Origin of the sequence: Mycobacterium sp. 852002-51971_SCH5477799-a, assembly GCF_001667145.1 — a bacterium.
Lineage (GTDB): Bacteria > Actinomycetota > Actinomycetes > Mycobacteriales > Mycobacteriaceae > Mycobacterium.
Window position 1 is genome coordinate 57672 of record NZ_LZIF01000044.1, and the last position, 57671, is coordinate 115342.

At 68.1% G+C, this 57671-nt stretch carries 50 protein-coding genes and 1 pseudogene (2 of these 51 cut by a window edge); 21 read left to right on the plus strand and 30 right to left on the minus strand.

Annotated elements, in window-relative coordinates:
• Positions 1-22, minus strand: the beginning of a protein-coding gene (locus A5753_RS04830; protein WP_067123981.1) for a R2-like ligand-binding oxidase. The gene continues 920 nt to the left of window position 1, outside the view; 22 of the gene's 942 nt are visible here — the first part of the coding sequence; the start codon lies at positions 20-22; its stop codon lies beyond the left edge, outside the window.
• Positions 19-702: a TetR/AcrR family transcriptional regulator gene (locus A5753_RS04835; RefSeq protein ID WP_067123982.1), complete on the minus strand. Its 684-nt coding sequence runs from the start codon at positions 700-702 to the stop codon at positions 19-21. Before A5753_RS04835 ends, A5753_RS04830 begins: the two co-directional genes overlap by 4 nt.
• A gap of 180 nt (positions 703-882) precedes the next feature.
• Between A5753_RS04835 and A5753_RS04840 the strand changes: the two genes are divergently transcribed.
• Complete coding sequence (locus A5753_RS04840; protein ID WP_369829292.1) at positions 883-1827, plus strand: DUF5996 family protein; 945 nt, start codon at positions 883-885, stop codon at positions 1825-1827.
• Positions 1828-1867: 40 nt separating this feature from the next.
• Here A5753_RS04840 and A5753_RS04845 read toward each other — a convergent pair whose 3' ends face one another.
• Positions 1868-3571 (minus strand): acyl-CoA dehydrogenase, encoded by a 1704-nt coding sequence (locus A5753_RS04845; protein ID WP_067123983.1) that lies wholly within the window; start codon positions 3569-3571, stop codon positions 1868-1870.
• Between the two features lie 124 nt (positions 3572-3695).
• On the opposite strand from A5753_RS04845, the gene A5753_RS04850 reads away from it, so the two are divergent.
• Positions 3696-4676, plus strand: coding sequence for a phosphotriesterase (locus A5753_RS04850; protein WP_067123984.1), 981 nt, complete (start codon positions 3696-3698; stop codon positions 4674-4676).
• Positions 4669-6141 (plus strand): AMP-binding protein, encoded by a 1473-nt coding sequence (locus A5753_RS04855; RefSeq protein ID WP_067123986.1) that lies wholly within the window; start codon positions 4669-4671, stop codon positions 6139-6141. Before A5753_RS04850 ends, A5753_RS04855 begins: the two co-directional genes overlap by 8 nt.
• Here the strand turns inward: A5753_RS04855 and A5753_RS04860 are convergent.
• A complete protein-coding gene (locus A5753_RS04860; RefSeq protein ID WP_067123991.1) occupies positions 6138-7304 on the minus strand; it encodes an acyltransferase in 1167 nt (388 codons plus the stop codon). The two genes, A5753_RS04855 and A5753_RS04860, sit on opposite strands and share 4 nt — an antisense overlap.
• A 171-nt stretch (positions 7305-7475) precedes the next feature.
• On the opposite strand from A5753_RS04860, the gene A5753_RS04865 reads away from it, so the two are divergent.
• Both A5753_RS04865 and A5753_RS04870 read left to right on the plus strand, forming a co-directional pair.
• Complete coding sequence (locus A5753_RS04865) at positions 7476-8789, plus strand: DUF3068 domain-containing protein (RefSeq protein ID WP_197694581.1); 1314 nt, start codon at positions 7476-7478, stop codon at positions 8787-8789.
• Positions 8790-8810: 21 nt separating this feature from the next.
• A complete protein-coding gene (locus A5753_RS04870) occupies positions 8811-10529 on the plus strand; it encodes a hypothetical protein (RefSeq protein ID WP_067123995.1) in 1719 nt (572 codons plus the stop codon).
• Here the strand turns inward: A5753_RS04870 and A5753_RS04875 are convergent.
• Entirely contained in the window at positions 10509-11675 is a 1167-nt protein-coding gene (locus tag A5753_RS04875; protein ID WP_067123996.1) for a glycosyltransferase family 4 protein, read from the minus strand. The two genes, A5753_RS04870 and A5753_RS04875, sit on opposite strands and share 21 nt — an antisense overlap.
• A 65-nt stretch (positions 11676-11740) precedes the next feature.
• Between A5753_RS04875 and A5753_RS04880 the strand changes: the two genes are divergently transcribed.
• Both A5753_RS04880 and A5753_RS04885 read left to right on the plus strand, forming a co-directional pair.
• A complete protein-coding gene (locus tag A5753_RS04880; RefSeq protein ID WP_067124132.1) occupies positions 11741-12508 on the plus strand; it encodes a class I SAM-dependent methyltransferase in 768 nt (255 codons plus the stop codon).
• 45 nt (positions 12509-12553) lie between these two features.
• The gene (locus tag A5753_RS04885; RefSeq protein WP_067123998.1) at positions 12554-14023 is read left to right on the plus strand and encodes an aldehyde dehydrogenase; all 1470 of its coding nucleotides are present in this window, start codon (positions 12554-12556) and stop codon (positions 14021-14023) included.
• 76 nt (positions 14024-14099) lie between these two features.
• On the opposite strand, the pseudogene A5753_RS24740 reads toward A5753_RS04885, so the two are convergent.
• A pseudogene (locus A5753_RS24740) lies at positions 14100-14285 on the minus strand (enoyl-CoA hydratase); the annotation flags it as partial.
• Positions 14286-14487: 202 nt separating this feature from the next.
• Between A5753_RS24740 and A5753_RS25030 the strand changes: the two are divergent.
• On the plus strand, positions 14488-14619 hold the full coding sequence (locus A5753_RS25030) for a hypothetical protein (RefSeq protein WP_255361348.1): 132 nt from the start codon (positions 14488-14490) through the stop codon (positions 14617-14619).
• Between the two features lie 89 nt (positions 14620-14708).
• The gene (locus A5753_RS04890; protein ID WP_067124000.1) at positions 14709-15296 is read left to right on the plus strand and encodes a TetR/AcrR family transcriptional regulator; all 588 of its coding nucleotides are present in this window, start codon (positions 14709-14711) and stop codon (positions 15294-15296) included.
• Positions 15297-15301: 5 nt separating this feature from the next.
• Here the strand turns inward: A5753_RS04890 and A5753_RS04895 are convergent, their stop codons facing one another.
• The 3 genes from A5753_RS04895 to A5753_RS04905 form a co-directional block, all read right to left on the minus strand.
• Positions 15302-15598, minus strand: coding sequence for a hypothetical protein (locus tag A5753_RS04895; protein WP_067124006.1), 297 nt, complete (start codon positions 15596-15598; stop codon positions 15302-15304).
• 20 nt (positions 15599-15618) lie between these two features.
• Positions 15619-17136: a class I adenylate-forming enzyme family protein gene (locus A5753_RS04900; protein WP_067124007.1), complete on the minus strand. Its 1518-nt coding sequence runs from the start codon at positions 17134-17136 to the stop codon at positions 15619-15621.
• A gap of 208 nt (positions 17137-17344) precedes the next feature.
• Entirely contained in the window at positions 17345-17845 is a 501-nt protein-coding gene (locus A5753_RS04905) for an isoprenylcysteine carboxylmethyltransferase family protein (protein WP_231989993.1), read from the minus strand.
• 140 nt (positions 17846-17985) lie between these two features.
• On the opposite strand from A5753_RS04905, the gene A5753_RS04910 reads away from it, so the two are divergent.
• Positions 17986-18576: a TetR/AcrR family transcriptional regulator gene (locus A5753_RS04910; protein ID WP_067124009.1), complete on the plus strand. Its 591-nt coding sequence runs from the start codon at positions 17986-17988 to the stop codon at positions 18574-18576.
• Here A5753_RS04910 and A5753_RS04915 read toward each other — a convergent pair.
• The 5 genes from A5753_RS04915 to A5753_RS04935 all read right to left on the minus strand — a co-directional run bounded on the left by A5753_RS04915 (position 18573) and on the right by A5753_RS04935 (position 24031).
• Positions 18573-19364, minus strand: coding sequence for a crotonase/enoyl-CoA hydratase family protein (locus A5753_RS04915; RefSeq protein ID WP_067124010.1), 792 nt, complete (start codon positions 19362-19364; stop codon positions 18573-18575). The two genes, A5753_RS04910 and A5753_RS04915, sit on opposite strands and share 4 nt — an antisense overlap.
• A gap of 141 nt (positions 19365-19505) precedes the next feature.
• Positions 19506-20915: a wax ester/triacylglycerol synthase family O-acyltransferase gene (locus A5753_RS04920; RefSeq protein ID WP_067124012.1), complete on the minus strand. Its 1410-nt coding sequence runs from the start codon at positions 20913-20915 to the stop codon at positions 19506-19508.
• A gap of 44 nt (positions 20916-20959) precedes the next feature.
• Positions 20960-22165 carry an alpha/beta hydrolase gene (locus A5753_RS04925; RefSeq protein ID WP_067124014.1) on the minus strand — a complete coding sequence of 402 codons (1206 nt, stop codon included), beginning with the start codon at positions 22163-22165 and terminating at the stop codon, positions 20960-20962.
• A 168-nt stretch (positions 22166-22333) separates the two neighbouring features.
• Positions 22334-22987, minus strand: a complete 654-nt coding sequence (locus tag A5753_RS04930) for an SAM-dependent methyltransferase (protein ID WP_067124016.1) — start codon at positions 22985-22987, stop codon at positions 22334-22336.
• A 315-nt stretch (positions 22988-23302) separates the two neighbouring features.
• Complete coding sequence (locus A5753_RS04935) at positions 23303-24031, minus strand: alpha/beta fold hydrolase (RefSeq protein WP_067124134.1); 729 nt, start codon at positions 24029-24031, stop codon at positions 23303-23305.
• 179 nt (positions 24032-24210) lie between these two features.
• Between A5753_RS04935 and A5753_RS04940 the strand changes: the two genes are divergently transcribed.
• Complete coding sequence (locus A5753_RS04940; RefSeq protein ID WP_067124018.1) at positions 24211-25110, plus strand: alpha/beta hydrolase; 900 nt, start codon at positions 24211-24213, stop codon at positions 25108-25110.
• Positions 25111-25116: 6 nt separating this feature from the next.
• On the opposite strand, the gene A5753_RS04945 is transcribed toward A5753_RS04940, so the two are convergent.
• The 3 genes from A5753_RS04945 to A5753_RS04955 are packed head-to-tail and all read right to left on the minus strand — an operon-like array spanning position 25117 to position 28692.
• A complete protein-coding gene (locus tag A5753_RS04945) occupies positions 25117-26430 on the minus strand; it encodes an amidohydrolase family protein (protein ID WP_067124020.1) in 1314 nt (437 codons plus the stop codon).
• Positions 26424-27635, minus strand: a complete 1212-nt coding sequence (locus A5753_RS04950) for a CoA transferase (RefSeq protein ID WP_067124021.1) — start codon at positions 27633-27635, stop codon at positions 26424-26426. Before A5753_RS04950 ends, A5753_RS04945 begins: the two co-directional genes overlap by 7 nt.
• A gap of 46 nt (positions 27636-27681) precedes the next feature.
• The gene (locus tag A5753_RS04955) at positions 27682-28692 is read right to left on the minus strand and encodes a MaoC family dehydratase (protein WP_067124026.1); all 1011 of its coding nucleotides are present in this window, start codon (positions 28690-28692) and stop codon (positions 27682-27684) included.
• 125 nt (positions 28693-28817) lie between these two features.
• On the opposite strand from A5753_RS04955, the gene A5753_RS04960 reads away from it, so the two are divergent.
• A complete protein-coding gene (locus A5753_RS04960; RefSeq protein WP_082971175.1) occupies positions 28818-29963 on the plus strand; it encodes an acyl-CoA dehydrogenase family protein in 1146 nt (381 codons plus the stop codon).
• Positions 29964-30092: 129 nt separating this feature from the next.
• Entirely contained in the window at positions 30093-30548 is a 456-nt protein-coding gene (locus A5753_RS04965; protein WP_067124028.1) for a CD225/dispanin family protein, read from the plus strand.
• Between the two features lie 2 nt (positions 30549-30550).
• On the opposite strand, the gene A5753_RS04970 is transcribed toward A5753_RS04965, so the two are convergent.
• The 4 genes from A5753_RS04970 to A5753_RS04985 are packed head-to-tail and all read right to left on the minus strand — an operon-like array spanning position 30551 to position 34822.
• Entirely contained in the window at positions 30551-31492 is a 942-nt protein-coding gene (locus tag A5753_RS04970; protein WP_067124030.1) for an enoyl-CoA hydratase/isomerase family protein, read from the minus strand.
• Positions 31493-31495: 3 nt separating this feature from the next.
• A complete protein-coding gene (gene fadD4, locus A5753_RS04975; RefSeq protein ID WP_067124032.1) occupies positions 31496-33013 on the minus strand; it encodes a fatty-acid--CoA ligase FadD4 in 1518 nt (505 codons plus the stop codon).
• Between the two features lie 34 nt (positions 33014-33047).
• Positions 33048-34109 carry an S-adenosylmethionine:tRNA ribosyltransferase-isomerase gene (locus A5753_RS04980; protein ID WP_067124034.1) on the minus strand — a complete coding sequence of 354 codons (1062 nt, stop codon included), beginning with the start codon at positions 34107-34109 and terminating at the stop codon, positions 33048-33050.
• Positions 34106-34822: an SDR family oxidoreductase gene (locus tag A5753_RS04985; protein ID WP_067124036.1), complete on the minus strand. Its 717-nt coding sequence runs from the start codon at positions 34820-34822 to the stop codon at positions 34106-34108. The genes A5753_RS04980 and A5753_RS04985 overlap by 4 nt, the downstream gene beginning before the upstream one ends.
• Positions 34823-34882: 60 nt before the next feature.
• Here A5753_RS04985 and soxR point away from each other — a divergent pair, with 60 nt between their 5' ends.
• A complete protein-coding gene (gene soxR, locus A5753_RS04990) occupies positions 34883-35350 on the plus strand; it encodes a redox-sensitive transcriptional activator SoxR (RefSeq protein WP_067124038.1) in 468 nt (155 codons plus the stop codon).
• Between the two features lie 22 nt (positions 35351-35372).
• Here the strand turns inward: soxR and A5753_RS04995 are convergent, their stop codons facing one another.
• The 3 genes from A5753_RS04995 to A5753_RS05005 all read right to left on the minus strand — a co-directional run bounded on the left by A5753_RS04995 (position 35373) and on the right by A5753_RS05005 (position 39995).
• A complete protein-coding gene (locus tag A5753_RS04995; protein ID WP_067124040.1) occupies positions 35373-37199 on the minus strand; it encodes a phosphoenolpyruvate carboxykinase (GTP) in 1827 nt (608 codons plus the stop codon).
• Positions 37200-37341: 142 nt separating this feature from the next.
• Positions 37342-38904, minus strand: coding sequence for a hypothetical protein (locus A5753_RS05000; protein ID WP_197694583.1), 1563 nt, complete (start codon positions 38902-38904; stop codon positions 37342-37344).
• Positions 38901-39995 (minus strand): hypothetical protein, encoded by a 1095-nt coding sequence (locus A5753_RS05005; RefSeq protein ID WP_067124051.1) that lies wholly within the window; start codon positions 39993-39995, stop codon positions 38901-38903. The genes A5753_RS05000 and A5753_RS05005 overlap by 4 nt, the downstream gene beginning before the upstream one ends.
• A gap of 234 nt (positions 39996-40229) precedes the next feature.
• On the opposite strand from A5753_RS05005, the gene trmB reads away from it, so the two are divergent.
• Genes trmB through A5753_RS05020 form a run of 3 tightly spaced genes read left to right on the plus strand, consistent with a single transcriptional unit; the run spans position 40230 to position 44641 of the window.
• Positions 40230-40967, plus strand: coding sequence for a tRNA (guanosine(46)-N7)-methyltransferase TrmB (trmB, locus tag A5753_RS05010; protein ID WP_231989995.1), 738 nt, complete (start codon positions 40230-40232; stop codon positions 40965-40967).
• 13 nt (positions 40968-40980) lie between these two features.
• Entirely contained in the window at positions 40981-41694 is a 714-nt protein-coding gene (locus A5753_RS05015) for an NYN domain-containing protein (RefSeq protein WP_067124054.1), read from the plus strand.
• A gap of 49 nt (positions 41695-41743) precedes the next feature.
• The gene (locus A5753_RS05020) at positions 41744-44641 is read left to right on the plus strand and encodes an MMPL family transporter (protein WP_067124056.1); all 2898 of its coding nucleotides are present in this window, start codon (positions 41744-41746) and stop codon (positions 44639-44641) included.
• A gap of 34 nt (positions 44642-44675) precedes the next feature.
• On the opposite strand, the gene A5753_RS05025 is transcribed toward A5753_RS05020, so the two are convergent.
• Entirely contained in the window at positions 44676-45824 is a 1149-nt protein-coding gene (locus tag A5753_RS05025) for an AI-2E family transporter (RefSeq protein ID WP_067124058.1), read from the minus strand.
• A 170-nt stretch (positions 45825-45994) separates the two neighbouring features.
• Here A5753_RS05025 and A5753_RS05030 point away from each other — a divergent pair, with 170 nt between their 5' ends.
• Positions 45995-47170: a YbhN family protein gene (locus tag A5753_RS05030; protein WP_067124060.1), complete on the plus strand. Its 1176-nt coding sequence runs from the start codon at positions 45995-45997 to the stop codon at positions 47168-47170.
• Between the two features lie 105 nt (positions 47171-47275).
• Here A5753_RS05030 and A5753_RS05035 read toward each other — a convergent pair whose 3' ends face one another.
• Positions 47276-47830: a hemophore gene (locus A5753_RS05035; RefSeq protein WP_067124062.1), complete on the minus strand. Its 555-nt coding sequence runs from the start codon at positions 47828-47830 to the stop codon at positions 47276-47278.
• Between the two features lie 338 nt (positions 47831-48168).
• Between A5753_RS05035 and A5753_RS05040 the strand changes: the two genes are divergently transcribed.
• Together A5753_RS05040 and A5753_RS05045 are read left to right on the plus strand one after the other, a co-directional pair.
• The gene (locus tag A5753_RS05040) at positions 48169-51204 is read left to right on the plus strand and encodes an efflux RND transporter permease subunit (protein ID WP_067124063.1); all 3036 of its coding nucleotides are present in this window, start codon (positions 48169-48171) and stop codon (positions 51202-51204) included.
• A complete protein-coding gene (locus A5753_RS05045; protein WP_067124065.1) occupies positions 51201-51737 on the plus strand; it encodes a hypothetical protein in 537 nt (178 codons plus the stop codon). Before A5753_RS05040 ends, A5753_RS05045 begins: the two co-directional genes overlap by 4 nt.
• 4 nt (positions 51738-51741) lie before the next feature.
• On the opposite strand, the gene A5753_RS05050 is transcribed toward A5753_RS05045, so the two are convergent.
• Together A5753_RS05050 and A5753_RS05055 are read right to left on the minus strand one after the other, a co-directional pair.
• Positions 51742-52425: a hypothetical protein gene (locus A5753_RS05050; RefSeq protein ID WP_067124066.1), complete on the minus strand. Its 684-nt coding sequence runs from the start codon at positions 52423-52425 to the stop codon at positions 51742-51744.
• A 7-nt stretch (positions 52426-52432) separates the two neighbouring features.
• The gene (locus tag A5753_RS05055) at positions 52433-53101 is read right to left on the minus strand and encodes a hypothetical protein (protein ID WP_067124067.1); all 669 of its coding nucleotides are present in this window, start codon (positions 53099-53101) and stop codon (positions 52433-52435) included.
• Between the two features lie 41 nt (positions 53102-53142).
• On the opposite strand from A5753_RS05055, the gene A5753_RS05060 reads away from it, so the two are divergent.
• The gene (locus tag A5753_RS05060) at positions 53143-55131 is read left to right on the plus strand and encodes a M13 family metallopeptidase (protein WP_067124068.1); all 1989 of its coding nucleotides are present in this window, start codon (positions 53143-53145) and stop codon (positions 55129-55131) included.
• Here the strand turns inward: A5753_RS05060 and A5753_RS05065 are convergent.
• Positions 55115-57361 carry a molybdopterin-dependent oxidoreductase gene (locus A5753_RS05065; protein WP_067124070.1) on the minus strand — a complete coding sequence of 749 codons (2247 nt, stop codon included), beginning with the start codon at positions 57359-57361 and terminating at the stop codon, positions 55115-55117. The two genes, A5753_RS05060 and A5753_RS05065, sit on opposite strands and share 17 nt — an antisense overlap.
• Positions 57351-57671 carry the 3' portion of a TetR/AcrR family transcriptional regulator gene (locus A5753_RS05070; protein WP_067124072.1) on the minus strand. 282 nt of this gene lie beyond the right edge of the window, so only the last 321 of its 603 coding nucleotides appear in the window; its start codon lies beyond the right edge, outside the window; its stop codon occupies positions 57351-57353. The genes A5753_RS05065 and A5753_RS05070 overlap by 11 nt, the downstream gene beginning before the upstream one ends.

The following is a 57671-nucleotide window of genomic DNA, read 5'->3' on the forward strand; positions in this document are numbered from 1 at the left end:
AGTGGATTCGGGTGCGATTCATGTGACCTCCTCAGATCGTTTTGGGGCTGCGTTGACCGGCGCAGCCGAGAACGCGGCCGCCAGCACCGAGACGAGTCGGCGCACCGCCAGCGCCGGCTGCTCCGGGGTGGGCTCGTCGAGCCCCAGAACCGGATCCAGGCCGCGCATGTAGGGCGCCAGTGCCAGGTGCGGAAAGATCAACAGCAGCAACGACAGCAGTGCATCGGTGTCGGAATCCGCACGCAGGTCGCCGCGGTTGTGCGCATCGCGGACCAGCGGGCGCATTACTTCCAGGTAGTGACGGTGGATGACGTTCTGCACGCTGACGCGGGCTTCGGTGTCGACCTCAAGGGTCGCCGCGGCGTGCAGCGCGCGTTCGTGCGGATGGTCCGCGAAGTAGGCCACCCACGCGTCGAGCCAATCGGTGAGGAAGTCGAAAAACGGTCGGCTCGGGTCCAGTTCGCGGATGCGGTCTTCCATGTAGGCGCGCACCCGTTGGCTGCCGATGTCGGCGATAAACGCATACAGGTCACGCTTGTCCGCGAAATACTGGAACAGGCTGCCCTTGGCGACCCCGGCGCGGCGTGCGATGACGTTCAGGCTGCCCCGGGAGAACCCATGGGCCCCGAATTCCGACTCCGCGGCTTCGATGATCGCGGCGCGACGGGCGGGGTCGACGCGTGCCCAGGTGACCGTTGGCAATACTCCTCCTGAACTGAATGACCACTGGTCATTTTACTGTGAGGGAGCTCACAGTCAAGGTTCCGCTTCGGCAGACCGCATCCTCGACGAGCCTCACCGGCGAGAAATTAGGCAAGCGAGCACTATCGGTGATAGCGGCCCGGCGAAAGCCGGACGCCTGACCAGAGCCAAGGAGTGATCGTGACGACGCACGACAGCATTGCGTGGCCCAGCCTGCGGGTAGACGACTGGGCTCCAACGAGGCAGACACTGCACATGTGGGCTCAGATTGTCGGCAAGGTCCGGCTGGCCCATTCGCCGTTGGTCAACCACTGGTGGCAGGTCACCTCGTATGTGACCCCGCGCGGTTTGACGACGTCGGCGATCCCGTACGGGGCAGCGGTCTTCGATATGGAGTTCGATTTCATCGACCACGTGCTGATGATCCGCAGCAGCACCGGTGCGACCCGCAGTGTGCGGCTGGAACCGAAATCGGTGGCCGAGTTCTTCTCGCAGACAATGCGGGCACTCGACGAGCTGGGTTTCTCCACGCGCATCCAAGCGCACCCCAACGAGGTAGATCCGGCCCTGCCGTTCGCCGAAGATGTCGAACATGCGTCATACGACCCCGATGCGGCAAACCTGTTCTGGCGCCAGCTGGTTGCGGCGAACCGCGTGCTCGGCCAGTTTCGGTCCCGGTTCATGGGTAAGGTGAGTCCCGTCCATTTCTTCTGGGGCGCAATGGATCTCGCATGCACCAGATTTTCCGGGCGCGGCGCGCCCCGCCACCCGGGCGGCGCACCCAACTGCGGAGACTGGGTGATGATCGAGGGCTACTCGCGAGAACTGAGCAGCTGCGGATTCTTTCCCGGCGGGGGTGACGAGGGCGCTTTCTACGCCTACGCCTATCCCGAACCCGACGGTTTCGCCGACCACCCGGTCAGCCCTGAGCAGGCGGGCTACGACAAGGATCTCGGTGAATACCTGTTGCCATACGAGGCGGTGCGGCAGGCAGCCGACCCCGACCAGACGCTCCTCGGGTTCTTGCAAGACACCTACGAAGCGGCCGCGGTGCATGCCGACTGGGACCGCGCCACGCTCGAAGACGACCCCGATCGCTGGAAGGCCCATCAAACTCGCGCATGAGCGCGATTGGCGCAGGTCGTAGGTGGGCGCGGCCTTACGCTCAGGCCCGCATGCGGTAGGCGCCGCTGAGCGGCAGCACGTGGTCCTTCCAGATTTGGTCGTAGCGTGCGGGATCGTGGGCGGGCCGGCGGATCATCCGGAGGGCGAACCGGGCCTGTTCGTCCGTCGTCGCGGGCTTGTCGGACAGCTCCACGGCGTAGGCGTTGAAGTCGCGGACCAACACGGCGAAGATTTCGTCGATCAACGCTTCATCGACCCCCGACAGCCCGGCCTCCTCCAGGATGAGTTGGGCGTAGGGCACCGTCGCGAACAACTGACCCACGGCGAAGGCGAAGTCGATGTCCTTCTGCTGCGCGGCATCCGGGGTGGCGCCGGCCAGCATGTCGGCGAGCACGTCGATCTGAGAGCGCAGCAGCGCGACATTGGGCAGATGCCCGAAGGTGTCGAACGGCGCGCGCCAGTCGTGGAAGCGCACCTTGCCCAGGCCGCCGGTGGGCCCTTGCGCGAACAGGAACGCGTCGTCGACCGCGTCGTCGCGGCGGCCGATCAACGGCAGCGCGCCGTTGGAGGCGAACAGGAAGTTGGGCATGAACTTGCCGAGCAGCCCGATGTTGATGTGGACCGTGCCCTCCAACCTTGGCAGCAGGCCGATTTCGCGCGTCATCGCCTCGAAGATGGTGTCCTTCTCCACGCCCTTGGCGGCGATGACGTCCCACAGCGCGGTGATGACCCGCTCGCCTTCGCTGGTGATCTTCGCCTTGGTGAGGGGGCTGTACAGCAGGTAGCGGCGATCCTCGGCCGACGCGCTGCGCATGTAGTCGCAGGCCCGGGTGGCGACCAGCCGCATCGCGACCAGCCGCGCGTAGGCGTCGGTGAGCAGCCGCCGCACGTGGCTGAAGTCGGTGACGACCGTCCCGTACAGGATCCGGTTGGACGCGTGAGTGACCGCCTCATACATCGCGTGGGTACACATGCCGACCGCGCCCCAGCCGAGGTTGTACTTGCAGACGTTGACGGTGTTGAGGGCGGCGTGGAAGGCCTCGGGCCCGCGGTGCAGGATGTCGGCGTCGGTGACCGGGTAGTCGCGCAGCGCGTAGTTGGCCACGAAGTTCTGCGAGTTCACCACGTTCTTGATCAGGTCGTAGCGATCATGCTGGGAGTCGGCGGCGAAGAACACGTACTCGTCAGTGCCTTCGAACTTGCCGAAGGTGGAGACCATCCGAGCCACGTTGGCATTGCCGATGTAGTACTTCTCCCCGGTGGCGGTCCAGCCGCCGCCGTCCGGCGACGGGGTCAGGTTCATGTCGGTCTGGTAGACGTCCGCGCCGTGCGTCTGCTCCGACAGGCCGAAGGCGAAGACCTCGCCCGCCTCGAGCAATGCTGCGGCCTTACGCTTGGCGTCCTCGTTGGCGCTCATCCAGATCGGGCCCAAGCCCAGCGCGGTGACCTGGAAGGGGTACCAGTAGTTCAGCCCGTAGAAGCCGACGATCTCGGCGAACGCACTGATCCGGTAGGTATCCCAGCGGCAATCCTCGGCCCCGTAGACGCTCGGAGTCAGCAACGACGCGAAGATCCGCTCCCGGCCGATGTGGTCCAAAAACTCCGAGTACCACACTCGTTCGTGATCGTCGGACTTCAGCCGGGCCTTGCCCCGGGACTCGAAGAAGTCGACCGTCGCGGCCATGATCTCCCCCGAGCGGCGGTCTGGGTACCGGCGTTGCAGGTTATTCGGATTGAGCAACATGACGTGACTCCCAGCGGGTTCTCGACCAAGACGAGGGTGACGGTACTGCAATAGGGCGGCCGCCGGGCTACCTGGAACAAAGCGGCCCTGTTGGTCACGCGCCAGCCGACCTAGCATCAGTGGCGTGTCCGAACTCAATACCGCTCGCGGGTCCATCGATACCGCTGCATTAGGCGTGACCCTCATGCATGAGCACGTGTTCATCATGACCACCGAGATCGCGGAGAACTATCCCGAAGCGTGGGGCGACGAAGAACAGCGCGTCGCCGATGCCATCAACCGGCTCAACGAGCTGAAGGCCCGCGGCGTGGACACCATCATCGACCTCACCGTGATCGGTCTGGGCCGCTACATCCCCCGCATCGCCCGGGTCGCGGCCAAAACCGAGCTCAATATCGTTGTGGCAACCGGGCTTTACACCTACAACGACGTTCCGATGTACTTCCACTACCTCGGCCCGGGCGGAGAGCTCGGCGGCCCGGAGATCATGACCGACATGTTCGTCCGCGACATCGAGCAGGGCATCGCCGACACCGGCATCAAGGCCGGCATCCTCAAGTGCGCCACCGACACACCCGGCGTCACCCCCGGCGTCGAGCGGGTGTTGCGCGCGGTCGCCCAGGCGCACAAGCGGACCGGGGTGCCCATCTCGACCCACACCCACGCCGGGCTGCGACGCGGCCTCGAACAGCAGCGCATCTTCGAAGAAGAGGGCGTCGACCTGAGCCGGGTGATCATCGGGCATTCCGGTGACAGCACCGACATCGGCTACCTCGAGGAACTCATCGCGGCCGGCTCCTACCTCGGCATGGACCGCTTCGGGATCGACGCGTTCCTGCCCTTCGAAGATCGGGTGAACACCGTCGTGCAGATGTGCGAGCGCGGGCACGCCGACAAGATGGTGCTCTCGCACGACGCCAACTGTTATTTCGACGCGCTGCCCGACGAGCTGGTGTCGCAGGTTATGCCGAACTGGCACTACCTGCACATCCACAACGACGTCATCCCGGCGCTCAAGGAGCGCGGCGTCACCGACGAGCAGCTGCGCACCATGCTGGTGGACAATCCGCGCCGCATCTTCGAGCACCAGGGCGCCTATGAGTGAGCCGATCCCGCCGATCGGTACGCAGATTTCGGCGCTGGCCGAACTCGCTCCCGACGAGCTGGCGGTCACTTGCGACGGGGTGACCCTGACCCGCGCCCAACTCGATCGCTCGACGAACCGGCTGGCCCGCGCCTATGCCCAGCGCGGCGTGGGCGTCGGCGACTACGTGACGATGGTGCTGCCCAACTCGGTCGAGTGGATCCAGGCCGCGGTGGCGTGCTGGAAGCTGGGCGCGGTGCCGCAGCCGTTGTCCGCGCGGTTGCCCGACGCGGAGCTGGCGGCCCTGCTCGAGTTGCGACCGCCTGCGTTGCTGGTCGGCCGGGAACCTTCCGAGTTCCCCAGTGTGCCAGCCGGATTCGAACCCGACCCGGCGCTGCCGGACGCCGCGCTGCCGGAGGCGGTCTCGCCGGTGTGGAAAGCGATGGGATCCGGCGGCAGCACCGGTCGGCCCAAGCTGATCGAATCCGGCGGCGACAGCCGGATACCCTCGGCGATCGGCTATCCGCTGGGCGCCCAGGAGGGCGACACCACGCTGGTGCCGGTGCCGCTGTCGCACAACACCGGCTTCACCACCGCAACCATCGCGCTGCTGATGCGCCATCACCTGGTGCTGATGAGCCGCTTCGACCCCGAGCGGTTCCTCCGGCTGATCGCCGACCATCGCGTCACCTTCCTGACGACGGTCCCGACGATCATGCAGCGGACGCTGCCGGTCTACCGGGCAGACCCGGGCTCCTACGACCTGTCCTCGATCCGGCGGTTCTGGCATCTGGGGGCGCCCTGCCCGCCAGCCATCAAGCAGGCCTGGATCGACCTGCTGGGCGCGGAGAAGGTCTGGGAACTCTACGGCGGCACCGAATTACAGGCGCTGACGTTCATCTCCGGCGACCAGTGGCTGACGCACCGCGGTTCGGTCGGCGTGGTGGTCGCCGGGGAGATGAAGGTGCTCGACGACGACGCCAATCCCTGCCCGCCGGGCGTGGTCGGCGAGATCTACATGCGGCCCGGTCCGGACAGCGCGCCCACCTATCGCTATGTCGGCGCCACGGCGAAGAGCCGCGACGGCTGGGACTCGCTGGGCGATCTCGGCTATTTCGACGCCGACGGGTTCCTGTACCTCTCGGACCGCCGGGTCGACATGTTCACCGTCGGCGGCCGCAACGTCTACCCGGCCGAGATTGAGAACGCGCTGTCCGCGCACCCGGACGTGTTGTCGTGTCTGGTCGTCGGCGTCCCCCACGAGGATCTCGGCCAGGTGCCGTACGCGCTCGTACACCCGATCGACGGTTCGAACCTGGATTCCGTTGGCGTGCAGGCCTTTCTACGCGACAACCTGGCGGGGTACAAAGTCCCGCACACCGTCGAATTCGTCGAGACCCCGCTGCGTGACGACGCCGGCAAGGCCCGCCGATCGGCGGTGCGCAGCCAGATCATCGAGCGCTTGGCGGCGGCGGAAACGAGCTAGGGCGCAATCGCGTCCGCCTCGGCGTCGACGGGCCTTTCGCTCGGCTTCTCACGTTTCTCCCAGCGGCGCAACGCTTCTCGACACGGTGACTCGACCAGCCCGTAGCTGACCGCGGCGATCGCGAATCCGAAGATCAGCGTCAACACCAAGACCGTGGGCATTCGGCCGGTGAACGGGAACGTCCCGAGCACCGGAAACACCATGGCCAGCGCCGCCAGGTGCCACACGAACAGCCCGTAGGACCAGCGCCCCAGGGTCACCATCGCGGTGGTCCCCAGGATGCGATGCGCCGTGTCCACCCGGTCCAGCACCAGCGGGGCGACCAGGGCGAAGGCCACCAGGGAACCCATCGCGGTCTTCACCGCGAACTGGCCCGGGGTGCCGGGCACCAGACCTTCGGGACCGGCCAGCGGCGACGCCGCGATCAGGTACGCGATGACCGCGATGGCGGCCATCAGCACCCGCCGGCGCGCGATGCGGTGCGGCAACCCGATCCCGCTGTGCACCCACTCGGCCAGCAGCATGCCGGCGGCGAACCAGGAGAAGAACGCCGGCGGCCAGTTGAGCGGGTTCGTGCCGGACCCGGACTGGATGGGCGCCCAGCCCCACGCCCAGCTGAGGGCCCCCAGCGCGGCGATCGCCGGCACCCGGGCGCGCACCGGCAGCCTGCGCGCTAGCAGGGCCAGAACCGGCAAAGCCAGGTAGAAGCTGACCTCGACCGACAGGCTCCACATCTGGGTCAGCCCGCCGGTCAGCGTCAGCGGGATGTAGATCTGGGTGAGCGTCAGGTTCGCCAACCACACCGTCAGGCTGGCGTGGTCGGCGTCGGGCAACAGGGTCAGGATCACCACGACGGCGACCACATAGGCGGGCATGATGCGAACGACCCTGGACCGCAGGTAGTGGCCGGTGGCCGGGCGGGGTCCCAGATCCCGTGCGGCCGCGGCATGTCCGCGCCACAGCAGAAAACCCGACAGCGCGAAGAACACCGCCACGGCGAGGTCGAAGCGGCCGAACAGCCTGCCGGTAACACCGCTGGAGTGCCCGGTCTGGAACGCGACGTGCGTGACCACGACGCCCATGGCCGCGCAGGCGCGCATGCCTTCCACGGCCGGCAGGAAACTGCGGACCCCGCCCACCCGCTGGTCATCGCTCACCACCACAGTTTGCCTGTGCTGCGCTGCCCGGCGATGGGTACACCCGGGGGGACCGAGCGACAGGTCGGTAAGCCGCCGCCTTACTTTCTGCTGTTAGGGTCGAACGAGTTTGCCCCGGGCTGCTGCTCGGGTCGGGTCGCGGCTGATGAAGCAAGGAATCGAGGAGGGCACAGCGACGTGAACCGAGCAGTCATGTTGCGGTTCGCCGCATGCGGGATCATCGGCCTCGGAGCTGCCCTGCTGATCGCCGCGCTGCTCCTGACGACGTACACCACCAGCCGGATCACCAAGGTTCCCCTGGACATCGATGCCACGCTGGTCGGTGACGGCACGGGGACGGCACTCGACTCTTCGTCGTTGTCGACCGACCACGTCGTCGTCAACCAGAACGTGCCGCTCGTCTCTCAGCAGCAGATCAGCGTCGAGTCCCCCGCCAACGCCGACGTGGTCACGCTCCAGGTCGGCAGTTCGTTGCGGCGAACCGACAAGCAGAAGGACAGCGGGCTGCTGCTCGCGATCGTCGACACCGTCACGCTCAACCGCAAGACCGCGCTGGCCGTCTCCGACGACACCCATGCCGGCGGCTCGGTCCAGAAGCCACGCGCCGTCAACGACGAGAACCCGCCCACCGCGATGCCGCTGCGGCACGAAGGGCTGTCCTACCGGTTCCCGTTCAACACCGAGAAGAAGACCTATCCCTACTTCGATGCGATCGCGCAGAAGGCGTTCGACGTCAACTACGAAGCCCAGGAAGACGTCAATGGGCTTGCCACGTACAAGTTCACCCAGAACGTCGGCTACAACTCCGACGGCAAACTGGTGGCCCCCGTGACGTACCCGTCGCTGCTGGCCGGCAACGAGGACGCCAAGCAGACCACGTCGGCGTCGATGTGGGGCGTCCAGGGCGGCGATCCGAACGAGCAGATCACCATGACCCGCTACTACGCGGCGCAGCGCACCTTCTGGGTGGACCCGGTCTCGGGCACCATCGTCAAGCAGACCGAGCACGCCGACCACTATTTCGCCCGCGACCCGCTCAAGCCGGAGCTCACCCTGGCCGACTACAAGGTCACCTCGAACGAAGACACCGTCGAATCCCAGGTCAACGCCGCCCGCGATGAGCGCGACCGGCTGGCGCTGTGGTCGCGGGTGCTGCCGATCACGTTCACCGCGGTCGGCCTGATCGCACTGATCGGCGGCGGGCTGCTCGCCTCGTTCAGCCTGCGCAGCGAGAGCGCGCTGACCGACCCCGGCCTGGACCGCGGCGACCAGGACTTCTTCGGCCGCAGCGGCCTTGAGGAACCGGTGCCCGGGGCCGAAGCCGAGACCGAGAAGCTGCCCACCCAGCGTCCCGAGGCGCGTCAGGAGTCCGGTCCGCCCGGCTCCGAACCACCTGTCCCGCCGAGCCCACCCGGGTCGCCCGACCCGGACCAGCCCACCGCGGCGGGGCCGGCCGAGCCGCATCCGCCCGGCCCGCACGACCGGGAATAGCCCGGCTCGGATGCATTAACCGTGCGCTGGACCCGGCCCGGGTACGCACTGGTCTTGGCGCTGCTGGTGGTCGGGCCGCTGCTGGTGCCCGGGTACCTGCTGTTGCGCGACGCGGTGTCGACGCCGCGGTCGTATCTGTCCGATACCGCGCTGGGCCTGACGTCGGCGCCACGCGCCACCCCCCAAGATTTCGCGGTGGCGCTGGCCTCCCATCTGGTCGACGGCGGCGTCGTGGTGAAGATCCTGCTCGTTCTCGGGCTGTGGCTGGCGGGGTGGGGGGCCGCCCGGCTGGTCGCGGTCGCGCTGCCCTGCGCGGGTGCTTCCGGCCAGTTCGTCGGCACCACCGTGGCAATCTGGAATCCCTATGTCGCAGAACGGCTTCTGCAGGGACACTGGAGCCTGCTGGTCGGTTACGGCTGCCTGCCCTGGGTGGCCGCGGCCATGCTCACGCTGCGGACGACGGCGGCGAGCCTGTTCGGATTCTGCGGGCTGGCCTTTTGGATCGCGCTGGCCGGGCTGACCCCGACCGGGCTGCTGCTGGCCGCGACGGTGGCGCTGGTTTGCGTGGCGGCGCCCGGTACCGGCCGGCCGCGCCGGTGGTGCGCCGCGGCGGCGTTGGGTGCCGCGCTGGTCGCGGCGCTGCCCTGGCTGACGGCGTCGGCGATGGGCTCGTCGTTGACCGCCCACACCGCGGCCAATCGGCTCGGGGTCGAGGCGTTCGCGCCCCGCGCCGAGCCCGGGCTGGGCACCCTGGCCAGCCTGGCCAGCCTCGGCGGCATCTGGAACGGCGATGCCGTACCGGGTTCGCGCACAACGCTTTTCGCGGTGTTCTCGGCGGTGGTGCTGCTGGGCGTCGTCGCGGCTGGCCTACCGACGGTCATCCGGCGCCCCGCCGCTGTGCCACTGCTGGTGCTGGCGGTGATGTCCGTGCTCGTCCCGGCCGTGCTGGCGACCGGCCCCGGCCTGCAGCTACTGAGCACGGTGGTCGACGCCCTGCCAGGCTTCGGGGTGCTGCGTGACGGCCAGAAATGGGTGGCGCTGGCGGTGCCCGGCTACGCCCTGGCGGGTGCCGGTGCGGTGGTGACGCTGCGCCGGTGGCTGCGGCTTTCCGGGACCGCCGCCCCGGCGCTGGTCTGTTGCCTGACGCTGTTGCTGGCGCTGCCCGACCTGGCCTGGGGTGTGTTCGGCAAGGTGGCGCCGGTGCGCTATCCGCACGGCTGGACCGCCGTAGCCACGACGATCGACGCCCAGCCGGGTGCGGTCGCGGTGCTGCCCGCCGGCACCATGCGGCTGTTCCCCTGGTCGGGGCCCGCGCCGGTGTTGGACCCGCTGCCCCGCTGGGTGCGCGCCGACGTGCTGAGCACCGGTGACCTGGTGATCTCGGGAACGACCATTGCCGGGGAGGGAGCGCACGCTCGGGCGGTTCAGGAGTTCCTGCTGTCCGGGCCCGATCCGGCGGCGCTGGCCGCGGCAGGGGTGGGCTGGCTGGTGGTCGAATCCGACAGCGCGGGTGACATGGGGGCGGCCGCGCGCACCCTGAACGCGCTGGCCCCGGTCTATCGGGACCACCAGATTGCGCTCTACCGGATCGGCGGGCAGACCGCCGGGGCGGCGGCCGGGCGGCGGACGGCGACGCTAGTCGCCCATCTGGCGTGGCTGGCGATGCTGATCGGCGGTGGCGCCGGCGCGATGATCGGGGCCTGGCGCCGCCGCGCCCGCTCAGTCCCGCGCGGTGACTAGCCCGCTGACGGTACGGCCGGCCAGTACGGCTTCCAGCACGCCGCACATGGCGTCCGCGCTCTGCGTCCAGGAGAATTCACCGCTGCGGGTGTGCGCCTTGGCGCCCAGTTGATCGCGCAGCACCGAGTCGGCGAGCAGTTCTTCGAGCCGGTCCACCAGCTCGGCGTGGCTGTCCACCAGGATCCCGGTGACCTCGTCGACGATCGAGTCCGACAGGCCGCCCGAGGAGCGGTAGCCGATGGTTGGCACCCGGTGCTGGGCCGCCTCCACGACGGCCAGACCCCAGCCCTCCTTGCGTGAAGGCAGCAGGTGTACCCAGGCCCCTTGCAGGACATGGTGTTTGGTCACGTCGTCGACATGCCCGTGAAACGTCACCGCCGAACCGATGCCGAGCCGCCGCACGTGCTCGACGAGCCGCTCGCGCCACCAGCCGTCGCCGACGACGTCCAGGTGCAGGCCCGGGATCCGCGGCAGCAGCCGCGCGACCGCCTCCAGGGCGTCCTCGATCTGCTTGTGCGGCACCAGCCGCGACAGCACCACCACCCGCGGCGTCGCCGAGCGCGGGCCCGACAACGACTGCTCCGGCGCCCGGTCCAGACCGTTGCGCACCACCGCGATCTTCGCGCCGTCCACACCCAGGGTGACCAGGTCGCGCGCGGACGGCAGCGACACCGTGACGTACTGGTTGTGCCGGTTCACCCGCGGCGACAGAGTCGACTCGACAAACCAGCCGAGCCGGCCGAGCACCGGCCCGGCCACCGGCCACTGCTCGCGGTGGCAGTGGTGCACCAACACCACCACCCGGCGGCCGTAGATCAGCCGGGCCAGGAAGGGCAGGCCGTTCTGGGTGTCGACGACCACGTCGGGCCGCACCGCGCGCAGCGGCCCGAGCCCCAGCCGGGCCAAGCCCATCGCCAGCAGCGCCCAGACGTACACCGAGTAGCGGCCGCCGGCCCGGTTGATCCGCACGCCGTCGACGACCTCGCGGCGCGGCGCTTCGGGATAGCGGGCGGTGCGCAGCGTGACGGCGATTCCCGATGCGGCCAGCTGCGCGCCGATGCGCTGCAAATAGGCTTCGCTGCCGCCGCCCTGCGGGTGTCCGGTATCGCGCCAGCACAGCAGCAGCACGGAGCGCAAGGAAGACATTGGTCGTCAGCCTAACCGGCGATGATGTGCATCGGGCAGCGCCACACATCCGTAGGGTGTGGCCGGTGGCGGCCACCGACATCTTCGCGCGACGGGCAACGTTGGCCCGCTCGGTGCGGCTGCTGTCGGAGTTTCGCTACGAGCAGGCGGATCCGGCCCGCTTCTACGGCGCGCTGGCGGCCGACACCGCGGCCATGGTGAGCGACCTGTGGCGGGCGGTTCACGGCGGCCCGCTTTCCGGCCGCACGCTGCTCGACGTCGGCGGCGGGCCGGGCTACTTCGCGGCGGCCTTCACCGATGCCGGCCTGCGCTATGTCGGGGTCGAACCCGACACCAGCGAGATGCATGCGGCCGGGCCCCCCGTCGCCCGGGGGACGGGCACCTTCGTGCGCGCCTCGGGAATGGCGCTGCCCTTCGCCCGGGACTCCGTGGACATCTGCTTGTCCTCCAACGTCGCCGAGCACGTGCCGCGGCCCTGGCAGCTCGGCGCCGAGATGCTGCGGGTGACCAAGCCGGGCGGGCTGGCCGTGCTGTCTTACACCGTCTGGCTGGGGCCGTTCGGCGGCCACGAGACGGGTCTGACCCATTACCTCGGCGGCGCCCGCGCCGCCGAGCGCTACGCCCGCAGGCACGGCCACCGACCCAAAAACGACTACGGGTCGTCGTTGTTCGCCGTATCAACCGCCGAGGGGCTGAGTTGGGCCGAGAACACCGGGGCCCTAGTGGCCGCATTTCCCCGCTACCACCCACGATGGGCATGGTGGCTGACGGGTGTGCCGGTGCTGCGGGAGTTCCTGGTGAGCAATCTGGTGCTGGCCCTGCAACCCCAATAGTGAAACGTGTTCTCGTTTTGCTCTGGCTTGGGTAGGGTGGCGCCCATGGGCGACATCAAGACCGAATACGACAAGCTTTTCATCGGCGGCAAGTGGACGGAGCCGTCGACCTCCGAGGTGATCGAGGTGCGCTGTCCGGCGACCGGCGAGTACTTCGGCAAGGCACCCCTGGCAGCGGCGGCAGACGTCGACGCCGCGGTCGCCGCGGCCCGCGCCGCCTTCGACAATGGCCCCTGGCCCACGACGCCGCCGAAGGAACGCGCGGCCGTCATCGCCAATGCCGCCAAGCTGATGGAGGAGCGCAAGGAACTGCTGAGCGCGCTGCTCGCCGGCGAGACCGGCCAGCCGCCGACCACCATCGAGACGATGCACTGGATGGGCTCGATGGGCGCGATGAACTTCTTCGCCGGCCCGGCTGTCGACCAGGTCAAGTGGCGCGAGATCCGCAACGGCTCCTACGGCCAGACCATCGTGCACCGCGAGCCGATCGGCGTGGTCGGCGCGATCGTGGCCTGGAACGTGCCGCTGTTCCTGGCGGTCAACAAACTGGGCCCCGCGCTGTTGGCCGGCTGCACCGTGGTGCTCAAGCCCGCCGCCGAAACACCTTTGACCACAAACGCTTTGGCGGACATCTTCGTCGAGGCCGGCCTGCCCGAGGGCGTGCTGTCGGTGGTGCCCGGCGGTATCGAGACCGGCCAGGCGCTGACCTCCAACCCGGACGTCGACCTGTTCACGTTCACCGGCAGCTCCGGTGTCGGCAAGGAGATCGGCCGGCGCGCCGCCGAAATGCTCAAGCCGTGCACGCTGGAGCTCGGCGGTAAGTCGGCCGCCATCGTCCTCGAGGACGTCGACCTGGCGTCGGCGATCCCGATGCTGGTGTTCTCCGGAATCATGAACACCGGGCAGGCCTGCGTGGGTCAGACCCGCATCCTGGCGCCCCGCTCGCGCTACGACGAAATCGTGGACGCGGTAAGTCAATTCGTGCAGGCCCTGCCGGTCGGACCGCCGTCGGACCCGGCCGCCCAAATCGGTTCGCTGATCTCGGAGAAGCAGCGCGCCCGCGTGGAGGGTTACATCGCCAAGGGCATCGAAGAAGGCGCCCGGCTGGTCTGCGGCGGTGGCCGTCCCGAGGGTCTGGACAACGGATTCTTCGTGCAGCCCACCGTCTTCGCCGACGTCGACAACAAGATGACGATCGCCCAGGAGGAGATCTTCGGGCCGGTGCTGAGCATCATCCCGTTCGACACCGAAGAGGACGCGATCAAGATCGCCAACGACTCGGCCTACGGCCTGGCCGGCAGCGTGTGGACTACCGACATCCCCAAGGGCATCGAGATCTCGGAGAAGATCCGCACCGGGACCTACGCCATCAACTGGTATGCGTTCGACCCGTGCTGCCCGTTCGGCGGCTACAAGAATTCCGGTATCGGCCGCGAGAACGGGCCCGAGGGTGTCGAGCACTTCACGCAGCAGAAGAGCGTGCTGATGCCGATGGGCTACACCGTCGAGAGCTAGGGCCTTCATCACCTCGAACGTGGCGTGACCGTGCCGTTACGCTCAGCGGGCTAGCGCCCGACGAAGCGGGCCGCGCGCCGGCCCGTACCGACGGATCCGACTCCAGCAGACCGTAGGCGCGGGAAAGGTCGGCCAGCATCGCGCGGTCGAACGCGTTGCGCTTGTGCGGCCGGTTCAGCCCGATGAGTAGGACATGCCCGTCGCGCTGCAGTGCCACGGTGTCCAGCTTCGGTAAGGGCGAGGGCTCAGGGTTGCTATCCATCCGCCAAGTGAAGCGGAGACGTACAAATTATGCAATACAGCATAATTATGGCCTATTTACGCCACCGCAAGAAACGATCGGGGGCGCGGGTCTCCGAATAATGCGACGTACGTCACACTCCACCTGAGGAATGGATTAATTTACGGGTGTCTTATATGGTTCATAGCATAATCAAGGGCCGCACACAGGCCGGGAGAACATCATGTGGATCATCGAACTCAACGTCGCCGGCTATCAATTCACCCGCGAGATGCCTGACTTGCGGCGCCGCACATTCCGCTTCGGCCCACGCCACATGCACTGGCCGGCGATGCGGCACTCGCACGCTGCATGACCCCAGCCACAGGAGGTAGGTCAGTGGCGGCTATCGGTAAAGCCGCGCCCGAGCAAGTCTCGACAAAACGCGGCGGCACCCGGACGAAGATGTTGGCCAGCGCCGCCGAGGTGATGCGCGAACGCGGAGCAGCGGGCGTCACCATCGACGCCGTGCTCGCCCGCAGCGGCGCCCCGCGCGGCTCGGTCTACTACCACTTTCCCGACGGACGCAATCAGATCCTGACGGAGGCGCTGCGCTACTCCGGCGACTCGATCACGGCCATGATCGACGACGCCGCCGGGCGCGGCGCCCGGGTGTTGTTGCGGGAATTCGTCGCATTCTGGGAGCGGCTGCTCCTCGACGGCGGGTTCACCGCCGGCTGTCCGGTCGTGGCGGCGGCGATCGGCTGTTCGGAAGACGACGGCCCCAAGCTCGCCACCGAGGCCGGCGCCATCCTGGGCCGCTGGTGCACCGCGCTCACCCGCGCGTTCGTCAACGACGGCTTCGACCACGCCGATGCCGCGTCGCTGGCCGTGATGTCGATCGCCGCGCTGGAAGGTGCCATCGTGCTCTCCCGCTCCACGCGTAATGCGGGCCCGCTACACCAGGTGGTCGAGCAGCTCGAATTCCTGATCAAGGCAAAGGAATTCGTTGCGCGCAATAAGATTTCGGGAAAGCAGGGCGCCGCGCGGTGAGCCGCTCAGTCGCTGGCCGGTAACGGCTTGACCTCTTTGAGCTGCAGTGCGGTCTGCCCGATGCTCAGGCTCCCCGCACCCGGCTTGGTCACCAGCACCTCGGCACCGGTTTCGTCGACGTAGCGCTTGCCCATGACCGTGCCGTCGGCGAATGCCGGGTCCAGTTCACCCGACCGCTCGCCACCGACCGGCACCATCGGCGCACCCCCACACCGCAGATCGTCCAGGCTGTCGGCGCTTCTGACGACGATCACCTGGGTGTCACAGACCTGGCTCGCGAGACGAGTTCCGTTCTTGATCATTGATTTCCGTCCTTGATCGCTTACTGCTGGGCCGGTGCGGCGCGCAATCCGGTGAGGGTCTGAATGATTTCCCGCCGCAACACCTTGCCGGTGGCTGTGGTGGGCAGCTCGTCGCGAAACACTACCTCGTCGGGGGTGCGCGATCCGCGCAAACTCTTGCGGACGAATTCGCGCAATTCTTCGGGATCGGGCTCCACGCCCGCCGCGGGCACCACCACCGCGACGATCGCCTGGCCCCACTGCGGGTCCTCGACACCGACCACGGCGACGTCATGCACGTGCGGGTGCTCGACCAGGACCTCTTCCAGCTCGGCGGGCGCGATGTTCTCACCGCCGCGGATGATGGTGTCGTCGCTGCGCCCGCCGATGAACAGGTAGCCCTCGTCGTCGAGCATGGCGATGTCCTTGGTGGGGAACCAGCCGTTCTCGTCGAGCACCGAGCCGATCCCGGTGTAGCGTCCCGACACCTGCTCGCCGCGCACGAACAGTTCGCCGGTCTCACCCGGCGGCAGCACATTGCCGGCCTCGTCGCGGATCTGCAGCTCGATGCCGGCCACCGCTTGGCCCACCGAGCCCAGCCGGCGGGCGACATCGGGCCGATCCGCGGCCTGCGCCGCGCGATGGTCGTCGGGGGTCAACACCGCGATCGTCGAGCTGGTCTCGGTCAGGCCGTAGGCGTTGACGAAGCCCACGTCGGGTAGCAACTCGAGCGCACGACGGACCAGCGGCAGGCCGACCTTGGAGCCGCCGTAGGCCAGGTTGCGCAGCGACGGCAGCTCAATGGCCGCCCCGTCGCCGTTCTCCAGCACGGTGATGATGCGGTCGAGCATGGTCGGCACCACCGTCGCGGTGGTCACGTTCTCGGCGTTGATCAGCCGAACCCATTCCTGCGCATCGAAATTGGGCAGGTAGACCATTTTGCGGCCGGCATAGAGATTGGACAGCGCGGCGCTGACGCCGGCGATGTGATACGGCGGCACGCAGATCAGGGCGGCGTCGGTGTCGGAGGCCGCCCCGAATTCCACCGTCCCGGTGACGTAACTGGTCAGATTGTTGTGGGAGAGTTCGACGGCTTTGGGCTGCGACGTGGTGCCCGAGGTGAACAGCACGATGGCCACGGCGTCCGGATCGGGAAACTCCGCCGCGGGTTCGGCGGTGCGCGCGGCCGCCAGGAAGTTGTCAGAGATGATCATCCTGCCCGAGACACCGCCGACCGCGTCGCGGTAGCGGCTGTCGACGATCACCAACGGCTCGGGTAGCCGCTCGATCAGCGCCTGGATGCCGTCCGCCGAGAGCCGGTAATTGATCGGCGTGAAGGCCACCCCGGCGCGCGCCGCGGCGAAGATCAGCACCGGCAGCATCGCGCCGCCGGTGCCCACGTATGCCACATGCTTGGCGTTCGACCCGGCGATCACGCCTGCGCCGCCGTCGGCAAGATCGCTGAGCTGTTGCGTGGTCAGCCGCAGGTCTCCGGACACCACCGCGGTGCGCTCCGCGTTGCCCGACGCGGCCATCTCGAGCAGCAACGAAATGCTCATCCTCGATCTTTCTCGATTCCGGCCCTTTACAAATCTCGCCTGCAGTGTAACTCAGCCGGATTGTCCCCCGATGCCGAGCTTGCCGCGCGACAGGTGCCCTGGTCACGGCGGGTCCGTCGGCGCTGATGACATGCCCTTTGAGCCCTCCTCGGCAGGGATAAAACACGCAACCCGAATTTCGACCACTGCCGGGCGATCAGCTACCGCTTCAGCGACGAACGGGCGGATCCCAGGCCGAGACTCGCGGGATCCAGCGTGGCACGTTGACCCGATAGTCGACGTATTCACAGCCATAGCGCTTGGTGAGGTGGGGCTCCTCCCAGAACCGAATGCCGATCGCCTGGAACGTGAAAAAGATTGCGAACCAGAGCAATAGCGAGCCCGACGCGGTGACGGCCGCCTCGCCGAGCAGGATGCACAGCACACCGGTGATCATCGGGTTCCGCACGTGCCGGTAGGGGCCCCGGACGACCAGATGCACCGGCTCTCCCATGACATTGCCCAGCCCAAGCGTCCCCTCGCCCACTCGGTCAAACAGCACGTTTGTCCAGATCATCAGGGCCACGCCGGCGGCGATCAGTAAGGAGCCGACAGTGATCAGCCCGACCGTCAGCGCGGCATCCAAGTGCGGCGCGCGCACGCCTGCCGGGAAGACGATCAGTGCCGGCACCACGAGCGTCACCGTCACCGGGAACAGCAGGACAGACATCAGGTGTCGCCACCATAGGCGTCGTCGCGTGCTCGTCACCATGGAAGACCTCCTCCGTCAGATACTTCAACCTCCGTTCAACAACTAACGTACGCCGCACGAGGGCATTTGCCAACGCTTGTTGAAGTATTCTGGCGGGCATGCCAGGAGCGCGGCGCGCCGGCCGGTGGCGCACCGGTCAACTGAACCGACAGCGCATCATCGACGCGGCGCGCCAACGCTTCATGCGCGACGGGTACGAGCGGGCCACCGTCCGCACGATCGCGGCCGACGCCGGTGTGGACGTCGCGATGGTCTACTACTTTTTCGGCAACAAGGAAGGCCTGTTCACCGTGTCCACGCTGACCGGCTCCGAGCACCCGCTGCATCAGCTGGCCACGCTGCTCGACGAGGGGACCGAACGGATCGGCGAAAGGCTGGTGCGGCGCTTCCTCGAGCACTGGGAGGAAGGCGCCGTCTTCGAGCCGTTCCTGACGCTGTGGCGTTCGGCGGCGATCCACCCCGAGGCGCGAAAGGTGTTGCACGACAGCCTCGCCGGCCCAATCGCCAAGCGGGTCGCGGCGGAATTCGGGGTGGCCGATGCCGAGCTACGGGTCGAGCTGGTGGCCAGCCACCTGGCCGGGCTCGCTTTCGCGCGCTACCAGCTGAAGATAGAGCCACTCGCGTCGACCACCGTCGAGGACCTGGTCGGCTGGCTGGGCCCGACGCTGCAGCGCTATCTGACCGATTAAGTGCCCGTCCACTTGGGTGGGCGCTTCTCCGCGAACGCGATGGCGCCTTCCTTGGCGTCGTTGGAGGAGAACACCGGAGTCAGCAGCTTGTTCTGCTCGGCAAACATCTCGTCGGGGCTCCAGCCGCGGGACTCGACGATGATCCGCTTGGTGGCGGCCACCGCGAGCGGCCCGTTCGCCGCGATCTTTTCGGCCAGCTCGATCGCGGCGTCCAGCGCGGTGCCGGGGTCGGCCAGCACGTTGACCATGCCCAGCGCGTGCGCGCGCTCCGCGCTGAGGTTTTCACCGGTCAGCGCCAGTTCCATGGCGATCGCGGAGGGGATGCGCTGCGGCAGCCGCAGCAGCCCGCCACCGCCTGCGACCAGCCCACGCTTGACTTCGGGAATGCCGAACGCGGAGTCCTTCGAGGCCACGATCAGGTCGGTGGCCAGCGCCAGCTCGGTGCCGCCGGCCAGCGCGTAGCCCTCCACCGCCGCGATGAGCGGCTTGACCGGGGGACGCTCGGTGAAGCCCATGCCGCGGCCCTCGACGATGGGGAGCTCGCCGCGGGCAAAAGCCTTGAGATCCATGCCCGCGCAGAACGAACCGCCCGCCCCGGTGAGGATGCCCACCGAGAGGCCGGTCTCGTCGTCGAGCCGATCCACGGCGGCGGCCAGGCCATTGGCCACCGCGGAGTTGACCGCATTCTTGGCCTTGGGCCGGTTGATCGTGATGATGAGGATTCGATCCCGTTGTTCGACCAGAACTTCGGGTTCGTCGGTGCCGGCCTCTTGGTTTCCACTGCTCACGGTGCCGCGGCTCCTTACCCGGATCGGTGGCTTTGAGATAGCTCCTGTCGGACCGATGGTAACGGTCGGCGGAAATGGCGTTAACGCCCCGCAGAGATTCGCCTTACCGCCAAGGCGCAGCGGCTAGGAATCTCGTGTCGATCACGCCGGAGCCATCGCCGCTTCGATGACCGTAAGGTGCTCGGAAAGCCCTGCGGCCCTGCGTATCTCGATGAAGTCGGCGACCATGGCCTCGGAAACCTCGTGCGGGTCCTCAAGCGTGGAGCCATCCGAGAGCACCGAGATGTTGAGCTGATCGACGTAACTCCACACGGTGATGTTCAGGCCGCTTCCGGCGGTCAACGGGCCCACCGAATAAATCTCGGTGACCAGCGCCCCGCCCACCCGGCCGCGTTCCCTTGGGCCGGGCACGTTGGAGATGTTCAGGTTGAGGATCTTGTTGTGTCCGTCCCGACCGGAGGCCCACCGAAAGAAAGCCTGGGTGGGCGCGGGTGGCATGTAGGCCGCCCACCTGCTGACCAGTTCCGGCCCCATCAGTTGGTTGCTTTCCTTGGCGGCGATGGCGTTTTCGTGGCAGCACCGCACCCGCTCCAGCGGATCATCGGAATTGGTCGGCAGGCCCACCAGCACTCCCGTGAAGCGATTGCCCGAGATCCGTTCGGGCGAGAAGTCGAAACTCATCGGCACCGAAGCCAGTAGCGGTTCGGCCTTGCCGTCGTAGCGCAACAGTAGGGTGCGCAGGGCGCCGGTCGCCATGGCCAGCACCATGTCGTTGATCGTCGCCCCAAGCCGCTTACCGGTCTCCTTGACGTCGGCCAAGGACAGGGTGGCGGTCGCGAACCGCCGTTCCGGGGTGATCTTGTGGTTCATGAAGGTCGGCGGCGGCTCGAAGGGCCGCGTCAGTTCCGGGGAAAGTTTGCGCGAGCTGCGGCGGACCCGGCCCAGTCCCTGGGCGGTGTAGCGGATGGTGCGGGGCAGCGCTCCGACATGGCGCATGTGGTCGGCGAATGCCGAGCCCATCAACTGGCGGGTGGTGGGAGCCGGGTCGCAGACGTAGGGGCCGCCCTCCGGGCCGGGCTGCAGGTCCATGCCCCGGGCCATCAGGTTCGCCGACGCGACGCCGTCGGCGAGGGCGTGGTGAATTTTGCCGACGACCGCAATCCGGTTGTTGGCCAAGCCTTCCACGAAGTACATCTCCCACAGCGGACGGCTGCGATCGAGTTGCGTGCTGGCGATTTGCCCGATGGCCTCGTCCAGTTCGCGGCGCCCCCCGGGTGGCGACACCCGCCAGGGCCGAATGTGATAGTCCAGGTCGAGGTCGCAGTTCTCCCGCCACATCGGGTGGTGAAAGCGCAACGGCACCTCGACAAGCTGGTAGCAGAACGGATCGAGCTTGTTCAGCCGCCCGGCGATGACTTCCCGAAACGCGTTGACGTCCAGCGATCGGCGATCGGCGTCCAGCTCGATAACGGCCGCTTTGATGGTGTGCATGTGGACGTTCGGCGCTTCGCTGTACAGCAGTACGGCGTCCCACCCGCTAAGCCTCTTCACCGCTGCCCCTTGCCCATAGAGGGACCATACTCAGCGGCGGCGGCTCAGATGACCTCTTTTGCCCCGACGCGTGTCTTGGTGCGGTAGATCTGGTTGAGGAACAGCGAAGTGACGTGCGCGGCGGCACCGGCTCGCTCGCCGTCGATGAGGTCGTACCCGTGGCCGGCGCCCGGGAATTCGAGGTAGCCGACCATCGAATGCGACACCGCCCGGAGCCGTTCCACGAAGCTGCGTGCCTGTTCGACGGGGATCACGGAGTCTTTGCTGCCGTGAATGACCAGGAAGGGCGGCGCGTTGCGGTGCACGCGCGCGATCGGCGACGCGTCGTGAAAGATGTCGGGGCGCCGCGCGATCGACTTCTTCACCACGACGCGCTCCAGGAACTCGACGAACCGTTCGCGCTCCGGCGTCGAGCGGTCCTCCCAGTCGTAGCGGCCGTAGATCCCGACGACCGCGTCGACCGAGGTGTCCGCACCCTCGGGCAGCTTCGCCTGGAACTGCGGATCGTCGGGCGTCAGCCCGGCGAGCGCGCACAGGTGGCCGCCGGCCGAACATCCTGCTATCGCAACGAAATTGCGGTCACCACCGAACTTGTCGACGTTGGCGCGTGCCCACGCGATGGCGGTTTTGACGTCGATGATGTGGCGCGGCCAGCGGTGGTGCGGCGAAACGCGGTAGTTGACCGCCAGGCATACCCAGCCCTGCTCGGCGAGCCGCGACATCAGCGCCGACCCCTGACCCATGCACTTGCCGTGCACCCAGGCGCCGCCCGGCAGGAAGATCAGGACCGGCGCGGGTTGCGCGGGTAGGTCTTTGCGCCGCCAGACGTCGAGAACCTGATCGGGGTGGTCGCCGTAGTGCACGGCGCGGCGGTACAGATAGCGGCGCTGGCGCAGGCCGTCCCAGATCGGCGGTGTCTTTTCGGCGACGGGCCAGTCCCTCTCGAGATCGGCTGCCGCCACAACCCCGCGCAGCGCGGCGAGCGACACCTGCTGGGTGCTCTCCCGGTCGCGGCGGCGTACGTCGCTGATCCCCGGGGTGAACCAGCCCTTGGTCGCCGTGGAGATCACCTCCGGTGCGTTGCGGGCTCCCCAGACACCCATGGCGGTCAAACCACCCAGGGGCTCGAGATGCTTGCCGACCACGGGCAGCGAAGCCCCCGCCACACTCAACGCCAGCACATAGTCACCGGGGCGGGCCCGCAGCAACCATTTGACGCAATCGGTAATGCCCGGTCCACTCACGGTCATGCAGGGGACTGTACCCCTCGCCGCGATTCGCAAACTGACGTTTGCGTCGAACCGGCGATGGTGGCGAAAGCGCTTTGCCCGGTGTGCTCGCGGAAAGCGGTATTTATGCTGTTTGGACCGCTTTTCGCGGTCCCGTACGATCGATGAATTTTGCTGTGTACGACACGCTTATCTGGCCGTCAGGTCGGCGATCACCCGGCCACCGACAAGGCTGACGCCGGTCAGCGTCAGTCCCACCTGCGCGGCCAGCGCGGCAGCGCTGTCCACCCCGACGGATGCCCAGCGAAACCAGGGACCGATCTCGCCTGCCGCCTCCAACCGAACCCATCGCGAGCAGATGCCGATGGCCTCGGCTTCGAATTCGGCAATGCAGCGGCCACCCCGGGCCAGCAGCTCGAAGGCGCGCCCGAGGATTCGTCGTGGATCTCCGCCCAGCCCCACGTTGCCGTCGACCAGCAAAACCGTCTGCCACAGGCCCATTCCCGGCAACGGCTCGAACACATCGCCCAGCAGGGCCGGCGCACCGCCGCGACCCGCCAGCTGAATCGCGGTAGCGGACCGGTCGATTCCGAGCGCGGGGATGCCCCGCTGGATCAGCCTCGCCACCAACCGGCCCGGACCGCAGCCCAGCTCGATTGTCGGCCCGGTGCACATCTGCGTGACGGCTTCGTCGAAGACTTCGTCGAAGGCGTCACCAGAACCATCACCGGGACATCGCACACCCAACCATTTGTGCACCGGAAGTGGCCGCAGTTCGCCGTCCTCATGACGGATCCAACATCGCTCGCCGCCGAGTGCCCGATCGTAAAGTTGCCCAAGCATTTCACGTCCCTCACGTCCTAGCCGATCGGGCGGCGCGCCGGCGCTCGGTCCCCCCGAAGGACGTTGCGGCGACTCACCGGCAAACCCCAACAAGCTGACGGCAGGCACGTGCGCCAGCATTGCTGCTTCGATACCCCGATCGTGGCTCGGCTAATCCATCTTTGTTCCAAGGCCCTTCCTGCGGCTACGTTGCAGCGCCCGGCGTGGTTCACTCACCGACCGTGACGGGCGGTGGACCGGCGTGGCCACGCAAAACCGAAGAGCCCGAACTATGCTGTGCAACAGGCTCTTTCGCCCATCGGCGGGCATTGCAAATCAACCAAACAAGAATGCGTCCAGCAGCTCGTTCACCCGCGCGGGATCTTCCAGCGCGGCGAGGTGGGCGACCCCGTCGAGCACGGTGAAGGACGCGCCCCCGATCGAGTCGGCCATCGCGCGGGTCTCGGCCACCGGGAAGGTCGCGTCTTCAGCGCCGGCGACCACCAGCACCGGGGCCGTCACGCGACCCAGCAGGGCGCGCTGGTCCGGCCGCGCCGGAACCACACTGCGCACCGCCCAGCGGACCGAATCCGTGTTCACCGATTGCACATTGGCCCGCACGGTGTCCACCACGTCCGGGCGGGTGTGCAGCGTCGTCGGCCCCAAGAAGGCGCGGATGGCCGAGCGGGTCAGCGGCGGCCGGATCCCACCCAGCGCCGTCGCCAACCTCACCAGGGCCGCGTACTGCATCCGTTGCGCGACACCGGCTTTCGAGGCGGTGCAATTCATCAGTACCGCGCGGTTGAGGCGGTCGGGGTATAGGGCGGCGAAGGTGCCGCCGATCATCCCGCCCCACGAATTGCCGACGAAGTGTGTCCTGTCGATGGCGAGGCGGTCGAGCAGGTCGACGACGCAGCGCGCGCAGTCGGTGAAGCTGAACATCGCGCGCAGCGGGGCGCTGCCGCCGTGCCCGGGCGGATCGATGAGGACCAGGCGGTGGGTGTCGCCGAAGCGCGCGGCCTGCCCGGCCCACAAATCGCCCGTCATCAACAGGCTGGGCCACATCAGGACGGCGGGCCCGGTCCCCTCGCTCACCTGCACCCGGATCGCGCCGAGGCCCGTATCGACCACCCGCGAAGCCAGCCGGGGATTGTTGGTGGTCACGCTGCCTCCTGAAGTCGTGGCGCGTACCGCAGACCGCGCACCGTCGTCTCCCGATTTTCCGCGTCGGTGATACTTGTCGGGTGACGAACAACGATGTTCACCCTGACCTGCGGCGATTCGTCCGCTTCGCCCCTCGGAGGCTCGTCAGTTCCCGGACCCTGCCGCTGATGCGGGTGGGGATGGCGTGGCGCGGACGCCTCGGCAAGCCCGTCGCCGACGTCGAGGTGATCACGCTCGGTTCCGGGACCGGCGTTCGGCTGTTCCGGCCCGCGCACGCCACCGAGGCCACACCCGCGATGTTGTGGATTCACGGCGGCGGCTACGTGATCGGCACCGCCCAACAGGACGACCGACTCTGTAGCGGGTTCAGCAGGCGGTTGGGGATCACCGTCGCGTCGGTGGATTACCGACTGGCGCCCAAACATCCGTATCCCGCTCCGCTGGAAGACTGCTATGCCGCGCTGACCTGGCTGGCCGGGCTGCCATCGGTGGACCGCTATCGCATCGCCATCGGCGGCGCCAGCGCCGGCGGTGGGCTCGCGGCGGCCCTGGCCCTGCTAGCCCGCGACCGCGCCGAGGTGAGCCCGGCGTTCCAGCTGCTGACCTATCCCATGCTCGACGACCGCAGTTCGGCAACGGCGCCCAGTGCGAACTACCGGCTGTGGGACAACCGCAGCAACAGGTTCGGCTGGGCGGCGTACCTGGGCGACGCCGACCCGCAGGTCGCCGTTCCCGGGCGCCGCGACGACCTCAGCGGATTGCCGCCGGCCTGGATCGGTGTGGGCACGCACGACCTGTTCCACGACGAAGACCTGGCATACGCCGAGCGCCTTCGCGCCGCGGGGGTGCCATGCCAGGTCGAAACCATCCCGGGCGCCTTCCACGGTTTCGACCTGGTCATGCCGAAAGCCCAAGTGTCCCGGCGGTTTTTCGACAGCCAATGCGACAGTCTTCGGGCGGCCTTGGCCCCCGCCGCTTGACACGGCTCACATCGCGAAATACACCAGCTCACCGCCGATGACGGTGGCCGCCACCAGCCCAGCGTCCAGGGCGGCCAGCGCCACGGCCGGCGGCTCATTGAGCACACACAGGTCGCCCGCCTGCCCGACTTCCACGGCGCGCGGCCGGCCGGGCTCATCGGCCCGGCCCAAGAACATCGTCAAAGCCTCTCGCGCCGAGACACATTCGCGTGCTCCCAGGACGACGCCCTGCGGCGTGGTGCGGTGTACCGCGGCGCGCATCGCCGTCCACGGGTCGCCGTGGCCGAACGGCATGTCGGTGGACAGCGCGACCGGCACCGTCGCGTTGCGCAGGGACGCGACGCGCCACAGTTGTGCGTGCTCGGCGGCGGGAACGTCGGCGAGGTACTGGTCGCCGCGCTCGGCGACGAAGTTGGGTTGTGTCACGACCGTGACCCCGAGGTCGGCGAGGTCGGCCAGGTTGTCGTCGGGCACCACGGCGGCGTGTTCGATCCGGTCCCGCGGATGGCCGCCGGCCGCGCGCAGCGCCGCGATGGCCACCACGAGCTGTGCCGCGGTCACGCAGTGCACGGCGACCGGCTGCCCGCTGTCATGTTGGCGCGCAATCCATTCCGTGAGCGCATCGAGGTCCAGGCGATCGTCGTGCAGGATCTTTTTGCCCGGCGACAGGAAACTCAGCCGCGGCCGGAACTCGCCGCACTGATGAGCCGTTGTCAGCGACGCCATGTCGTCGGCATCGAGATCGGGGGTCGCGTCGGTGACGCCGGTGACACCGGTCGCGGTGATCCGGCGGCTCAATTCGGCCAGATCGGTTTCGCGCCGCTGCAGCGCCAACGACCAGCCCCGGTCGGCGCTGCGCAGCCGCCCATCGGGATGTTCGGCCAGGCCGACGCGGCCCAGCGCCTCGGAATTGAGGATCCACAGCGCCCCGCTGCGGTGCTGGATGCGCACCGGAACCTGGGAAACGATGGCGTCGAGGGCGCACCGATCGAGTTCTCCGGCAACCGAATCGTGATATCCCACAGCGCGAATCCAGCCGTCGGGTCCCGGGGTGGCGTTCGCGAGCAATTGGGTGAGCTGCGATGCGGTGCTGACCCCGGGCGGCCCGACGAAGAACGAGTCCAGTGCCGAGGCCGCCGAGCGCACGTGCACATGGTGGTCGTGCAGCCCGGGCAGGACGGTGCCGCCGCCCGCGTACAGCACGCCCTCGCCCGCGCGGGGCACCAGACCCTCGCCCGGCAGCGCCATCTCCTCGATCAGCGCACCCACTCGGAGGTCGGTGGTGGTCCCGTCCAGCAGGGTGGCCCGCTGAATCAGCATGACAACACCCGCCTTTGGCTTACCAGGCGACGCACCGCCCCGTTGTCGCCGCCCGGCGCGGACGCCGGACGCGACGCCGGCGGGGCCGACGGTGCTGACACCGGCGCCGGCGATGCCGACGCCTCGACCGGCAGGGCCGCGTAAGTCGCGGCGACCCCGGCCATGGAAACGCCGATCAGCTCGCCGCCGCCGCGGCCCAGCGATTCGGCCACCGCGAGCGTTGCCTGCAGCCCGGTCAACGGGTCGGCGATGGCGTCGCCGCAGAACACCGGTCCCTCCGCACTGGTGCCGGTCAGGCCGCCGGCCACCGCGGTGTCGTCCCCGAATCCCGGCCGGCGACCGTCATATCCGGTGATCTGCAACCAGATTCGGCCCGGGCGCGGCGCGACGTCATCGGGTCCGAGCCCCCGGCGCGCCAGCGCGGCGGGACGCGACCCCTCGATGACGACGTCGCTGACGGCGAGCAGCTCACGCAGTTCGTCGGCTTGGCTATCGAAATCCACCTCGTAACAGAGTTTTTGGGCGTTGATCCAGTCGAAAAAGGCCCGGTTGCCGGCCCGGGTCCCGTCCGGGCGGCGCGGGCTTTCGACCTTGACGACGGTCGCCCCCGCGTGGGCCAGCAGGTGCCCGCACAGCGGCCCCGCCCACATCGAGGACAGGTCGGCCACCAGCAGACCCCGCGGCGCGCGCGGCGCCACCCGCGATCCGTTCACCCGTGTCCGCGGCGGTGCGGGTGCGGTCTCGCCCAGGGCAGCCGCCGGAAGGTCGAGCAGCCGCGCTCGCTCGACGATCTCGGCCACCGGACGGGTGGCGGCCCAGCGCTGCAGCACCGGCCACGGGTCGGCGACCACGTCATCGACCCCGACCTGCAGCAGTGCCGGGACGGCGTCGAGGTCGTCGGCACGCGAGAGGGTGAGGGCCCAAAAGCCGTCCCGGGCTGCGAGCAGGCGGGTGCCGCCGCCCGGCGAAACCCGGCCGCCGCGGGTCAGTCCCAGCAGTGCGGCCCGCCCGGTCAGCAGGCTCACCGCGTCGACGTCGATATCCAGTCGGTCGCCGATGGCCGTCGCGACCTGGTGCGCGCGGGTCAGCAAGTTGGCGCGGGAGAAGTCGGCGGGACCGTCGGGCAGGCCGGTCAAGTAGGCCAGCCCGCTGCTCCCCCACTCTTTGACCTGTCGGGGCTCGCCCAATGACGAAGCCGAACTCACGCCCCCATTGTGCGCGTGGCCCGCGATGGTGACCGGCGAACCCCGCTCAGAACTGCAGTGCGTGAAACCTCCAGTCCAGCACCGGACGGTCCGGCTCGGAATCGCCGACCGCATACACCAGCGACCGCAGCCCCAGCACACCGCCGTGATCGGTCGGCTCGGCGGATTCGATGTGCAACTCGCTGTACAGGGTGTCACCCTCGTGCACGGGCCCGGTGTGGTCGCAGGACTGCCAGTTCAGGACCGTCACCAGATTGGGCAGCAGCCTGCTCGCCTGCGCGAACGCCAGCCCGATGGTATGTCCGCCGTACACCAGCCGGCGCCCGCCGATCCGCGAATCATGATGCGTGGCGGCGATATTCAATGTCAGACGGGCGAGTTCGGCAGCGCTACTGACCACGTCGGCGGTGCTGTGCAACACCGAACCCGCCAGGCCGGCATCGAAGTGCGGGCCGGGCACCTTGTCGCGGAACACCTCCGGGTCCCACTGCGCGGTCGGATCGTGGGCCGGGCCGGGCACCTCGACGCCGATGCCGGACAGATCGTCGTGCGGCGCCTCGTCGGGCGTGAAACCTGGGCTGGCGGGCAACATTCCGCACCGGTAGAAGTCGAGCACCAGCTGATCGGCCTGGTCGATCGTGATCATCCGCAGCGCCGCCAGCCCCGTGGGCGCCCGGCCCGGCTTGGGCGAGTTTGCCCGCAGCCCAACCACTTCGGTGCGGGTGTAGAGGGAATCGCCGATGACCGGATACCGGTGGAAGACCAGCCCGCGATAGAACAGGTTGGCCTTGACCCGCTGGGTCACCAGCGTCGACTGCCCGATCGCCACGTCGCACACCAGCGCCGGATGGGCCAGCGGCGCTGGAAGGCCCGTCACCGCCGCGCACAGATCGGCGTCCAGCGCCAGGCGCAGCCGGTCGCCCACGATCGCCTGGTGAGCGCCCGCCAACCCCGACGACAACGTCATCGACGGCGCCCAGTCGAACACCTGCCCTACCGAGAGGTCGTCGAAGTAGGGTCCCCCCTCGCGAATCCCCGCGTACCCGCCACTAGTCACAACGCCCCATGCTGGCAGGCTGTGGAATCGAGGGTCAACTCGTGGCGGTCGCGAGCGGGGCAAAGCGGGTCGCCAGGGTCAACTCGTGCCGGTCGCCACCATCGGGACTGAAGGGGTGATCACAGGTGAACGACGATGAAGAGATGCTAGTCGCCACGGTGCGGGCGTTCATCGACCGCGACGTCAAACCGAGCGTCCGCGAGGTCGAGCACGCCAACACCTACCCCGAGGCGTGGATCGAGCAGATGAAGCGGATCGGCATCTACGGTCTGGCCGTCCCGGAGGAATACGGCGGGTCGCCGGTTTCCATGCCGTGCTACGTGCGAGTCACCGAGGAACTGGCGCGCGGCTGGATGAGCCTGGCCGGTGCGATGGGCGGGCACACCGTTGTCGCCAAACTGCTGACGCTGTTCGGCACCGAGGACCAGAAGCGGACCTACCTGCCGCGCATGGCCAGCGGACAGGCGCGCGCCACCATGGCGCTGACCGAGCCCGGCGGTGGCTCGGATCTACAGAACATGACGACCACCGCGCTGCCCGACGCCGACGACGGGCTGGTGATCAACGGATCGAAGACCTGGATCAGCAACGCGCGCCGCTCCGGACTGATCGCGCTGTTGTGCAAGACCGGCCCGGATGCCAGACCGCGCCACAAGGGCATCTCAATCGTGCTCGTCGAGCACGGGCCCGGCCTGACGGTATCGCGGGACTTGCCGAAGCTGGGTTACAAGGGCGTCGAGTCCTGCGAGCTGTCATTCGACAACTTCCGGGTGCCTCGGACGGCGTTACTGGGAGGCGTTGCGGGCGAAGGCTTTTCACAGATGATGAAGGGGCTCGAGACGGGACGCATCCAGGTGGCCTCGCGTGCCCTGGGGGTGGCGGCCGCGGCGCTCGAGGACGCGCTGGCCTACGCCCAGCAGCGCGAGAGCTTCGGCCAGCCGATCTGGCAGCACCAGTCGATCGGGAACTATCTGGCCGACATGGCGACCAAGCTCACCGCGGCCCGCCAGCTGACCCGGTATGCCGCCGAGCGGTACGACAGCGGCGAACGCTGCGACATGGAAGCCGGCATGGCGAAGTTGTTCGCCTCCGAGGTCGCCATGGAGATCGCGCTGAACGCGGTGCGAATCCACGGTGGCTACGGCTATTCCACCGAATACGACGTCGAACGCTATTTCCGCGACGCACCGTTGATGATCGTCGGTGAAGGCACCAACGAGATTCAGCGAAACGTGATCGCCCGGCAACTGGTGACGCGCGGCGGAATCTGATCCGGCCCGCCAATCGTTCGGCCCGAGAACGGAATTTGGGAGTATATTTACCTGACTTCTCCGGCGGGCAAACCGGTATCGAAGTAAAGCCGTTCGCCAGCCGAGGAAATAGAGGGAAAGGCAGCCGCCATGAGTTATCCCCCCGTGCCGCCAGGTGGGCCTGGGCAGCAACCGGAATGGCAAGGCCAACAACCGGAATGGCAGGGCCAGCAGCCCGCCGGGTGGCAGCCCCAGCAGCCACCGGGATGGCACGGCCAGCCGCCGCCCGCCGGATGGCCGGCACCCCAGCCGGGATGGCAGGAGCCCGAGAACTATCTGGTCTGGGCGATCCTGGTCACAGTGCTGTGCTGCCTGCCGTTCGGGATCGTGTCGATCGTCCACTCCAACAAGGTGTCCGCGCTGTGGGCCCAGGGCCGCTACGCCGAGGCCCAGGAGGCGTCCAACAATGCCAAGAAGTGGGCCATCATCGGTGCGGTCGTGGGTGCCGCCGCCGCGGTAATCGGTGTCGTGCTGTGGTTCGCCATGTTCGCGGCGATCGTGTCGTCCATCCCGTCCACTACCACTACCACCTATTCAGGCTTCTGACCTCAGGCCTCGTCGACCAGCCCCCAGGCCAACGCGGTCCGCGCATCGACGGTGCGACCGGACAGTACGAGATACGCTGTGCGCCAACGACCTATCCGCCGCGTGACGCTGACGGTCCCACCAGCTCCGGGGAGCAACCCCAATGCCAGCTCGGGTAGCCCGAACATCGCACCATTGCGGGCGGTGACCCACCCGCAAAACGCCGCCATCTCCAGTCCGCTGCCCATCACCCGCCCGTGCACCTCGGCCCGGCACGCGCGGCCGAGCCTGGCGGCCAGCGCGTCGAGCGTCAGAGCGGGGCTGTAGCGGGTACGGGCCAGGTGCGCGCTCGCGGGGTCGGCCAAGGTGCCGAACTCGCCCAGGTCCCCACCGCTGCAGAACGACGGACCGTTGCCGCTCAACACGATGCCGGTGACCGAGGGGTCCAGCTGGGCCACCGTCAGGGCCTCCAGCAGCGCGGCGCGCGCATCGGTGGAGAACGCGTTGTGCCGCTGCGGCCGGTTGAACGCGATGCGCACAACGTCGCCGTCGCGGGTCACCCGGACCGGGTCGGGGATCTCCGGCATCCGGGCCGGGCCCCGCTCGCGTAACCACCGCGCGAACTCCGGGCCCGCTTGCAGGGTCGAGTACGCCAACGACTCCGTCATCACCCCGGACAGCGTCGGGCCCAGCGGATCGACCGCGCGCAACACGTCATCACAGACAGCACTGGCATGCGGCCAGCGTTGACAGCGTGCCCTCAGCTCCTCCACGGTCGCGGACACCGACGCGACGGTGACCACCCGCCGGTCGGCGCAGGGATCTTCCGTCAGTGTGAAAGTTGCCGCATTAAGCCAGGATTCGGCCGCATCGATGTCGGCTGCCGAGCCGACGCCGACGATCACCCCGGGCGGCGAACCCGGGCCGTCGTGCGGCACACTCGACAGGTCGACCACCCGGAGCATGGCTCACACCGAGTACTTCTCGATCAGCCCATTCTTGTAGAGCTTGCCGGTGTCGGTGCGCGGCAGCTGCGCTTCGAAGGCGATCGATCGCGGGCATTTGTAGTGCGCCAAGCGGTCTCGCAGCCACGCCGTCAACTCCTCGGCGAATCCGTCGGTGGCGTCGGCCGCGTCGACGGTCTGCACGGCCGCCACCACGCGCTGGCCCATTTCGTCGTCGGGCACCCCGAACACCGCGGCGTCCAACACCTTCGGGTGGGTAACCAGAAGATTCTCGGCTTCCTGCGGGTAGATGTTCACCCCGCCGGAAATGATCATGTGGTGACGCCGGTCGGTCAGATACAGATAACCCTCGTCGTCGAGATAGCCGATGTCCCCGACGGTGGCCCAGCCATGCTTGTCGCGTGACGAGGCGGTTTTCGTTGGGTCGTTGAGGTATTCGAAGGAATAGCCGCCCTCGAAATAGATCTCGCCGGCCTGCCCGGGTGGCAACTCATTGCCGTGCTCATCGAGGATGTGCACTGCGCCGCCCATGGGTTTGCCCACCGAACCCGGATGGGCCAGCCAATCCTCGGCGGTGATCAGCGTCGAGCCGTGCGCTTCCGAGGATGCGTAGTACTCGTCGATGATCGGGCCCCACCAGTCGATCATCTGTTTCTTGATCTCCACCGGGCACGGGGCCGCCGCGTGCATCACCCGCTGCAGGCTGGACAGGTCATACGAATGACGCACCTGCTCAGGCAGTTTCAGCATGCGGGTGAACATCGCCGGGACGAATTGACCGTGCGTGACCCGGTGGCGCGCGATGACGTCCAGGCATCCTTCGGCGTCGAATTTCTCCATCACCACCGTGGTGATGCCGCCGGCCTGCGCGCTCATCGACCACACCGACGGCGCCGTGTGGTACAGCGGCGCGGGGCTGAGGTAGATCGAATCGGGCGTCATCCAAAAGCCGACGAGTGCGGACATCATGCCGGGCGCCTCGGCCGGTGGCACATGCGGCAGTTCGCGTTTGATGCCCTTGGGCCGGCCGGTGGTGCCCGACGAGTACTGCAGCAGGTCGCCCTCGATTTCGTCATCGATCGGTGTATCGGGCCGCCCGGCAACGCATTCCGGGTAGCGCTGCCACCCCGGCAGGTCGCCATCAGCGATCAGCAGCAGTTCGGGTAGCCCACCGGGGGAATGCTCGGCGAGGCCGGCGAGCGTGTCGCGCAGCACCGCCGAGCCGATGATGGCCTTGGCGCTGCTGTTGTCGATGATGTAGGCCGCCTCTGCCGCGGTCAGGTGGGTGTTGATCGGCACGTAGTACAAACCGCTGCGGCGAGCCGCCCACATCACCGCGTGGATGTGCTCGTTGTTCTCCATCAGGATTGCGACGGTGTCGCCCTCACGCAGACCCGCCTCGCGGAACCAGTGCGCCAGTCGATTGGCACGCGCTTCGAGGTCGTCGAAGGTGACGACCGTCCCCGACGGGTAGAGGATGACAGCAGGTTTGTCGGCGCCGACATGGGGGCGGATCTGCATGGGCAGACTGTACCGCCGCCAAACTTGACGGGTGTTAAGTGGTCGCCGGCGCGGGCAGTAGCAGCGCACTGTCGCCGAATTCGTGCCACAGGTAGCCGTGTTCCACCGCCTCCCGATAGGCCAGCCCGACCAGCTCCGGGCCCGCAACCGCCTCCAGCAACAACAGGTGCGACGCTCCGGCGTCATGCCATCCGGTGATCAGGCCGTCGACCACTCGGCACGACCGCTCGGGCCCAAGCACCAGATCCGTCCAGCCGTCCTTCTGCCGCACCAGGCCGTCCTCGGCAGCGGCGGACTCCAGAGCGCGCGTCGCGGTTGTTCCCACCGCTATCACCCGCCCGCCGGCCGCGCGGGTGAAGTTCACCAGTCGCGCGGTCGCCGCGGGCACGTGGAGGGGTTCGGCGACCGGTGGCTCGCCGGCATCCGCCGACGACACCCCCGCGTGCAGCGTGATCGGCGCGATGCCGATGCCGGCGGCCACCAGGCCGGTGACCAGCGCTGTGCTGAATGGCCTCGCCGCACTTGGCATCTCAGCGCTACCGGGTCGTCTGGCGAACACCGTCTGGTAGTAGCGCAGCGGCCACGGCCGTGGCACATAGGAGTACCGGATGGGTCGGCCGTGCCGGGTCAGGTAGGACGCGAAGTCACCCTCCACGACGACCCGCGCGGTCCACAACCGTGCGCCGCCGATTCCCGGTTTCGGGTAGGACGACTCGACGACAAGCACTGCGCCGCCGGGCATTTCGATGCGCTCGCGCGGCCGGATGTCGGTCAGGTTCCCCGTCGCGTTGCCCGCCGGCCGGAGTTCGACCACCCAGACCCTGTCGGCGCGTGCCGTCGAGAAGTGGATGACGATCGGACGTCCTGCGCGGTCGCCATCCACGGCGGCCGGCAGGGTGGCCGAGTCGTTCACCACCAGTAGATCACCCGGTCGCAGGTAGTCGCCGAGGTCGGTGAATCGGGCGTGGGTGATGCCGTCGGGGCGAGCGACCAGCAGCTTGACGGCATCGCGGGCGATGCCGTGCGCTTCGGGCGGTTCGATGGCGTCGGAGCCCGAGGCGCGGTGGAAGCGGGTGCGCGGAGCCATCAGGGTCATCGCGGCGCTCCGGACGGCGCCAGTTCCGCGGCACGGTAGCGGCCCCCTGGGGGCCGGGTGTCCAGCAATCGCAGCAGCGCCGGCACGACGGACTCGGGCTCGGCCCGGTCGGAGATGTCCTCGCCGGGAAACGCGGCCTGGTGCATCTCGGTGCGCATGTCGCCCGGGTCGAAGGCATACACGCGTACCGCGGGGGTCTCGGCGGACAGCACCGCCGACAGGTGGTCCAGCGCGGCCTTCGACGAGCCGTACCCACCCCATCCCGGGTAGGGCTCGACCGCGGCGTCCGACGTCACGTTGACGACCGCCCCCGCGTTGTCCGTCAGGGTCGGTAGCGCCGTCTGGATCAGCGCGAGCGGGGCGAACAGGTTCGTCTGGTACACGCTCCACAACTCGCTCGCAGGGTAATCGGCGAGGACCGGTTGCGGGCTGGGCCCCAGCCGACTGGCGTTATTCACCAAGAGGCCAAGTGACCCGGCGTCTAGCGCTGCGGCGACCAATTCGGCACGGTGGCACGCGTCGGTGACGTCACCGGGCAGCGCGATGAAAGCCTCCGAATGCAGTTCTCGGACAGTGGATTCCAGTTCGAACGCGCGTCGGGCATCACCCACGACGGTCCATCCCCGCTCGAGCAATGCGGCCGCCAGCGCCTTGCCGAACCCGCGGGACGCGCCGGTGATGATGGCAACGGGTTGCTGTTGTGATTGAGTCATCCCCCCATACTGATAGTTGAAGTAAACTTTAAGTCAAGCCACGAATTCGAGAAGGCCACAATGGATAAGAAAGACTTGTTCACCGTCGGCGAGGTGGCGAAGCGCAGCGGCTTCGCGGCGTCTGCGATCCGGTTCTATGAGAGCCAGGGCCTGATCACCGCGACCCGGACCGGCGGCGGCCAGCGCCGTTTCGAGCGACAGATGCTGCGACGCCTGGCGTTCATCAAGGCCGCCCGCAACGTCGGCCTAAGCCTGGACGAGGTGGCCGACGCGCTCGCCACACTTCCCGACGGCCGCACCCCGACCCGCGCCGACTGGGGCCGGCTGTCCAAAACCTGGCGCGCGCGCCTCGACGATCAGATCGCCGGGTTGATCGCGCTGCGCGACAATTTGGACTCGTGCATCGGCTGCGGTTGCCTGTCGCTGAAGCGCTGCGCCATCTCCAATCCGGGCGACCTGGCGGCCAGCGCCGGGGCGGGAGCCGTCTACCTGCCGAGATCGTTACGGCGGCAGTCGATTAGCGGCTGAGGCCAACCGTTACCGAGCGGGCTCAGCCCGCTTCGGACAACCGCTGCTTGAGCGCCTCGAACTCGTCGCGGACACCGGTGGGCAGCTTCTCACCGACGAACTCGAACCACTCCTCGATCAGCGGCAGTTCTTCGCGCCACTCCGCCGGGTTGACCGCCAGCGCCTTGGCCACAGCGCCGCCGTCGACGTCCAGGCCGTCCAGGTCCAGGTCGTCGGCCGTCGGCACGATGCCGATCGGGGTGTCCTGACCGCCGGCCTGGTGCTCGATGCGGTCCACGATCCACTTGAGCACCCGGCTGTTCTCGCCGAAGCCCGGCCACAGGAAGCCGCCGTCTTCGTCGCGGCGGAACCAGTTGACGAAGAACACCTTGGGCATCTTGGATTCGTCGGAGTTCTTGCCCAGGTCGATCCAGTGCTGGAAGTAGTCACCGACGTGGTAGCCCAGGAACGGCAGCATGGCCATCGGGTCGCGGCGCACGGTGCCGACCTTGCCCTCGGCGGCGGCGGTCTGCTCGCTGCCCATGGTGGCTCCCATGAACACGCCGTGCTTCCAGTCGCGAGCCTGCGTCACCAGCGGCACCGTCGTCTTGCGGCGCGCGCCGAACAGGATTCCGGAGATCGGCACGCCCTGCGGGTCGTCCCACTCCGGCGCCAGGATGGGACACTGCGACATCGGGGTGCAGTAGCGCGAGTTGGGATGCGCGGCCTTCTCGCCGGAATCGGGCGTCCAGTCGCGGCCCTTCCAGTCGGTCAGGTGCTCCGGCTCGCCCTCCAGGCCCTCCCACCACACGTCGTTGTCATCGGTGAGCGCCACGTTGGTGAAGACGGTGTTGCCCCCCTCGATGGTGCGCATCGCGTTGGGGTTGGACTTCCAGTTGGTCCCCGGCGCGACGCCGAAGAAACCGAACTCGGGGTTGACCGCATACAGGCGGCCGTCCTTGCCGAACCGCATCCAGGCGATATCGTCACCGAGGGTCTCGGCGCGCCAGCCCGGGATGGTCGGCTGCAGCATGGCCAGGTTCGTCTTGCCGCACGCCGACGGGAACGCCGCGGCGAAGTAGTAGGCCTTGTTCTCCGGCGAGATGAGCTTGAGGATCAGCATGTGCTCGGCGAGCCAGCCCTCGTCGTGGGCCATTGCCGAGGCGATGCGCAGCGAGTAGCACTTCTTGCCCAGCAGCGCGTTTCCGCCGTAGCCCGAGCCGTAGCTCATGATCTCGCGGGTCTCCGGGAAGTGGGTGATGTACTTGGTGTCGTTGCAGGGCCATGGCACGTCCTGTTCGCCCGGCTCCAGCGGAGCACCCACCGAGTGCATTGCCTTGACGAAGAATCCGTCGTCGCCGATCTTCTCCAGGGCGGCCTTGCCCATCCGGGTCATCACCTTCATCGAGATGACGACGTACTCGGAGTCGGTGATCTCCACGCCCAGCTTCGGGTCGTCGGCGCCAAGCGGGCCCATGCAGAACGGCACCACCCACATGGTGCGGCCGCGCATGCAGCCGCGGTACAGATCGGTCATGGTGGACCGCATCTCGGACGGGTCCATCCAATTATTCGTCGGCCCGGCGTCGACCTGGCGCTCGGAGCAAATGAAGGTCCGCGACTCCACCCGCGCCACGTCGGACGGGTCCGACAGCGCCAGGTAGGAGTTGGGGTGCTTCTCCTCGTTCAGCTTCGTCAGCGTCCCGGCCTCGACCAGGTGCGTGGCCAGCCGGTTGAACTCCTCGTCGGAACCGTCAGCGAAGACCACCCGGTCGGGCTGGGTGAGCTCGGCGACCTCCTGCACCCATGACAGCAGGCCCGGGTGGTTCGTGGGGGCTGTATCCAAACCGGGAATGGTCGCTGAGGTCATCGAACTCTCCTGGATTCTTTGCGTATCGGGCTGGTGTTGCTCGCTATGCTCTCGCCCACACAATTAAAGAATTGGTGGCGTTAACAACAGGTTATCGTGAGGATCTTGTCGAGGGAGCCTCGGGCGGGTATAAGCCTTCTCACTACAACGATTCAGAAGATCCCGAAGGGTCAGCATCTTCGCTCCTCGAAGGGGCTTTTTCGGTTTCGTCATCACCGGAGTTTTCGGGGTGACCTTTGCCCTGTCGTATACCCGGTTCTCCCAGTTCTGCACGTACGACCGCCAGGGCCGCCGTCACCGCGGGCATGTCCCGATCCCGCGCCGCGGCGGCCCGCGCGGCGGCCAGCGCGTGCTCGCGCAGTTCGGTGTCGATGACGCCGACCGACGCCGACACCTGCGCGTTCTCAGCCTCGTCCTGAGCCAGCAGCGCCTTGCTCAACACCGACTCGGCGGCCAGCACGCGGGTGGCGACCAGCTCCTCGACGACCGACTGCAGCGCGGACGTGGCGTCGCCCGCCCAGCGGTCCAGCAGCGCCCGGTCGTGCAGCAGCGCACGGATGTTGATCACCATGAATGTGAGCGCGACCGAGATCGCCACGCACGCCAGGGCCGCGGCGACGGCCAGCGCGGGGTTCAGCCGCGAGGCCAGGCCGCTCATCAGCCGGCTCAGCGTCAGCGCCACCCCGAGGCCGAACCCGACGCCTAGCACGATCATCAGCCAGGTTTCCTGTCGGCGTGATTTCAGCGGCGGCGGTGAGACGGTGACCTCCGGAAGCCGCTCGAACGGCGGCAGCTCCATCGGCACGCTCACCGCCTGCGCCACCTGAGCCAGTTGCGTGTCGGTGGCTTCGCTGACCTCCGCCACCACCGCTTCCAGCTGGTCGCGGGTGAGCGCCTCGAAGCCGGACATGCCGCGCCGCGACAAATCCGCCGCGCGTTCCTGCAGGTCGGTGCGCGCCGCCGCGCACCGGTTACGCGCGGAGTGCGACAGGGCGACCCGCGACTGCTGGATCTGGCCGCGCAGGGTGATGGTCCGCTCGCTTTTGGCCTGACGCCGCTGCTGCAGTGCGGTGCTGCGCTCTTCGCGCAGCGCCTCGACCCGGGCCCGCCGCCCCGACCCCTCGACCTCGCGCTCATACCGGCGCGCCATCGTCTGCAGCCGGGATTCCCACGCGCGCAACCTGTTTCGTCGCGCAAGATCGGGCTGATCAAGCAGCGCTGTGACGGCTTCGGCCAGCTCGTCGACGTCCGGGTCGCCCACGTCGGGCAGGGCCGCCGCGCCCACCCAGGGCGCCCGGCCGTAGCGCGGCGCGTGCGCACCCAGCGAGTCGCGGTTGGCGGCGACGATGTCCTGCCAGTTCAGATGCACATCGATCTTGGACACCACGCCGACGACGGCGTCGGTGTGCTCGGTCGCGGCGTCCAGCAGCGCGCAGTCCGACGGCGTCAGGTTCGCCGCCGCGGAGACGACGAACACCACCGCCACCGGCGCCTCCCCGGGGCCCAGGTCCGTCGATTCGACGAATTTGCGTTGCGACAGCCGCTCCCGCAGTGCGTCGGCCACCGCGCTGACCCCCGCCATCCACGGACCGGTCACCAGCACCACGTCGCAGCGCTGAATCGCCGGCGGATCCAGCCCGGGGCCGGCCGCCGCGACGAGCGCGTCCACCTCGGCGACGGGATCGTGGTTTGTCTCTTCGCTCACCAGGATTCCCCCGGCAGCGACGCGCAAGCCTGTGACCACAGCCGCAGCGATCCCCGGGCGATGTCGGCGCCGCAGGCGCGGTGCAGGTCGCTGGCCGACGACCGGCTGTAGCGCTGCCATCGCACCGCCCGCGGCAGGTGCCCGGACGGGTCTCGATGCGGGTCGAGGACCTTGTGATCGCCCGGCTGCAGGCCGGCCGACTCGGCGAGGTCCACGGCGGCCGCCATCCGGGCGAGCACGGTGTCGTCGCTTGACAGGAACCCGCTGATGCGCTCGCCGAGCCCGCCACCGCTCGCGGCCAGCGCCTCGAGTTCGGCGACGGCGTCCAGCACCCGCTGGTAGCGCGCCTCGGCGCCCAGCGCGGCGATTCTGGCCAGGATCGCGTCGATGCCGCTCAGCCGGTGCAGCAAGGTGAGCACCTGGGCCGGGGTCCGGCCCTGCCGGAACGCGGCGACCGCCAGCGCCGTGCCCAACAGGTCGAGGGTGTCCAGCAGGCGTCGCCGCACCTCGGCCGGCACCGGGACGTCGGCGGCCAGGAATCCGGCGAAGGAGCCGTCGAAACATGCGGTGCCGCCGGGGTGAGCGGCGAGCGCGGACAGCGCCGTCCACTGGGTGCTGTCCAGGTCGTCGAGCGCGGCGACCGCGAGCAAGCCGGTCATCGGTTCCATGGGCACGCCGATCAGCGCCGAGAGCTCCGTACACCTCGCGCGCGCCGCGGCGATCGGGCCGTCACCCCCGGACAGCGAGCCCGCCAGATCGGCCTTGTTCAGCACCGCCAGCACCGGGCGCCCGGCCGCTGAGAACCGGGCGATCGCGTGGGTGTCCTCGGGCTTGACCACCTCCGCTATCACGTAGACCACCACGTCGACGTCGCGATCGGTCACCGGTTTGTCGACCGCGATTCCCGCCGCAGGTCCCGCGCCGGCCAGGGCGCGGCGCACGGTGCTGCAGCCGACCCCCCGACGGCCGCGCACGACCACGCGCAACGGTGCGGCGGATCGCCGCGCGATCGCCGTCACACGCGGGTCGACGTGGCCGGCGGCAAACCGGGCCAGTTCGTCGACGAAAGTTCGGTGTCCTTGTGCCCTCATATCCCGCCTGTTCGGTCCGGATGACCCCTTGCCCGGCCGGCGCTGACGCTAGCGGATGCAGCGCCGGGGCCGAGCGATCCCACCGAATGGTGGCACCCGCGTCACAAAGAAGCGAGCCACCGTTAATCAGTTACCAGTTGAAGGCAACTGTTGGGTATCAATCCGGACCAGGGGCGGCTACATCCACGGTTCATAGGCCACCATGGACAAATGCATGCGCAGCGCGGGGTGGCGATGTCTGCCGACACGCCTACCGGGGACTCCGACCGCCCGGACCAGCGCTATCTCCCGGCGACGGCGTTCCGGTCGCGACGCTCGGCGCTGTCCGATGCCCAGCGCCAGACCTGGGAGCGACGCTGGCCCGAACTCGGCCTGTCCGTGGGCGCACCCGACGAACCCGACAGCTCCGAACCCCCGCTGGATACGGTCGCCTGGTTCGGCCGACAGGCCCCGGTGGTACTCGAAATCGGTTGTGGCAGTGGCATTTCCACCCTGGCGATGGCTAAGGATGAGCCCGATATCGATGTCGTCGCGGTAGAAATCTACCGCCGCGGGCTGGCGCAACTGCTGTCCGCCATCGACCGCGACCAGGTGAGCAACATCCGGCTGATCCGCGGCAACGCCCTCGATGTCTTGCAACGCCTCATCGCTCCGGGTTCGCTGACCGGGGTTCGCGTCTTCTTTCCCGATCCGTGGCCGAAGGCCCGGCATCACAAACGCCGGTTCCTGCAGCCCGGCACGATTGGCTTGATAGCCGACCGGCTACTCCCTGGTGGTGTCCTGCATGTTGCGACGGACCACGCCGGCTACGCCGAGCACATCGCCGAAGTCGGCGCGGGTGAATCCCGACTGCATCCGGTCGGTCCCGGCAGTGCGCTGCCGATCTCGATCGTGCGCCCAACCACCAAGTACGAGACGAAGGCTCAAGAAGCGGGCAGCGCGGTCACCGAATTCATTTGGCTTAGACGATGAGTAGGCGATGAGTATGAGCCTGACTGAAGAGACCGCGGCGGGAGCAGAGCCCGTCGCGCCGCCGGCAGTGCTGAGCGGCGACGAGCTGGGCGACTTCGCTCCGCCCGGTGGGCGGGTGCTGCTGGTGTGGGACGCCCCGAACCTCGACATGGGCCTGGGCTCCATCCTGGGCCGCCGCCCGACAGCCTTAGAGCGCCCGCGGTTCGACGCCCTGGGACGCTGGCTGTTGTCGCGCACGGCCGAGGTCAGCGCCAGTCGCCCCGGCGTGGTGGTGGAACCCGAGGCCACCGTCTTCACCAACATCGCGCCGGGCAGCGCCGACGTCGTCCGACCCTGGGTGGACGCGCTTCGCAACGTGGGATTCGCGGTGTTCGCCAAGCCGAAGATCGACGAGGACAGCGACGTCGACCGCGACATGCTGACCCACATCGAACTGCGGCGCACCGAGGGATTGGCGGCGCTGGTGGTGGCCTCCGCCGACGGCCAGGCGTTTCGTCATCCGCTGGAAGACATCGCACGAACGGGGGTCAGCGTCCAAGTGATCGGATTTCGCGAACATGCGAGTTGGGCGCTAGCGTCGGATACCTTGGACTTCGTTGATCTGGAGGATATCGCTGGTGTCTTCCGGGAACCGTTGCCGCGGATCGGCCTAGATTCGCTGCCTGACCAGGGTGCGTGGCTGCAGCCGTTCCGGCCGCTCTCCGCGCTGCTGACCTCGCGTGTGTGACACTGGAAAACCTATGCGCGGGTCGTTGACGATCCAGTAAGGAGCTTGCGTGTTCGCCTGGTGGGGTCGAACTGTGTACCGATACCGGTACATCGTGATCGGGGTCACGGTAGCTCTGTGTCTGCTGGGTGGCGTCTTCGGCATGAGCCTGGGCAAGCATGTTACACAGAGCGGCTTCTACGACGACGGCAGCCAATCCGTTAAAGCCTCGGTGCTGGGCGACCAGACCTACGGCCGCGACCGCACCAGCCACGTCGTGGCCACCTTCACCGCTCCGGACGGAAAGACGGTCGATGATCCGGCGTGGCGGAACAAGATCGTCGGTGAGCTGAACAAGTTCAAGACCGACCACCCCGCCCAGGTCGTCGGTTGGGCCGGCTGGCTGGCGGTGGCCAATCCCGTCGACGCACCCCCGTTGATCAAGGGGATGGTCAGCGAGGATAGGAAGCACACCTTCGTGTCGATCCCGCTTAAGGGCGACGACGACGACAGCATCCTCAACAACTACAAGGCCATTCAGCCGGATCTGCAGAAGCTCGGCGGGGGCACGGTGCAGCTGGCGGGCCTCGAGCCCATCGCCAACGCCCTGACGGGAACCATCGCCACCGACCAACGCCGCATGGAGGTACTCGCGGTCCCGCTGGTCGCCGTGGTGCTGTTCCTGGTCTTCGGGGGCGCGGTCGCCGCGGGCCTGCCGGCCATCGTGGGCGGCCTGAGCATCGCGGGCTCGCTGGGCATCCTGCGGTTGGTCGCCGTGTTCGGGCCGGTGCACTTCTTCGCCCAACCGGTGGTCTCGCTGATCGGCCTGGGTATCGCCATCGACTACGGGCTGTTCGTGGTGAGCAGATTCCGGGAGGAGATAGCCGAGGGCTACGACACCGAGGCCGCGGTGCGAAGAACGGTGATGACGGCCGGCCGCACGGTGACGTTCTCGGCAGTGCTGATCATCGCGTCCAGCGCCAGCCTGCTGGTGTTGCCGCAGGGCTTCGTGCATTCGCTGACTTACGCCATCTTCGCCGCGGTGGGCCTGGCGGCGCTGCTGTCGATCACCTTTCTGCCCGCCTGCCTGGGCATCCTCGGCCGCCACGTCGATGCGCTCGGCGTCCGGACGGCATTCCGGGTGCCCTTCCTACGGAATTGGAAGTATTCGCGGGCCTACCTGAACTGGTTGGCCGACCGGCTGCAGAAGACCAAGACCCGCGAAGAGGTCGAGGCCGGCTTCTGGGGCAAACTCGTCAACTGGGTGATGAAGCGCCCGCTGGCGTTCGCCCTGCCGATCGCCATCGCCATGATCCTGCTGGTCATCCCGCTGGGCAACCTGTCATTCGGCGGCATGAGCGAGAAATACCTGCCGCCGGACAACCCGGTGCGCATGGCACAGGAGCACTTCGACAAGCAATTCCCTGGCTACCGGACCGAGCAGCTGACGGTGGTGATCCAAAGCGACAACCACGGCAAGGTCACCGACCAGCAGGTCGCCGATATCCGCAACAGGATTTCCTCGATCGGTGGCTTCACCGACAAGCAGTGGGAGGAGCGGGCCTGCCCGACCATTGCGGGCAACCCCTGCGTCGCCGGACCGAACGGCACGACGGTGCCCAAGGACGGTTCGGTGCGGGTGATCCAAAACGGTCTGGTCAACAAGAACGACGCCGCCAAGAAGCTCGCCGAACTTCGCTGGGTCAACCCGCCGAAGGGGCTGAACCTCTATGTCGGCGGCACGCCGGCCCTGGAACAGGACAGCATCCATAGTCTGTTCGACAAGGCTCCGCTGATGCTGGTGTTGCTGCTCGGCGCCACCATGTTGTTGATGTTCCTGGCGTTCGGATCGGTGGTGTTGCCGATCAAGGCGGCCGTGATGAGCGCGCTGACGCTGGGGTCGACAATGGGCATCCTGACCTGGATTTTCGTCGACGGGCACTTCTCGAACGTGCTGAACTTCACGCCGACCCCACTGATGGTGGTGGTCATCGCGCTGGTCGTCGCCGTCGGTTTCGGTCTGGCCACCGACTACGAGGTGTTCCTGGTATCGCGAATGGTCGAGGCGCGCGAGCGTGGCATGTCGACGGCCGAGGCCATCCGGATCGGCACCGCGACCACCGGACGCCTGATCACGGCCGCCGCACTGGTGCTGGCGGTGGTCGCCGGCTCGTTCGTGTTCTCCGACCTGGTGTTGATGAAGTATCTGGCCTTCGGTCTGATGGCGGCGCTGCTGCTGGACGCCACCGTCGTCCGGATGTTCCTGGTGCCGTCGGTGATGAAGCTGCTCGGCGACGACTGCTGGTGGGCGCCGCGCTGGGCCCGGCGTCTGCAGAACAAGATCGGGCTCGGCGAGATCGACCTGCCCGACGAGCGCAAGCGGCCCACGCTCAACGGCCGGCCCGCGCGACCGCCCGTCGCCGCCAGCCTCGTCGCGGCGGCACCGCGGCCACCGCACGACCCCACCCATCCCGGCGCCCTGGAACCACCGCGGCCGGCGCGCCCGGGTCCGGCCGAGCCGCGGCCCGCGCGCGACCCGTCCCTGGGTGAAACCGCGGGCGGCACCCGCGTCCCCGCCCGCCCCAGCCAGCCGACCGAAGCCAAGACGACGCGCTTCTCCGCGCAGGGCGTACCCGGGCATGACCGTCCGGCCGACCAACGCCCCGCCACCAACTCCGCACCGCACGCCGCCCAACGACATCCCGCGCCGGCCCCGGCCGCACCTCCGTCTACCGATCAGACGCGGGCCATCCCGGTGCCCGGCCACCGGGCCGACGACACCGGCGACGCCGCCGAACCCACCACCGCCCTGCCGAAGATGCGCCCGGAAGGCAACGACCCCAATGCGGCCGGCGATCAGGTGGATGCGCGCGGGCAGGGCGAAAACGGTGATCCGGCGCGGCAACGCCGACGCTCCGGCGGCGGCCTGTCCGCGCAGGACCTGCTGCGCCGCGAGGGGCGACTGTAACCAGACCCGCTACAACGGCGAAAACCCGTGCAGCTCAGCCGGATTCGTCCTCGGGTTCGTCGGGCTCGGCCTGCAGGATCGCGGCCTTCTCGTCGGCGTCCTCGGTCTGCTTCTCGGCTTCGGCGGACGGGTCGGGCGCCAACAATACTTGGACCGCGTTGTTGAGGAAGGCCACCGTCGGGACCGCCAGCAGGGCGCCGACGATCCCGGCGACCACTCCGCCGGTGGAGATGGCGAGCACCACTCCTAGCGGGTGAATCGACACCGCGCGGCCCATGACCAGCGGCTGCAGCAGATGGGCCTCGATCTGGTTGACCGCGATCAACAGGCCCAGCGTGATCAGCGCGTAGACGATGCCCTTGGCCAGCAGCGCGACCACAACGGCCACCAAGCCCGAGACCAGCGCCCCGACCAGCGGGATGAACGCGCCCAGGAACACCACCGATGCCAGCGGCAGCGCGAGCGGGACGCCCATGATCGCCAAACCCGTGCCGACCCCGGCGGCGTCGGTCAGGGCCACCAGGAAGGTGGCCCGCACGTACCCGATCAGCGACCCGTATCCGGCAGCACCTGCCTCGTGCACCCGGCCGCGCACGTCCGACGGGATGATCTGCACGACGTACTGCCAGATGTTGCGGCCGCCGTAGAGAAAGAAGATGAGCGTGAACAGCACCAGCACCGCCGCCGTGACCAGCTCGGTGACTGTGGCAGCGGTGGAGAGCGCGCCGCTGGTCAGTTTCGCCTGATTGTTGTGCAGCGCCTCGATGGCGGCGTTGCCCACATTGTCGATCTGTTCGTTGCGCAGGTGCGCAGGACCGTGGATCAGCCAGCGACGGGTCGACTCGATGCTGTTCGTCACCTGTTCGGTCAACCCGGGCAAGCCGTCAATGAACTGCAGGATGACGAACGCCAGAATGCCGCCCAGGATCGCGAAACCGCCCAGCAACACCAGGGCCACCGCGCCGCCGCGGGGCAGGCCCCGCTTGTCCAGCCAGTCGACCACGGGCACCAGCAGCGCGCTCAGCAGCAGCGCCACCAGCACCGGAACGACGATGATTTCGAGTTTTTTCACCACCCAGAGCAGGGCGAGCACGGCGATGAGGATGACGAGCAAGCGCCACGCCCAGGCTGCGGTCTTGCGGACAAGGGGTTCGACCGAGGCATCGTCGACGTTTGCTGACATCTGGCCAGCCTATCCGCCGCGGCGCGGGGTCAAACGTGGACCAAACCTGTCTCGAGGCCGTCTGCGCGCCGTTCCGGGCCGTCGTCGCCCGGCACGATCCGGTTACGACGTCGACACGGTAAGCGATCCGCAGCGATCGCCGCGCCACCTGCACCGTTACCCTAAATCACGTGCCGCACGACGCACCCGCCCGCAACCTCGACTTCCCGCGCGAAGAAGCACCGCGCGGGAAGTACTGGTGGGTGCGCTGGGTGGTCCTGGGCGCGGTAGCGATCGTGCTTGCAGTCGAGGTTTCGCTGGGCTGGGATCAGCTGGCCAAAGCCTGGATGAGCCTGTACGAGGCGAATTGGTGGTGGTTGCTCGCGTCGGTGGCCGCGGCGGCGGCGTCGATGCACAGCTTTGCTCAGATCCAGCGCACGTTGCTCAAGTCGGCCGGCGTGCACGTCAAGCAGTTGCGCTCCGAGGCCGCCTTCTACGCCGCCAACTCGCTGAGCACCACGCTGCCCGGCGGACCCGTCCTGTCGGCGACCTTCCTGTTCCGCCAGCAGCGGCTGTGGGGCGCGTCGACCGTGGTGGCGTCCTGGCAGTTGGTGATGTCGGGCGTGCTGCAAGCCGTCGGGTTGGCTTTGCTGGGGCTGGGCGGCGCTTTCCTGCTGGGCGCTAAGAACAACCCGTTCTCGTTGCTGTTCACCCTGGGCGGCTTCGTCGCGCTGTTGCTGCTGGCCCAGGCCGTCGCGTCACGCCCGGAGCTGATCGACGGCATCGGCAGCCGGGTGTTGGCATGGATCAACTCGGTCCGCGGCAGGCCGGCCGACGCCGGCCTGGACAAGTGGCGCGAGACCCTGATGCAGCTGGAATCGGTGAGCCTGGGCCGGCGCGACCTGGGGGTGGCGTTCGGCTGGTCGATGTTCAACTGGATTGCCGACGTCGCCTGCCTGGGTTTCGCCGCATACGCCGCCGGGGACCACGCCTCGGTGGCCGGCTTGACGGTGGCTTACGCGGCCGCCCGCGCGGTCGGCACCATCCCGCTGATGCCCGGCGGGCTGCTGATCGTCGAGGCGGTGCTGGTGCCCGGCCTGGTGTCCAGCGGAATGTCGCTGCCCAACGCGATCTCGGCGATGCTGATCTACCGGCTGATCAGCTGGTTGCTCATCTCCGCGATCGGCTGGGTGGTGTTCTTCTTCGTGTTCCGCACCGAGAACGTGGCCGAGTCCGACGAGGACCCGATCACGGGTCCGCTACCAGTCGTGCCGTTGCAACGCGACCCCCCGGCCGATCCGACGGAGACCGCGCTGCAGGGGCCGTTGCCGCCCGACCGGAGTCCGGAAGCCGACGGGCGGGCCTAGTGGCGATCGCGAGGGCGCCCGCGGCGATCGCAAGCGCGGCGTAGCCGGGCGCGGCGGGTCGCCGCATAGTCCAAAGCCGGACGAGGCGGGTCGCCACCACCGGGCTTAGCCGACGGTTTTTCCGCGCGACTGGCCCGGCAGCGGGTTGGTCACCGCGGGCGGCGCCGGCCGCGGCGCCGCCGCCGGGGCGCCACCGGTGGTCCCACCCAACGGCGAGGCGCCGGCAGGGTTGCCGGGCAGCGCGGGCAGCCCGCCGGCCGCGCCCTGCGCCTGTTGCATCAGGCCCATCGCCTGCGGGATCGATATCGGCAGCTTGCACTGCGTCGACAGGGTGGTCAGCGGCTGCGCGATCGACGTGATGTCACCGGCCACCTTGGGGTTGGCCTCGAAGTAGGACTTCAACCCGTTCACCGACTGCGGCCCCGCCTGCTGCTGCAGCATCGAGGTCATGGTCTGGTTGGTCTCCGGGTGCGAATCCAGGTAATCACCCATCGATTTGGAAACCGAGCCGATCGTCCGGGCGACCTCACTGGCCGCGCACGGGTCGTTGGCGCCGGTCGCTGGGGCGCCGGCGAACACCGCGAGGGCTGCGCCCGGCACCGTGGCGGCGATCAGCCCGGCGAAGATTTTGCGACCGCGCCCAACGGTGGCTCTCGTCATCGATAACTCCTTAGGAGTTTGCGGCGGACGGCCGGGATCGGCGCCCCGCAACGACTGCAGTAGACGGCCGCACTGACGCAGGCATCCCTGAAACTCCGAGGCCGCCTGGTGGGCCATTCGACATCCTGCCACCGCCGGTATCACCGCTGCCAGTTCGAACGGAGCGTGTGACCCAAATCCCGCTTGGTCACCGGTTCACAACATCTTCGCAGCGTCTTGGCAACAACACCGTCGCCGCAGCTCAGGAACTAGATAAGCCACATATTCCACAGCCGGCTGCGGTATCGTCGCGAGCACGCGCTACGCGAGAACCGGGGAGCGACAAAATCCAGCAGTTGATGATCCGCCTCAGCCGCAGCCTGCGTAAGTACCGCTGGTTGGTCTTCACAGGCTGGTTGCTGGCATTGGTTCCGGCGGTGTACCTGGCGCTGACGCAGTCGGGCAATCTCACCGGCGGCGGGTTCGACGTGGCCGGATCGCAATCGCTGGCGGTGCACGATCAGCTCGAGGAGCTGTACCACGACCAGGGTGGATCGTCGCTGGCACTGGTGGCCGCGCCCCGCCCCGACGCCAGCTACCAGGACATGAACGACGCCGTCGCCCAGCTGCGACAGATCGCCGGCGGCGTCCCCGGCACCGCCGAAATCCCCAACCCCATCCAGCGGCCGCCGCAGCCCGACCGCCCGTACGTGCTCTCGGTCCGGCTGGATTCCCGTAATACCAGCGACATCGCCAAGCAGCTCCGCACCAAGGTCGGCATCAAGGGCGATCAGCCCGGCCAGACCGCGAACGGCCGCGTGCGGCTCTATGTCATCGGCCAGGGCGCGCTGTCCGCGGCTGCCGCGGCCAACACCAAACACGACATCGCCGCAGCCGAAAAGTGGAACCTTCCAGTCATTTTGATCGTGCTGCTCGCCGTATTCGGGTCGCTGGCCGCCGCGGCCATTCCGCTCGCCTTGGGGATCTGCACGGTCGTGGTCACGATGGGCCTGGTTTATCTGCTGTCCGCCTACACCACCATGTCGGTCTTCGTGACCTCGACGGTGTCCATGTTCGGGATCGCGCTCGCCGTCGACTATTCGCTGTTCATCTTGATGCGGTTCCGGGAGGAACTGCGGACCGGGCGTCAGCCCCGCGAAGCCGTCGATGCCGCGATGGCCACATCCGGGCTGGCCGTGGTGCTGTCCGGCATGACGGTCGTCGCCTCCCTGACCGGGATCTACGTGATCAATACCCCGGCCCTGAAGTCGATGGCCACCGGCGCCATCTTGGCCGTCGCGGTCGCCATGTTGACCTCGACCACGTTGACGCCGGCTGCGCTGGCGACGTTCGGGCGCGCTGCCGCCAAACGCTCGGGCTTCCTGCACTGGTCGCGACGGCCCGAGAGCACGCAGTCGCGGTTCTGGAACCGCTGGATCGGCTGGGTGATGCGCCGGCCGTGGATGTCCGCGCTGGCGGCGTCGCTGGTACTGCTCGTGATGGCCGCGCCGGCGTCATCGATGGTGTTGGGCAACAGCCTGTTGCGGCAGTTCGACTCGTCGCACGAAATTCGCGCCGGGGTCGGCGCCGCGGCGCAGGCCCTCGGTCCCGGCGCGCTGGGCCCGATCCGCGTGCTGATCAACTTCCCCGAGGGCGGCGCGGCCTCCCCCGAACACAGCCACACCGTCGGCGCGATCCGCCAGCGGATGTCGCAGGCCCCCAACATCGTCTCGGTCTCGCCTCCGCAGTTCGCCGAGGACAACGGCAGCGCGCTGCTGTCCGCGGTGTTGTCGGTGGATCCCGAGGACATGAAGGCCCGCGAGACCGTCGGCTGGATGCGCGCGCAGCTGCCCAAGGTCCCCGAAGTGGGCACCGCACGCGTCGACGTCGGCGGCCCCACCGCTCTGATCAAGGACTTCGACGACCGGGTATCGGCGACCGAACCCCTCGTGTTGGGCTTCGTCGCGCTGATCGCGTTCCTGATGCTGTTGCTCTCCATTCACTCGGTTTTCCTGGCGCTCAAGGGCGTCCTGATGACGCTGCTGTCGGTCGCCGCGGCCTACGGCAGCCTGGTGATGGTCTTTCAGTGGGGGTGGCTGAAGGACCTCGGCTTCGCCCAGATCAGCTCGATCGACAGCACCGTTCCCCCGCTGGTGCTCGCGATGACCTTCGGGTTGTCGATGGACTACGAGATCTTCCTGCTCACCCGCATCCGGGAGCGTTTCCTGCATTCCGGTAACACCCGCGATGCGGTGGCCTACGGCGTCAGCACCAGCGCCCGGACCATCACCAGCGCGGCGCTGATCATGATCGCGGTGTTCGTCGGGTTCGCGTTCGCCGGCATGCCGCTGGTGGCCGAGATCGGCGTCGCGTGCGCCGTCGCGATCGCGGTGGACGCCACCGTGGTGCGGCTGGTGATGGTGCCGGCGCTGATGGCGATGTTCGCCCAGTGGAACTGGTGGCTGCCGCCGTGGCTGTCCCGCGTGCTGCCGTCGGTCGACTTCGACCGGCCGCTGCCCGAGGTCGACCTCGGTGACGTCGTCGTCATCCCCGACGACATCTCGGCGCTGGTCGCCCCCAGTGCCGACCTGCGGATGGTGGTCAAGTCGGCCGCCAAGCTCAAACACCTCGCGCCCGACGCGATCTGCGTGGCCGATCCGCTGGCCTTCACCGGCTGTGGCCGGACCGCGCAGGCGGGGGTGACCCCCGAGGAGGATCAGTCCCGCGGTCTGGGGCCTGGACAGATTCCCCACCAGGTCGCCCTCGGCGAGGAGAAGGTCAGCGTCGGCGTGGGGACCGACAAGAAGCCCGGCGCCAACGGCCACACCAACGGCTCGCTGGCGGCCAAGAAGCTGGTCAACGGCCTGGCGTCGCGCAACGGCATCGCCAAGGCCATCACCGGCAGGCCCGTTCACCCGGTGACATTGTGGCGGGGACGCCTGTCGGTCGCGATCGACGCGCTGGAACGCGACACCGGAGCAGCCGTCGGCGACGGGCCGAAATACGAGCGGCGCAGCCCGGTGGAGACCACCAACGTGCAGCTGCCCACCGGCGACCGCCTGCTGGTCCCGACCGGTGCCGAGACGCTGCGGCTCAAGGGCTACCTGATCATGTGCCGTAACAGCCGGCGCGATTATGCCGACTTTGCAGACATGGTCGATACGTTGGAGCCCGAGACCGCCGCGGTGGTGCTGGCCGGAATGGACAGGTACTACTGTTGTAAATCATCCAGGCAGCAGTGGATCGCCACCCAGCTGGTCCGTCGACTCGCAGATCCCCACCCGTGCGACCACCCGGAAGATCAGGGATCGGAAGCCGAGGCCGACTCGGACTGGGAGGGAATCAGGCAACGCTGCATGTCCGTGGCCGTAGCGATGCTGGAGGAGGCGAGGTGACGTTGGCACCCGACCGACGCCCCGCACCGCCACCCCACCGGCCGGGCTCCGAACAGCGCCAATCCCGCAACGGGCCGGCCGGGCCCTTCCAGGACCCCGACCAGCCCGTGGAGTTCTGGCCGACCTCGGCCATCCGTTCCGCCCTGCAGGGCGGTGACATCGCGACCTGGAAGCGCATCGCCGGCGCACTGAAGCGCGACCCGTACGGGCGGACCGCCCGCCAGGTCGAAGAGGTCCTCGAGGGCACCCGGCCGTACGGCATCGCCAAGGCGCTGTGGGAGGTGCTCGAGCGTGCCCGCACCCACCTGGAGGCCAACGAGCGCGCCGAGGTGGCGCGCCACGTCGCGCTCCTGATCGACCGGTCCGGTCTGGCCCCGCAGGAATTCGCGTCCCGCATCGGGGTCACGGCCGAGGAGCTGGACGGTTACCTCGACGGCAGCACCAGCCCGACGGCCGCGCTGATGATCCGAATCCGGCGGTTGTCGGATCGGTTCGTCAAGGTGAAGTCCGCTCGGTCAGCCGAAGCCAACTGAGTAGCTATCTGACCGGCAGCACATCGGCGACCAGCCAGTCGCTGCCCCGCTTGGTCAGCGTCACCCGCAGCGCCGGCGCCGCCTGACTGGGCGGCTGTCCCGGGGTGTTCTGAGTGACCCGCAGGACCACCGCCACACTGGCCGCCGACGGCCCGAGGGCCTCGACTCCGGCCGACACCGTCGTGGCTTGCGCGGTGACGTTGTGCTGGGCCAGCTCGGCACTGGACTTGGTGTACTGCTCCTTGAATGCGGCCGCGTGCTCCGGGACGATCATCGCCGTGGCCCGGTCGATCGAGCCGGTCGGGGCGGTGGGGCTGAACGACGCCATCGCCTCCGCCATGCCGGTGGCGATCTGAACGACTCGGTGGGAGTCGTTGGTGAAGTCGTTGTCCGCCCCGGTCCAGTGCGTGTAGCCGGTCGCGACGGCCGCGCCCAAGGCCGCCGTGCACAGCAGGACGACCGCCAACCGCAGTCCCGGTGCGTCGTCGTCGGTGCCGAGGCTGACCGAATCGCGGCGCAGCAGCCAGAAATTGATCGCCACGCCTTCGACGATCAGCAGGATCAGCACCGAGCACGCCGACACCCACCACAGCGGCCAGCCGAGCACCAGACCGATGGCCAGCAGGGCCGCGATCGCGGCCAGCGGCGCCAGGATGTCGAAGGCGGCCAACCGCCAGATGTTTCTCATCGGATCCTCACCTGATCGAAGCCAATCCGGAGATCATCTGCTTGCCGTCCACGTCGGAGACGTCCAGCCGCAGACTCCAGTGCACTGTCTGCGGCTTGGCTCCGACGTTTTCGCTGACCGAGGTGGCGATGAGCATCACCGAGTCGGTTCGACTCGCGAATGGAGGCAGCTTGGTGGTGACCACCGGCCGGGCGATGCCGGGCTGGGTGTCCAGGTCATGGTGCACCGTTTCGATCGCCACCGCGTCGATCCGCCCGGCGCTCTTCGACTGCAGCTTCTCCACCACGGCCTTATACGGCTGCACGGCGGCATCGAAGTCGGTGTTGAGTTCCCCGACCGTCCCCTCGTGCAACCGCCGCAGGCTGGCATCCACGTTGCCGCTGTTCATGTTGATCAACACATTCGCCCAATCCGCGGCGGTCTGCATGGCGCGGCTCAAGTAGCCGCGTTCGGCAACCTGGTCTCGATGATCGGACCAGATGATGAAACCGAGCACGACCGCGGCCACCGACAACACACCGAGAACCGCCGACGCGACGCCGTAATGGGAGAACATTGCGGCGCTTTCGAATTCCTCCCCGTCGACGTCGCCGGAGTCGCCCTTCGCGTCGTCGCCGGGGTCGACGTGAACGGAATCTTCTTCGGCAGGTCGCTCGGTTCGCTCGCCGTCGGACATGGCCCGATCGTTGCACCCGGGAAAGATGGAAGGATGGCGGGGTGACGAATACGGCCATCCGCTCGGGCATCGACCTGAGCCATGTCGACGAAAGCATCCGCCCCCAAGACGACCTGTTCGGTCACGTCAACGGCCGCTGGCTGGCCGAATACGAGATACCGGCGGACCGCGCGACCGACGGCGCCTTCCGCCAGCTGTATGACCGCGCCGAAGAACAGGTGCGCGACCTGATCGTGGAGGCCAGCCAGCAGGGTGCGCCCGCCGCGGACGACGACGCGCAACGCATCGGCGACCTGTACGCCAGCTTCCTCGACGAGGACACCGTGCAGCGCCGCGGCGTGCAACCACTGCGCGACGAGATGTCCGTGATCGACGACGCCGCCGATGCCGACGCGCTGGCCCGGGCCATCGGCGCGCTGCAGCGCACGGGTGCGGGCGGCGGCGTCGGGGTGTACGTGGACACCGACGCCAAAAACTCGACCCGCTATCTGGTGCACTTCACCCAGTCCGGCCTCGGGTTGCCCGACGAGTCCTACTACCGCGATGAGCGGCACCTCCAGGTGCTGGAGGCCTATCCCGCGCACATCGCGCGGATGTTCGCCCTGGTGTTCGGCGGGGACAGGGCAGACCACATTCAGACCGCCGAACGCATCGTCGCGCTGGAGGGCAAGCTTGCCGAGGCGCATTGGGATGTGGTCAAGCGCCGCGACGCCGACCTCACCTACAACCTGCGCACGTTCGCCGAACTGCGTGACGAATCGTTGGGCTTCGATTGGGCGGGCTGGGCCACCGCGCTGGGCGCCGGCCCGGAATCGCTTGCGGAAGTGATTGTGCGCCAACCTGATTACCTGCGGACCTTCGCCGAGCTGTGGCGCAACGAGGACCTCGAGGTGTGGAAGAGCTGGGCGCGGTGGCGGCTGATCCGCGCGCGGGCCTCCTGGCTGACCGACGAACTGGTGTCCGCGGACTTCGACTTCTACGGCCGGCTGCTGACCGGGGCCGAGCAAATCCGGGAGCGGTGGAAGCGCGCGGTGTCGCTGGTGGAGAACCTGATGGGCGACGCCGTCGGAAAGCTTTATGTGCAGCGGCATTTCCCGCCCGGGGCGAAGGCCCGCATCGACGAGCTGGTCGCCAACCTGCGGGCGGCGTATCGGATGAGCATCAGCGAGCTGGACTGGATGACGCCGCAGACCCGGGAGCGGGCGCTGGCCAAGCTGGAGAAGTTCACCGCCAAGGTCGGCTACCCGGCGAAGTGGCGCGACTACTCCGCGCTGTTGATCGAGCGTGACGACCTGTACGGCAACTACCTGCGCGGGTATGCGGTCAACCACGATCGCGAGCTGGCCAAGCTCGGCGGGCCGGTGGACAAGGACGAGTGGTTCATGACGCCGCAGACGGTCAACGCGTACTACAACCCGGGGATGAACGAAATCGTCTTCCCGGCAGCCATTCTGCAACCGCCCTTCTTCGACCCCGAGGCCGACGACGCGGCCAACTACGGCGGCATCGGCGCGGTGATCGGGCACGAGATCGGGCACGGCTTCGACGACCAGGGCGCAAAATACGACGGCGACGGCAACCTGGTCGACTGGTGGACGGATGCGGACCGGACCGAGTTCGGCGCCCGCACGAGGGCTCTCATCGAGCAGTACGACGCCTACACGCCGCGGGGCCTGGGCAGCGACCACCACGTCAACGGCGCGTTCACCGTCGGGGAGAACATCGGCGACCTGGGTGGCTTGTCGATCGCGCTGCTGGCCTACCAGTTGTCGCTGAACGGCGAGCCCGCCCCGGTGATCGACGGCCTGACCGGCGTGCAGCGGGTGTTCTACGGCTGGGCCCAGGTATGGCGCACCAAATCCCGTGAGGCGGAGGCGATCCGGCGCCTCGCGGTGGATCCGCACTCGCCGCCGGAGTTCCGCTGCAACGGCGTGCTGCGCAACATGGACGCCTTCTACGACGCCTTCGACGGCGCCGACGCGGGTGCGCTGTTTCTAGAGCCGGAGGACCGGGTCAAGATCTGGAACTGACACTCACCGGTGCGGCCTCGATCCGCGCGGGCACGTGCTTGTGCCACGGCGTGCCGGCGTAAGGGTCGCGCCACTCGGTCGAGGTGAGCGCGTTCGGGGCGACACCGGGAGTGACGGTCCGCCCGTCGGCGTCGAGGTAGTCGAGCCCAAAACCGTTGGGCAGGGCGGCATGCCCGGCCATCATCGTCTCGGTGATCTCCACGGTGGCCTCGGCGCTACCGGCCGCGGTGCTGATGCGCGCCCGGCATCCCTCGACCAGTCCCAGGATCTGGGCATCTTCGACGCTGATGCGCAGTGCGCCATCGGCGTCGCGTTTGCGCCAGGCCGGATCCCGGAAGATGTCGTTCGCGGTGTAGGCACGGCGCTCCCCCACCGAGAGCACGATCGGGAATTCCGGTGTGGTGAGCCGGGGCGGGGTGCGGGACAGTGCGTTCAATTCGTCGAGCATGGACGGAATTTCCAGGGCGATCTTGTGATCGGCGTGGCTGATCAGTGTGAAGTCGTCCTCGTAGTCGTGCACGGTGAAGGTCACCCCCGACGGAGTGTCCAGGATGGCGTCGAACAGGGCGTTGCCGTCGGCGTGCCCGGCGCGTCGCACCGCATCCGGATAGGTCAGCGCGGTTTTTTGGGCGAGTCCCCACAGGGCGGCCGCGCCGCGCAGCCCCTCGGGCAGTGTCGGCCCCAGCGTTTCGTACAGCACATACGGAAGCAGTTGCGCCACGGTTGGATTGGTCGCCGCGGCACCGAGAAACGCTTCGGTGTATGCCTGCCTGCCATTTCGCGCGGCTTCGTGCAGTGGCCGCAGATCGGCGTCGTTCACGACGCCGAGCGCACGCACGAGTCGTGCCCAGATCTCGGGTTCGGCCAAAGTTCCCGGCAGGGGCTCCATCAACGGGCGGCGCAGCTGGAAGGTGTTGTGCGGGAACTCGAGGTTGAAGAAGGTGGCTTCCGGCTTCTCGAATTGGGACGCTGCGGGGAGCACGTAATGCGCGAGCCGGGCGGTCTCGGTCATCGCGACGTCGATGACCACCATCAGTTCCAGGGCTTGAAAGGCCTCCCGGCACGCGACCGAGTTGGCCAGCGAGTGCGCGGGATTGCTGCTTTCCACGACCATGGCCCGGAACCGGTCCGGATGGTCGGTCAGAATTTCCTCGGGCACAACGTTACTGGGCACGAGTCCGGAGATGATCGGGGCCCCGGTCACCGGCGTGCGGCCGGAGAACTGGCCGAACAGCGGGGCGAACGACGAATGCAGGTGCTGGCCACCCTTTTTCGCGAAGTTGCCGGTGAGGATCCAGAGCAACTTGTTCAGATAGGAACACAGGGTGCTGTTGGGTGCCTGCTGCACCCCGAGGTCTTCGAACACCGAGACGCTGGCGGCGGTTCCGATGCGGCGCGCTGCCGTGCGCAGCAGTTCCTGGTCGACCCCGCAATGCTCGGCGTAGTCGGCGATCGGAACCTTGCGCAGCGCGGCGCGCACAGCGTGCGCGCCGCGCACATGCTCGGCGAGAAACGTTTCGTTGCACAGGTTTTCCTGCACGAGGATGGCGGCCAGGGCGGCCAGGCACCATGCATCGGTGCCGGGTCGCACCCGCAGGTGGAAGTCGGACATCTTCGCGGTGTCGGTGACCACCGGATCGATGACGATCATGGAGCGGGCCGGATCTTTGGCGATCTCGTTGAGCACCACGCGCGCTCGCGGGAAGCTCTGCGACATCCACGGGTTCTTCCCGACGAACACCGCCACTTCGGCGTGCTCGAATTCGCCCCTGGTGTGTCCACCGTAGAGCTGCCCGTCGATCCAGGCCTCACCGGTCTTCTCCTGCGCCAGCGCATTTGAGCGGTAGCGCGAGCCCAGCGCCTTCAAGAAGGCGCCGCTGTAGGCCCCGCCCAGGTGGTTGCCCTGCCCGCCGCCGCCGTAGTAGAAGATCTTGTCGCCGCCGTAGCTGTCGCGAATGCGTCTGAAGCCCTCGGCGATCTCCACGATCGCCGTGTCCCAGTCGATCTCCTCGTAGCTGCCGTCCGCGCGGCGCCGCAATGGGGAGGTCAGCCGGGCGCCGCTGTTCTGATAGTGGTCCAGCCGCAACGCCTTGTTGCAGGTGTAGCCCTGCGAGCCCGGGTGCGCCTTATCACCGCGGATGCGGGCCAGCCGGCGGTCTTCGACTTGGACGACGATGCCGCAGTTGCATTCGCACAGGATGCAGGCGCTGGATTGCCATTCACCGGTCATCGCAGTTTTCCTTTCCGGGCGCCTGTTGGGGCGACGCCGTCAGCAGCAGATCGCGCAGCTGGCGGTGGACGACGTCGAGGGGCGTCAGGTCACGTCGCACCCGCGCGAGCACGATCGCGCCCTCGAGCGAGGAGGTCGCCATGATCGCCAGCTCGCGCGCCCGCTCCGGCGCAATGCCGTCGGCGATGAACCGCGCGGCGATCAGGTCCGACCATCGGTCGAAGACCGCCGCGGCGCGCTCGATCACCACGCGTTCGGTGTCCTGCCGCTCGCCCGCTTCGACGGAGACCGCCACGATGGGGCAGCCGGC

Excerpts from the sequence above, each read along its gene's own strand:
- A5753_RS04845 (WP_067123983.1), bottom strand. The coding sequence starts at position 3,571 with ATGTTGCTCAATCCGAATAACCTGCAACGCCGGTACCCAGACCGCCGC.
- A5753_RS04855 (WP_067123986.1), top strand. The coding sequence starts at position 4,669 with ATGAGTGAGCCGATCCCGCCGATCGGTACGCAGATTTCGGCGCTGGCC.
- A5753_RS04875 (WP_067123996.1), bottom strand. The coding sequence starts at position 11,675 with ATGTCTTCCTTGCGCTCCGTGCTGCTGCTGTGCTGGCGCGATACCGGA.
- A5753_RS04885 (WP_067123998.1), top strand. The coding sequence starts at position 12,554 with ATGGGCGACATCAAGACCGAATACGACAAGCTTTTCATCGGCGGCAAG.
- A5753_RS25030 (WP_255361348.1), top strand. The coding sequence starts at position 14,488 with ATGTGGATCATCGAACTCAACGTCGCCGGCTATCAATTCACCCGCGAG.
- A5753_RS04890 (WP_067124000.1), top strand. The coding sequence starts at position 14,709 with ATGTTGGCCAGCGCCGCCGAGGTGATGCGCGAACGCGGAGCAGCGGGC.
- A5753_RS04895 (WP_067124006.1), bottom strand. The coding sequence starts at position 15,598 with ATGATCAAGAACGGAACTCGTCTCGCGAGCCAGGTCTGTGACACCCAG.
- A5753_RS04900 (WP_067124007.1), bottom strand. The coding sequence starts at position 17,136 with ATGAGCATTTCGTTGCTGCTCGAGATGGCCGCGTCGGGCAACGCGGAG.
- A5753_RS04905 (WP_231989993.1), bottom strand. The coding sequence starts at position 17,845 with ATGTCTGTCCTGCTGTTCCCGGTGACGGTGACGCTCGTGGTGCCGGCA.
- A5753_RS04910 (WP_067124009.1), top strand. The coding sequence starts at position 17,986 with ATGCCAGGAGCGCGGCGCGCCGGCCGGTGGCGCACCGGTCAACTGAAC.
- A5753_RS04925 (WP_067124014.1), bottom strand. The coding sequence starts at position 22,165 with ATGACCGTGAGTGGACCGGGCATTACCGATTGCGTCAAATGGTTGCTG.
- A5753_RS04930 (WP_067124016.1), bottom strand. The coding sequence starts at position 22,987 with ATGCTTGGGCAACTTTACGATCGGGCACTCGGCGGCGAGCGATGTTGG.
- A5753_RS04935 (WP_067124134.1), bottom strand. The coding sequence starts at position 24,031 with ATGTGGCCCAGCCTGTTGATGACGGGCGATTTGTGGGCCGGGCAGGCC.
- A5753_RS04945 (WP_067124020.1), bottom strand. The coding sequence starts at position 26,430 with ATGCTGATTCAGCGGGCCACCCTGCTGGACGGGACCACCACCGACCTC.
- A5753_RS04965 (WP_067124028.1), top strand. The coding sequence starts at position 30,093 with ATGAGTTATCCCCCCGTGCCGCCAGGTGGGCCTGGGCAGCAACCGGAA.
- A5753_RS04970 (WP_067124030.1), bottom strand. The coding sequence starts at position 31,492 with ATGCTCCGGGTGGTCGACCTGTCGAGTGTGCCGCACGACGGCCCGGGT.
- fadD4 (WP_067124032.1), bottom strand. The coding sequence starts at position 33,013 with ATGCAGATCCGCCCCCATGTCGGCGCCGACAAACCTGCTGTCATCCTC.
- A5753_RS04980 (WP_067124034.1), bottom strand. The coding sequence starts at position 34,109 with ATGACCCTGATGGCTCCGCGCACCCGCTTCCACCGCGCCTCGGGCTCC.
- A5753_RS04985 (WP_067124036.1), bottom strand. The coding sequence starts at position 34,822 with ATGACTCAATCACAACAGCAACCCGTTGCCATCATCACCGGCGCGTCC.
- soxR (WP_067124038.1), top strand. The coding sequence starts at position 34,883 with ATGGATAAGAAAGACTTGTTCACCGTCGGCGAGGTGGCGAAGCGCAGC.
- A5753_RS04995 (WP_067124040.1), bottom strand. The coding sequence starts at position 37,199 with ATGACCTCAGCGACCATTCCCGGTTTGGATACAGCCCCCACGAACCAC.
- A5753_RS05005 (WP_067124051.1), bottom strand. The coding sequence starts at position 39,995 with ATGAGGGCACAAGGACACCGAACTTTCGTCGACGAACTGGCCCGGTTT.
- trmB (WP_231989995.1), top strand. The coding sequence starts at position 40,230 with ATGTCTGCCGACACGCCTACCGGGGACTCCGACCGCCCGGACCAGCGC.
- A5753_RS05015 (WP_067124054.1), top strand. The coding sequence starts at position 40,981 with ATGAGCCTGACTGAAGAGACCGCGGCGGGAGCAGAGCCCGTCGCGCCG.
- A5753_RS05025 (WP_067124058.1), bottom strand. The coding sequence starts at position 45,824 with ATGTCAGCAAACGTCGACGATGCCTCGGTCGAACCCCTTGTCCGCAAG.
- A5753_RS05035 (WP_067124062.1), bottom strand. The coding sequence starts at position 47,830 with ATGACGAGAGCCACCGTTGGGCGCGGTCGCAAAATCTTCGCCGGGCTG.
- A5753_RS05040 (WP_067124063.1), top strand. The coding sequence starts at position 48,169 with ATGATCCGCCTCAGCCGCAGCCTGCGTAAGTACCGCTGGTTGGTCTTC.
- A5753_RS05050 (WP_067124066.1), bottom strand. The coding sequence starts at position 52,425 with ATGAGAAACATCTGGCGGTTGGCCGCCTTCGACATCCTGGCGCCGCTG.
- A5753_RS05055 (WP_067124067.1), bottom strand. The coding sequence starts at position 53,101 with ATGTCCGACGGCGAGCGAACCGAGCGACCTGCCGAAGAAGATTCCGTT.
- A5753_RS05065 (WP_067124070.1), bottom strand. The coding sequence starts at position 57,361 with ATGACCGGTGAATGGCAATCCAGCGCCTGCATCCTGTGCGAATGCAAC.